General features: G+C 38.7%; 53 protein-coding genes (1 of these 53 cut by a window edge). 39 read left to right on the top strand and 14 right to left on the bottom strand.

Annotated elements, in window-relative coordinates; all coding sequences use genetic code 11:
* Nucleotides 1–313: 313 nt before the first annotated feature.
* The gene (gene rarD / locus CKK03_RS21545; RefSeq protein WP_099364559.1) at nt 314–1,255 is read left to right on the top strand and encodes an EamA family transporter RarD; all 942 of its coding nucleotides are present in this window, start codon (nt 314–316) and stop codon (nt 1,253–1,255) included.
* 39 nt (nt 1,256–1,294) lie between these two features.
* Here the strand turns inward: rarD and CKK03_RS21550 are convergent, their stop codons facing one another.
* The gene (locus CKK03_RS21550; RefSeq protein WP_099353856.1) at nt 1,295–1,477 is read right to left on the bottom strand and encodes a YkvS family protein; all 183 of its coding nucleotides are present in this window, start codon (nt 1,475–1,477) and stop codon (nt 1,295–1,297) included.
* Between the two features lie 214 nt (nt 1,478–1,691).
* On the opposite strand from CKK03_RS21550, the gene CKK03_RS21555 reads away from it, so the two are divergent.
* Nucleotides 1,692–2,543, top strand: coding sequence for a patatin-like phospholipase family protein (locus CKK03_RS21555; protein WP_099364560.1), 852 nt, complete (start codon nt 1,692–1,694; stop codon nt 2,541–2,543).
* A 49-nt stretch (nt 2,544–2,592) separates the two neighbouring features.
* Here CKK03_RS21555 and CKK03_RS24205 read toward each other — a convergent pair whose 3' ends face one another.
* The gene (locus tag CKK03_RS24205; protein ID WP_099364561.1) at nt 2,593–3,339 is read right to left on the bottom strand and encodes a hypothetical protein; all 747 of its coding nucleotides are present in this window, start codon (nt 3,337–3,339) and stop codon (nt 2,593–2,595) included.
* Between the two features lie 225 nt (nt 3,340–3,564).
* Here CKK03_RS24205 and ykzS point away from each other — a divergent pair, with 225 nt between their 5' ends.
* The 8 genes from ykzS to CKK03_RS21605 all read left to right on the top strand — a co-directional run bounded on the left by ykzS (nt 3,565) and on the right by CKK03_RS21605 (nt 10,968).
* Nucleotides 3,565–3,759, top strand: a complete 195-nt coding sequence (gene ykzS / locus CKK03_RS21565; RefSeq protein ID WP_099353853.1) for a protein YkzS — start codon at nt 3,565–3,567, stop codon at nt 3,757–3,759.
* Nucleotides 3,760–3,851: 92 nt separating this feature from the next.
* Complete coding sequence (locus CKK03_RS21570; RefSeq protein ID WP_099364562.1) at nt 3,852–4,304, top strand: MarR family winged helix-turn-helix transcriptional regulator; 453 nt, start codon at nt 3,852–3,854, stop codon at nt 4,302–4,304.
* A gap of 138 nt (nt 4,305–4,442) precedes the next feature.
* Entirely contained in the window at nt 4,443–5,186 is a 744-nt protein-coding gene (locus CKK03_RS21575; RefSeq protein WP_099364563.1) for a GTP cyclohydrolase II, read from the top strand.
* Nucleotides 5,187–5,324: 138 nt separating this feature from the next.
* Nucleotides 5,325–6,698, top strand: coding sequence for an aldehyde dehydrogenase (locus CKK03_RS21580; protein ID WP_099364564.1), 1,374 nt, complete (start codon nt 5,325–5,327; stop codon nt 6,696–6,698).
* A gap of 240 nt (nt 6,699–6,938) precedes the next feature.
* Entirely contained in the window at nt 6,939–7,529 is a 591-nt protein-coding gene (locus tag CKK03_RS21585; RefSeq protein ID WP_099364565.1) for a cell wall hydrolase, read from the top strand.
* A gap of 108 nt (nt 7,530–7,637) precedes the next feature.
* Nucleotides 7,638–8,597, top strand: coding sequence for a nucleoside hydrolase (locus tag CKK03_RS21590; protein WP_099364566.1), 960 nt, complete (start codon nt 7,638–7,640; stop codon nt 8,595–8,597).
* Between the two features lie 196 nt (nt 8,598–8,793).
* Complete coding sequence (locus CKK03_RS21595; RefSeq protein ID WP_099364567.1) at nt 8,794–9,135, top strand: DUF4257 domain-containing protein; 342 nt, start codon at nt 8,794–8,796, stop codon at nt 9,133–9,135.
* 213 nt (nt 9,136–9,348) lie between these two features.
* Entirely contained in the window at nt 9,349–10,968 is a 1,620-nt protein-coding gene (locus CKK03_RS21605; protein ID WP_099364569.1) for an ABC-F family ATP-binding cassette domain-containing protein, read from the top strand.
* A gap of 36 nt (nt 10,969–11,004) precedes the next feature.
* Here CKK03_RS21605 and CKK03_RS21610 read toward each other — a convergent pair whose 3' ends face one another.
* Together CKK03_RS21610 and CKK03_RS21615 are read right to left on the bottom strand one after the other, a co-directional pair.
* Nucleotides 11,005–11,220: a spore germination protein gene (locus tag CKK03_RS21610; protein WP_099364695.1), complete on the bottom strand. Its 216-nt coding sequence runs from the start codon at nt 11,218–11,220 to the stop codon at nt 11,005–11,007.
* A 110-nt stretch (nt 11,221–11,330) separates the two neighbouring features.
* The gene (locus CKK03_RS21615; RefSeq protein ID WP_099364570.1) at nt 11,331–11,516 is read right to left on the bottom strand and encodes a hypothetical protein; all 186 of its coding nucleotides are present in this window, start codon (nt 11,514–11,516) and stop codon (nt 11,331–11,333) included.
* 179 nt (nt 11,517–11,695) lie between these two features.
* Here CKK03_RS21615 and CKK03_RS23895 point away from each other — a divergent pair, with 179 nt between their 5' ends.
* Nucleotides 11,696–11,851 (top strand): hypothetical protein, encoded by a 156-nt coding sequence (locus CKK03_RS23895; RefSeq protein ID WP_180271354.1) that lies wholly within the window; start codon nt 11,696–11,698, stop codon nt 11,849–11,851.
* 72 nt (nt 11,852–11,923) lie between these two features.
* On the opposite strand, the gene CKK03_RS21620 is transcribed toward CKK03_RS23895, so the two are convergent.
* Entirely contained in the window at nt 11,924–12,118 is a 195-nt protein-coding gene (locus CKK03_RS21620; RefSeq protein ID WP_099353842.1) for an alpha/beta-type small acid-soluble spore protein, read from the bottom strand.
* Nucleotides 12,119–12,387: 269 nt separating this feature from the next.
* Nucleotides 12,388–13,320, bottom strand: coding sequence for a CobW family GTP-binding protein (locus tag CKK03_RS21625; RefSeq protein WP_099364571.1), 933 nt, complete (start codon nt 13,318–13,320; stop codon nt 12,388–12,390).
* A 342-nt stretch (nt 13,321–13,662) separates the two neighbouring features.
* Between CKK03_RS21625 and abc-f the strand changes: the two genes are divergently transcribed.
* Entirely contained in the window at nt 13,663–15,351 is a 1,689-nt protein-coding gene (abc-f, locus tag CKK03_RS21630; RefSeq protein ID WP_099364572.1) for a ribosomal protection-like ABC-F family protein, read from the top strand.
* Between the two features lie 43 nt (nt 15,352–15,394).
* On the opposite strand, the gene CKK03_RS21635 is transcribed toward abc-f, so the two are convergent.
* From CKK03_RS21635 to CKK03_RS21650, 4 genes are all read right to left on the bottom strand, one after another.
* On the bottom strand, nt 15,395–17,323 hold the full coding sequence (locus CKK03_RS21635) for a TRAP transporter permease (RefSeq protein WP_099364573.1): 1,929 nt from the start codon (nt 17,321–17,323) through the stop codon (nt 15,395–15,397).
* 24 nt (nt 17,324–17,347) lie between these two features.
* Nucleotides 17,348–18,355 carry a TAXI family TRAP transporter solute-binding subunit gene (locus tag CKK03_RS21640; RefSeq protein WP_099364574.1) on the bottom strand — a complete coding sequence of 336 codons (1,008 nt, stop codon included), beginning with the start codon at nt 18,353–18,355 and terminating at the stop codon, nt 17,348–17,350.
* 80 nt (nt 18,356–18,435) lie between these two features.
* On the bottom strand, nt 18,436–19,296 hold the full coding sequence (gene nadC / locus CKK03_RS21645; protein ID WP_099364575.1) for a carboxylating nicotinate-nucleotide diphosphorylase: 861 nt from the start codon (nt 19,294–19,296) through the stop codon (nt 18,436–18,438).
* A gap of 267 nt (nt 19,297–19,563) precedes the next feature.
* Complete coding sequence (locus CKK03_RS21650; RefSeq protein ID WP_099364576.1) at nt 19,564–20,796, bottom strand: aminopeptidase; 1,233 nt, start codon at nt 20,794–20,796, stop codon at nt 19,564–19,566.
* Between the two features lie 219 nt (nt 20,797–21,015).
* Here CKK03_RS21650 and CKK03_RS21655 point away from each other — a divergent pair, with 219 nt between their 5' ends.
* From CKK03_RS21655 to CKK03_RS21705, 11 genes are all read left to right on the top strand, one after another.
* On the top strand, nt 21,016–21,417 hold the full coding sequence (locus tag CKK03_RS21655) for a GntR family transcriptional regulator (RefSeq protein WP_099364577.1): 402 nt from the start codon (nt 21,016–21,018) through the stop codon (nt 21,415–21,417).
* Nucleotides 21,404–22,288 carry an ABC transporter ATP-binding protein gene (locus tag CKK03_RS21660; protein WP_099364578.1) on the top strand — a complete coding sequence of 295 codons (885 nt, stop codon included), beginning with the start codon at nt 21,404–21,406 and terminating at the stop codon, nt 22,286–22,288. The genes CKK03_RS21655 and CKK03_RS21660 overlap by 14 nt, the downstream gene beginning before the upstream one ends.
* Nucleotides 22,281–23,345 carry an ABC transporter permease gene (locus tag CKK03_RS21665; protein ID WP_099364579.1) on the top strand — a complete coding sequence of 355 codons (1,065 nt, stop codon included), beginning with the start codon at nt 22,281–22,283 and terminating at the stop codon, nt 23,343–23,345. Before CKK03_RS21660 ends, CKK03_RS21665 begins: the two co-directional genes overlap by 8 nt.
* A 66-nt stretch (nt 23,346–23,411) precedes the next feature.
* Complete coding sequence (locus tag CKK03_RS21670) at nt 23,412–23,906, top strand: hypothetical protein (RefSeq protein ID WP_099364580.1); 495 nt, start codon at nt 23,412–23,414, stop codon at nt 23,904–23,906.
* 61 nt (nt 23,907–23,967) lie between these two features.
* Entirely contained in the window at nt 23,968–24,462 is a 495-nt protein-coding gene (locus CKK03_RS21675) for a DUF1648 domain-containing protein (protein ID WP_099364581.1), read from the top strand.
* 104 nt (nt 24,463–24,566) lie between these two features.
* Nucleotides 24,567–25,256, top strand: coding sequence for a copper homeostasis protein CutC (locus CKK03_RS21680; protein ID WP_099364582.1), 690 nt, complete (start codon nt 24,567–24,569; stop codon nt 25,254–25,256).
* Between the two features lie 124 nt (nt 25,257–25,380).
* A complete protein-coding gene (locus CKK03_RS21685) occupies nt 25,381–28,317 on the top strand; it encodes a PD-(D/E)XK nuclease family protein (protein ID WP_099364583.1) in 2,937 nt (978 codons plus the stop codon).
* Entirely contained in the window at nt 28,310–31,516 is a 3,207-nt protein-coding gene (locus CKK03_RS21690) for a UvrD-helicase domain-containing protein (RefSeq protein ID WP_099364584.1), read from the top strand. Before CKK03_RS21685 ends, CKK03_RS21690 begins: the two co-directional genes overlap by 8 nt.
* A gap of 78 nt (nt 31,517–31,594) precedes the next feature.
* The gene (locus tag CKK03_RS21695; protein WP_099364585.1) at nt 31,595–32,413 is read left to right on the top strand and encodes an NAD-dependent epimerase/dehydratase family protein; all 819 of its coding nucleotides are present in this window, start codon (nt 31,595–31,597) and stop codon (nt 32,411–32,413) included.
* 550 nt (nt 32,414–32,963) lie between these two features.
* Complete coding sequence (locus tag CKK03_RS21700; protein WP_425432893.1) at nt 32,964–33,536, top strand: YdcF family protein; 573 nt, start codon at nt 32,964–32,966, stop codon at nt 33,534–33,536.
* A gap of 159 nt (nt 33,537–33,695) precedes the next feature.
* Nucleotides 33,696–34,394 (top strand): polysaccharide deacetylase family protein, encoded by a 699-nt coding sequence (locus tag CKK03_RS21705; protein ID WP_425432894.1) that lies wholly within the window; start codon nt 33,696–33,698, stop codon nt 34,392–34,394.
* A 53-nt stretch (nt 34,395–34,447) separates the two neighbouring features.
* Here CKK03_RS21705 and CKK03_RS21710 read toward each other — a convergent pair whose 3' ends face one another.
* The 3 genes from CKK03_RS21710 to CKK03_RS21720 form a co-directional block, all read right to left on the bottom strand.
* Nucleotides 34,448–35,770 carry a (Fe-S)-binding protein gene (locus CKK03_RS21710; protein WP_099364588.1) on the bottom strand — a complete coding sequence of 441 codons (1,323 nt, stop codon included), beginning with the start codon at nt 35,768–35,770 and terminating at the stop codon, nt 34,448–34,450.
* On the bottom strand, nt 35,767–37,179 hold the full coding sequence (gene glcD / locus CKK03_RS21715) for a glycolate oxidase subunit GlcD (RefSeq protein WP_099364589.1): 1,413 nt from the start codon (nt 37,177–37,179) through the stop codon (nt 35,767–35,769). Before glcD ends, CKK03_RS21710 begins: the two co-directional genes overlap by 4 nt.
* Before the next feature lie 88 nt (nt 37,180–37,267).
* Entirely contained in the window at nt 37,268–38,377 is a 1,110-nt protein-coding gene (locus CKK03_RS21720) for a CdaR family transcriptional regulator (RefSeq protein ID WP_099364590.1), read from the bottom strand.
* 315 nt (nt 38,378–38,692) lie between these two features.
* Here CKK03_RS21720 and mnmH point away from each other — a divergent pair, with 315 nt between their 5' ends.
* From mnmH to CKK03_RS21785, 13 genes are all read left to right on the top strand, one after another.
* Nucleotides 38,693–39,757: a tRNA 2-selenouridine(34) synthase MnmH gene (gene mnmH / locus CKK03_RS21725; RefSeq protein ID WP_099364591.1), complete on the top strand. Its 1,065-nt coding sequence runs from the start codon at nt 38,693–38,695 to the stop codon at nt 39,755–39,757.
* Nucleotides 39,758–39,924: 167 nt separating this feature from the next.
* Nucleotides 39,925–41,211: a DUF5667 domain-containing protein gene (locus tag CKK03_RS21730; RefSeq protein WP_099364592.1), complete on the top strand. Its 1,287-nt coding sequence runs from the start codon at nt 39,925–39,927 to the stop codon at nt 41,209–41,211.
* A 147-nt stretch (nt 41,212–41,358) separates the two neighbouring features.
* Nucleotides 41,359–41,727 (top strand): hypothetical protein, encoded by a 369-nt coding sequence (locus tag CKK03_RS21735; RefSeq protein WP_099364593.1) that lies wholly within the window; start codon nt 41,359–41,361, stop codon nt 41,725–41,727.
* 306 nt (nt 41,728–42,033) lie between these two features.
* Nucleotides 42,034–43,404 carry an NAD(P)-dependent oxidoreductase gene (locus CKK03_RS21740; protein ID WP_099364594.1) on the top strand — a complete coding sequence of 457 codons (1,371 nt, stop codon included), beginning with the start codon at nt 42,034–42,036 and terminating at the stop codon, nt 43,402–43,404.
* 30 nt (nt 43,405–43,434) lie between these two features.
* Nucleotides 43,435–44,718 carry an NAD-dependent dihydropyrimidine dehydrogenase subunit PreA gene (preA, locus tag CKK03_RS21745; RefSeq protein WP_099364595.1) on the top strand — a complete coding sequence of 428 codons (1,284 nt, stop codon included), beginning with the start codon at nt 43,435–43,437 and terminating at the stop codon, nt 44,716–44,718.
* A gap of 31 nt (nt 44,719–44,749) precedes the next feature.
* Entirely contained in the window at nt 44,750–46,168 is a 1,419-nt protein-coding gene (hydA, locus tag CKK03_RS21750) for a dihydropyrimidinase (RefSeq protein WP_099364596.1), read from the top strand.
* Nucleotides 46,169–46,305: 137 nt separating this feature from the next.
* Nucleotides 46,306–47,622, top strand: a complete 1,317-nt coding sequence (locus CKK03_RS21755; protein ID WP_099364597.1) for a solute carrier family 23 protein — start codon at nt 46,306–46,308, stop codon at nt 47,620–47,622.
* A gap of 33 nt (nt 47,623–47,655) precedes the next feature.
* Nucleotides 47,656–47,868 carry a hypothetical protein gene (locus CKK03_RS21760; protein ID WP_099364598.1) on the top strand — a complete coding sequence of 71 codons (213 nt, stop codon included), beginning with the start codon at nt 47,656–47,658 and terminating at the stop codon, nt 47,866–47,868.
* A gap of 173 nt (nt 47,869–48,041) precedes the next feature.
* Nucleotides 48,042–49,649 (top strand): PucR family transcriptional regulator, encoded by a 1,608-nt coding sequence (locus tag CKK03_RS21765; protein WP_099364599.1) that lies wholly within the window; start codon nt 48,042–48,044, stop codon nt 49,647–49,649.
* Between the two features lie 171 nt (nt 49,650–49,820).
* Complete coding sequence (locus tag CKK03_RS21770; RefSeq protein WP_099364600.1) at nt 49,821–51,287, top strand: CoA-acylating methylmalonate-semialdehyde dehydrogenase; 1,467 nt, start codon at nt 49,821–49,823, stop codon at nt 51,285–51,287.
* 152 nt (nt 51,288–51,439) lie between these two features.
* Nucleotides 51,440–52,792, top strand: coding sequence for an aspartate aminotransferase family protein (locus CKK03_RS21775; protein WP_099364601.1), 1,353 nt, complete (start codon nt 51,440–51,442; stop codon nt 52,790–52,792).
* A 90-nt stretch (nt 52,793–52,882) separates the two neighbouring features.
* A complete protein-coding gene (gene ald, locus CKK03_RS21780; protein WP_099364602.1) occupies nt 52,883–53,986 on the top strand; it encodes an alanine dehydrogenase in 1,104 nt (367 codons plus the stop codon).
* A 20-nt stretch (nt 53,987–54,006) separates the two neighbouring features.
* Nucleotides 54,007–55,257, top strand: coding sequence for a M20 family metallo-hydrolase (locus CKK03_RS21785; RefSeq protein ID WP_099364603.1), 1,251 nt, complete (start codon nt 54,007–54,009; stop codon nt 55,255–55,257).
* A gap of 204 nt (nt 55,258–55,461) precedes the next feature.
* Here the strand turns inward: CKK03_RS21785 and CKK03_RS21790 are convergent, their stop codons facing one another.
* A complete protein-coding gene (locus CKK03_RS21790) occupies nt 55,462–55,779 on the bottom strand; it encodes a hypothetical protein (RefSeq protein ID WP_099364604.1) in 318 nt (105 codons plus the stop codon).
* 147 nt (nt 55,780–55,926) lie between these two features.
* Between CKK03_RS21790 and CKK03_RS21795 the strand changes: the two genes are divergently transcribed.
* The 3 genes in view from CKK03_RS21795 to kynU are tightly spaced (at most 55 nt apart) and all read left to right on the top strand, a layout consistent with a single transcriptional unit that may run on beyond the window.
* Nucleotides 55,927–56,127, top strand: a complete 201-nt coding sequence (locus CKK03_RS21795) for a hypothetical protein (protein WP_099364605.1) — start codon at nt 55,927–55,929, stop codon at nt 56,125–56,127.
* A gap of 55 nt (nt 56,128–56,182) precedes the next feature.
* The gene (locus CKK03_RS21800) at nt 56,183–57,328 is read left to right on the top strand and encodes a GNAT family N-acetyltransferase (protein WP_099364606.1); all 1,146 of its coding nucleotides are present in this window, start codon (nt 56,183–56,185) and stop codon (nt 57,326–57,328) included.
* A gap of 12 nt (nt 57,329–57,340) precedes the next feature.
* Nucleotides 57,341–57,671: the 5' end (the start) of a kynureninase gene (gene kynU, locus CKK03_RS21805; protein ID WP_099364607.1), read on the top strand. Its footprint extends 938 nt past the window's final position; 331 of the gene's 1,269 nt are visible here — the first part of the coding sequence; it begins with the start codon at nt 57,341–57,343; its stop codon lies beyond the right edge, outside the window.

The following is a 57,671-nucleotide window of genomic DNA, read 5'->3' on the forward strand; positions in this document are numbered from 1 at the left end:
ATAAGTCCAGAGGCGCTGGAGTACCATCAACATCCTAAATACTGGAAAGTGACATAAGTCCAGAGACGTTGGAGTACCACCAACCACCCAAAAAATGGAAAATGACAAAAGTCCAAAGGCACTCGAACACCCACCGCCCTCCTAAAAAGCGAAACATGACATACATCCAGGGTAGTCAGAGTGTACTTCAGAAGGTTAGTGGGCCACTTACAGTCAGATATCCTCAAAATTCCAATTCATTTTCATTGTGAAATATCGGAAACCGAAATATAATAAACAAATGATAAAAAATGAATTGGAAAGAAGGATCATGATGGGTCAAGATGACATAAGGGAGTATAAAATTGGAATCTTGTATACGGCGATTGCGTATATTGCATGGGGAGTTCTGCCTCTTTATTGGAAATTAATCGACTATGTCCCGGCAATCGAGATTTTAGCACATAGGATTGTTTGGTCGCTTGTCTTTGTGCTGGTGATCATCCTCATTTCCAAAAAAGGGAACCAACTGGTTACAACCCTCAAAGAGATTGTTAAAAATAAAACCAAACTAATTGGGATTATCGCTTCATCACTCCTTATTACGGTAAACTGGGCAACTTATATTTGGGCTGTTAATACCGATCATATTATTGATGCAAGTCTAGGATATTACATCAACCCATTGGTCAGTGTCCTGTTGGGTATTATCGTTCTTAAGGAACGTCTATTGTTTTGGCAAGGTGTTTCATTTGTATTAGCAGGTCTCGGGGTTCTCATATTAACTTTACAGTACGGAAGTTTCCCATGGGTTGCGATTACGCTCGCATTAAGCTTTGGATTTTATGGATTAACAAAGAAACTAGCAAAGCTAGATTCCTTAATTGGACTCGCGATGGAAACAATGGTGGTTGCACCGATTGCCCTTATTTATTTAGGAGTTCTATACAACAGTGGAGTTGATTCCTTCAGTAGCGCAACTTTTAACGTGCAATTATTATTAATGGGGGCTGGGGTCGTAACAGCCTTACCATTGCTATGGTTTGCGGCTGGAGCAAATCGCATCCCGTTGTCAGTGCTAGGAATCTTGCAATATATCTCGCCAACTATAAGCCTTGTATTAGGAGTATTTTTATTTCAAGAGCATTTTACAAAGGCACATTTCATTACATTTTTATGTATTTGGTCAGCATTACTGATATACTCTTTCTCAAAAACAAAGTTTTTAACATCGATTCAACCGAAATTTACAAAAGATAAATCGTTAGGTGCATAACAAAAAGGGAGCCGAACCAAATGGTCAGCTCCCTTTCTTTTATATAGCTGTGACAATCTTATAGTTTTTATGATTTACAACAGTACGACTCTCTAAATCTAGATCTCTATAATTGTCCATATATGTTAAGTCCACAATAACTGAGTTTTCATTTACTTTTTCAACGACGCCTTTTAGTCCTTCTTTGAACTCAATGACATCCCCAATTTCTGCTATTTTCATAATGTCACCTCCATAGAATTCTATTAATCTTCAAGTTAAAGCAAATCGTGCTTTTATTTACAAAAAATCCATTTTTTTATATTTTGCCTTACTTTTGTAAAATAGTAAAGCGTTTTCAATGATATTTTATTTAAAATTTTTGTAAAAAATGTGACAATCTATAAATTTTTTTTTATATTAATTTATATGCCTGTCTAAAGGGAGAGAGATAAAAATGAAAGATACAGGATTGGTATTAGAAGGTGGAGGAATGCGTGGTGTTTATACCGCAGGCATCCTTGAATATTTTATGGAACACAATATCTATTTCCCATATGTCGTTGGCGTATCTGCAGGTGCGTGTATGGCAGCATCTTATCTATCTAGACAAATGGGAAGAAATCGTACGGTTAATATAGACTACGTTAATCACCCAAACTACTTGTCATTCAGGAATTTTGTGAAACACAAGCAGCTGTTTGGAATGGATTTTATTTTTGATGAAATTCCGAATAAACATGTGCCATATGACTATGATTCTTTTTATCAAGCAAAAGAAGAGTTTGTGGTGGGTACAACCGATTGTGAAACAGGGGAGCCTATTTATTTTCACAGAGAGGATTACGGGAATGACATGTTAAAGGTTATTCGTGCCTCGAGTTCTTTGCCTTTTGTTGCACCAATCATTGAATTTAATGGAAAAAAATTATTGGATGGAGGCATTACGGATCCTATTCCATTGACAAAGGCTCAGCAAGATGGAAATCAGAAAAATGTCGTCGTATTGACTCGCAATCGCGGTTATTTGAAAAAGAAATCAAATATGACATGGGTTGTGAGGCGTTCTTACAAACAATATCCCAATTTGGTTAAAGCAATTGAAACCCGATATCAGCGTTATAATGAGACAATTGCTTACTTAGAGAAAGAAGAAAAAGCGGGTAGGGTTTTTGTATTTAGCCCGTCAGAGCCACTTGAGGTGGGTAGGGTTGAAAGGGATCCTGTTAAATTAACGAACCTATACGAGCTTGGGCTTAAGGATGCACATGCTCAGTTTGAAAAGTTTCAGGACTGGATTTTGGCATAAAAGGCTGATAAGAAAAAGGTGCCTCAAAGGAGACACCTATAATGTATATCTATCTACCAAAACCGCCCATCATTCCAGGGCCACCCATTGGGCCATGCTGCTGTCCACAGGTGCAGCCAGGGCCATGCGGTCCATGAGGCATCATCATATTTGGTGCCATTCCAGGGCCTTGAGGAGACATCATACCAGGATTACCTGGTCCCCCAGGTCCGAATCCACCCATCTCACCAGGAGCCATTCCTGGTCCTTGTGGGTTGAAACCGCTCATCGGTCCAACACCAGGTCCCTGTGGTCCAAAACCGCTCATTGGTCCAGCACCGTGTCCTTGTGGTCCAAAACCGCTCATCGGTCCAACACCAGGTCCCTGTGGTCCAAAACCGCTCATCGGTCCAACTCCAGATCCTTGTGGTCCAAAACCGCCCATCATTCCAGGTCCGCCCATTGGGCCATGCTGCTGTCCACAGGTGCAGCCAGGGCCATGTGGTCCATGTGGAGCCATCATATTTTGTGCCATTCCAGGACCAGATGGATTAAATGCTGCTGGCATCACAGCATCGTCGTCTGGACCATCACCACATCCACAATCATCATCCATCATGTGCTGTTTGGTAGGGTAAGGATAGCTACCTTGAACTTCTTGTGGGAAGCCAGCTCCTGGGTATCCCTTTTGAGGAATATTCATTCCCATCGGCATTCCTTCTGGTCCATAGCCAGCGCCTGGCCCGGGCCCATATCCCATGCCTTGTTGGTTACTCATATTCGGATTAAAACCAAACGAGTTTTGATAATTTTTCATACAATCCACCTCTTTATTGTATTCATACAGTTAAAAAGTCAGCAAACACAATCTCAAATTTGTTGAGGGCGTTTTTAATTTTCTTACTTCGTCATAATGCCTACTAGACATTTCCCCCATATCTTATGCCTAATGACGTATAGTGTGTAGGATAGAGGTATAAATGGGTATTAGCCTTGTTTCTTATTTTTTGAACCACTATAATTTAAAAAGAGGTGTATACATATGAATGAAGAATTTGTAAATGAAATTTTAAATAAGCTCCGGGATGGAGAGTTAAATGAATACCTTGTGAAAAAAGATCAATTTCTTGAGTTCCGAAATACATTGGTTAAACGGGAAGATTTTAAGCATTTCAGAGGAATTGCCCATCACGGTGGGGATGTCCTGTACCGATATACGGAAGTCGCAAGGAGTTAATGGGAACTATGTCACAGAAACAAACTTGACAGAGAACATGAAAATTTAGTAAAATTATCTTGAATTCGAGATAATGAAAAAGGGTGGATCGTATGGAAGCAAATGAAGCAGTTAATGTTCCTAACCTCTCCTTGAAATTTTTTGTCATACTATCTAGAGCATTTCGATCTGTAAATGAGCGGGTAGAAGAGGATGTAAAAGGATACGGATTAAATCTAACAGAATTTGCAGTGTTAGAACTTCTCTATCATAAAGGGGACCAACCAATTCAACATATTGGGAAGAAGGTCTTATTATCGAGTGGAAGTATAACATATGTTGTGGATAAATTAGAAAAAAAGAATTATATTTCAAGAAAGCCATGTCCAAAGGATCGACGTGTTACATGGGCGTCCATCACGGAGGAAGGTAAACAATTTATGGATACGATATTTCCAAAGCATGAACAGGCTATTGAAGAAATTGTCGGGGTGCTGTCTGATTCTGAAAAAGAAGAAATGATGGTGCTACTGAAAAAGCTTGGATATCACGCTGATAAACTGTAAATTTTACTTAATGAGGGGCTATTAGATAAACGATATGAAGTGTATATTTCTTGACCTCCCTTTTTAATAATTCTATACTTTCAAAACATAGAGTAGAAATAAATTTACAAGTGGTAACATTAGAAAGGGAGAATTCTTATGGTTTCAGAAAAGGTGAAAAACCTTCTATTAAATAAAATGAACATGATTCATAAACAAGGGGAACAGGATATTTGCTTAGTTGGACCTGTAACATTACCCGTTCAATTAGATGATCAAGTTGTGACTTTTAAATGGTATACATGGCTAAAAATGGAGAATGGAATGAGTATAGAGGAAGTTCTAAACGCTCTTCCTACAGCTAATTTAGCAGAAATGCAGCAATCATCTGTTCTTGTATATGGTGATTTTGACTCAGAACAAGATGCGCTAATTAGAATGCATAGTATATGCCATACTGGTGATATATTCGGAAGCAAGCGTTGTGATTGTGGTTTCCAATTGCGGGAATCCATGAGAATGATTGTCTCAAATGGCTCTGGGGCTCTCTTTTATCTAGCAGATCACGAGGGAAGAGGGATTGGCTTATTTTCAAAATCCTTAGCGTATATCCTTCAGCAAGAAGGGCTAGACACAGTCGAAGCAAACCTTGCATTAGGCTTTAACGATGATAGCCGCAACTATGAGGATGCCATTCGCGTGCTTTCCGAGCTACGTTCGAAGCCAGTTACCTTAATTACGAACAATCCGAAAAAATTAGCTGCATTACAAGAATACGGACTATTATCAGATACTCATGTCCCACTTTGGGGAGATGTCTCTGAATACAATCAAAAATATTTAGCCACAAAGGTTGAAAAATCAGGTCATATTCAAGTAAAAGAAAAAATTGCTACAATCTAATACGAAATCAAAGGTAAGCCATTAAAAATACGGCTTACCTTTTTTCTACTCTACATGTAGTAATATCTTGTTTTTTGTTAAAAAATAGTATGTACTAATGATAAATAGTAGGAAACCTGTTGAAATGGGGGAAATATAGTGGAAAGCTATGGTGCATTAATAAAAAAGCAACGTGAATTTTTTTCTACAGGGAAAACAAAGGAAGTTGCTTATCGGATGGAAGCTCTTAAAAAGATTCGCAATCTAATTAAAACACATCAAAAGGAAATTATGGACGCTTTACATAAAGATTTAAACAAATCTGAGTTTGAATCATATACGACTGAAATTGGCTTTGTTTTAGAAGAGCTTAGGTATACGATGAAGCATCTTGAAAAATGGGCGAAACCAAGAAAGGTAAAAATGAGCTTAACTGGTTTTGGAAGTAAAAATTATATTTATCCAGAACCATATGGGGTGGTTTTAGTCATATCCCCTTGGAATTATCCATTTCAGCTTGCATTTGCACCATTAATTGGGGCAATCGCAGCAGGAAACTGTGCCATTTTAAAGCCTTCTGAGCTAACCCCAAAAACGTCTGAATTACTAACAAAACTGATTCGTGAACAGTTTCAAGAGGACTACATTGCGATTGTTGAAGGGGGTGTTGAAACTAGCACGGCCCTTTTAGAGGAAAAGACAGATTATATCTTTTTTACAGGTAGTGTGGCCGTTGGAAAAGTGATTATGGAGGCTGCAGCTAAACATTTAACACCTGTTACCCTTGAACTTGGAGGGAAAAGTCCTTGTATTGTCCACAAGGATGCGAATCTTCGGTATGCGGCAAAGCGAATTGCGTGGGGAAAGTATACGAATGCTGGACAAACCTGTGTCGCTCCAGATTATCTGTACGTTCATAATGAAGTGAAAGAAGAATTTTTAAATTTGTTAACAGAAGCTATCCAGGAATTGTATGGGAATGCATTAAGTGAAGGAAGCAAATTTACGAAAATTGTAAGTGAGCGGCATTTCAATCGACTTACTTCCTTTATCCATAATAGTGGCGTTATATACTATGGTGGTAAATCGGATGCCGATAAGCATTTGATTGCGCCTACAGTTCTGACTGATGTTACATGGGAGCATCCGATCATGGAGGATGAAATTTTTGGCCCAATTTTGCCTGTGATGGGGTACGACGATATTTTACAAACCATCGATGAGATCAATAAGCGCCCAAAACCACTTGCATTGTATATTTTTTCAGAAGTGGAACGAGTGCAAAATAAAGTGCTAGAATCAATCTCTTTCGGTGGTGGTTGTGTGAATGATACGGTTTATCATTTTACTTCACCCCATCTACCATTTGGCGGTGTAGGTGATAGTGGAATTGGTGCCTACCATGGGAAAGGAAGCTTTGATGTATTTTCTCATGAAAAAGGGATCATGAAGCAAACAACAAAGTTTGACCTTCCGTTACGCTACCCAACTACCAAATATGGGTTGAAGCTGATTAAGATGATTATGAAATAACGGAAATATGATAACAATGTTGATAACATGGCTGAGATGTTTGTAAAATTCAATCTGTATTTTTCCATCTTGTCCAAGATTTAGGTGGTAAATATAGTGAGGATATTTTTTCCAATCATATTTTGAGACAAAGTGTCTCTAAGGCTCTAGTATTCTACCACTTTTTGGGCAATGAATCGAAATATTACAGCTGTTAACCTTCTAGTAGAGCCAAAAACGACGATACTAGGAGGAAAAAACATGAAAAACCTTAAGAAGATTGGATTTGCAACTGCATTAACATTTTCACTATTAGCTTCAGGCGTGAGTGCATCGGCAGCAACTCATACTGTAAAATCCGGTGATACATTCTGGAATCTTGGCATGAAGTATGGTGTATCAGTATTAGACCTTAAGGAAACAAATAACCGCACAAGTGATATGATCTATCCAGGTGAAGAGCTAGAAATTCCAGAAGTAGTGACGAGTCAGGATAAGGAATTACTAGCAAAACTTGTACATGCTGAAGCAAAAGGCGAGCCATATGCAGGTAAGGTTGCCGTGGCTACTGTTGTGTTAAACCGTGTCGATTCATCTGAATTCCCTGATACGATTAAAGAAGTAATCTACGAAAAAGTAGAAGGTGGTTCATATGCATTTAGCCCAGTGGCTGATGGTTCAATCAATCAACAGGCTGATGAAGAATCAAAACGTGCTGTAGACGAAGCAATTACGTTCCGTGGACAAGGAAAAGGGTCATTATTTTTCTTTAATCCAGATAAAAGTTCAAACCCATTTATGATGGCTAGAGAAGTAACAACTATCATTGGAAATCATCGATTTGCAAAATAATACTTTTCCCAAAACACTCATTTCGTCTCATAGCGAAGTGGGTGTTTTTTTTTACTTCCCAACATATAGTGAATATTATGTGAGATTTTAAAAAAGGGAGCGGTGTTAATGGCAGCAAAGGTTTTGTTTTTTGGAGATCCGGGAATTGATGATTCGATTGCGATTATGTATGGATTACTCAATCCTGATATAGAAATAGTCGGGATTGTTCCGAGTTACGGTAATGTGACACAAGAACAAGCGATTCAGAATGTTGCCTATTTATTATCATTAGCAGGCAAAACGGATATTCCAATCATAGCGGGTGCAAAGGGACCGTTATCTGGAGAAGCCACAGCTTATTACCCCGAAATCCATGGGGAAGAGGGTCTTGGCCCCATTCAACCACCTGATACACTTCCTGCAGCTGAGTTATTAAATTTTGATGAGATTTTTAAAATCATTGAGAAATATGAAAATGAACTTTATATCGTCGATGTTGGGCGATCAACATCACTTGCGATTGCCTTCATCCTTGGTGATGAGGTGATGAATAAAGTAAAAGGATTTTATATAATGGGTGGGGCCTTTTTTGTTCCTGGAAATGTCACCGCTGAAGCAGAGGCGAATTTTTATGGGGACCCAATTGCCTCAAACCTTGTATGTGAACGTGCACATAACCTTGCCATTCATCCTCTAAATGTCACAATCCAAGCGATCTTAACTTCTGAAATGGTTGACCAAATTGTAAGGCAGGGAGCAAATAATCCATTCCGAAATTTAATTCGTCCCATTTTTGATTATTATTATGAATTTTATAAGAAAAGCATGCCTGGTATTCAAGGGACACCACTACATGATGTTGTTGCTCTAAGCGCAATTGTTAATCCATCCATTATGCAATATGCAAGGCGCAGAGTAAAAATCGAAATGTCCGGGATTTTAAAAGGGGTGAGCGTCGCGGATTTTCGTGCTAATCCAGACAAGGAGCTTGTTGAAACATTAGATCGGATTGCACTGCGTATTGATTATGAAAAATTCATCACTGATTTTATTCAAGTAATGACAAACGGTAGAGTGGATAGGTAGTTATATGTAGTCCTTTAGGGGCTCGAAATAGTTTTTAGAATGAAAATGGGACATTGGTAGCACGAAAGTATTTTTAATTTTCCGAAAATATACCCAAGCTTTCTTATTCACTTTTGGCATATAATGTTAATAAGGAAGCTTCCATTTGTTGCCTAAGGTCAAGCATTACTAAATCTGGACTTTAGGGGGTGATGACATGTTGTTGCATCTTGTGCTAGCAATCTTTATTGGTGGCTCTATGGGGTTATTGGGACATGCTAAAAAACAAGGGAAAATTGAGAAACCTCGTGTAACAAAACGCTTCATCTACCTTGGATTCTTAGAAGAAATGCTTATTGGAACCATTGCGGCAGTATTAATCGTAGCTTCGAGTGACACCGAATCGATTTTTCGTGTCATATTCCTTTCGATTTTAGCAGGTTACGGTGGTGAAAAAATTATTCAGGGATTTGGAGCCGTAAGACAACCTGATCGGCCAAACGAATTGCCGCCAAAAAATCTAGAACAGGAGAGCAATAAGAAGAATGATGCTATTTGAAATTGGAAAATTTAAAAAAGAAAAACGTGGTGTTTTTTAATGACTCTTTTGGCAGGGAAACTGTGGAAGGGGTCATTTTTATTTTTTCGGAAAACAAATATGTCACAATGTGGCAAAGGCTTTTGGCCACAAACTGTGGCCCCAAAACTAGTGTTGTTTCTATGAAAATGGTATAATCAGTAGCAATGATATGAAATGGAGGATTTATAATACATGATTACAGTTACAAATGTAGGTTTGCGTTACGGTGACCGCAAGCTTTTTGAAGATGTTAACATAAAATTTACACCGGGAAATTGTTATGGACTAATCGGAGCGAATGGTGCCGGAAAATCTACCTTTCTAAAAATCCTTTCAGGTGAGATTGAGCCACAAACGGGTGACGTGCATATGACACCAGGTGAGCGCCTTGCATTCCTAAAACAAAACCACTTTGAATATGAAGAACATGAAGTTCTAAAAGTTGTGATTATGGGACATTCCCGTCTATATGAAGTGATGCAAGAAAAGGACGCAATCTACATGAAGCCTGATTTCTCAGATGAGGACGGAATGAGAGCTGCTGAGCTTGAAGGGGAATTTGCTGAGTTAAATGGTTGGGAAGCTGAATCTGAAGCAGCCATTCTTTTAAAAGGTTTAGGCATCCCAGAAGAGCTTCATACGAAGAAAATGGCAGAATTAACCGGTTCTGAGAAAGTAAAAGTGTTATTAGCGCAAGCCTTATTTGGTAAGCCAGATGTGCTTTTACTTGACGAGCCTACCAACAACCTGGATTTAAAAGCAATCCAGTGGCTAGAGGAATTTTTAATTAACTTTGAAAACACCGTTATTGTTGTATCCCATGACCGTCATTTCTTAAATAAGGTATGTACGCACATGGCTGACCTCGATTATGGAAAAATCCAAATCTATGTTGGAAACTATGACTTCTGGTATGAATCAAGCCAGCTTGCTTCAAGAATGGCACAAGATGCAAACCGTAAAAAAGAAGAGAAAATAAAGGAACTTCAAGCATTTATTGCGCGCTTTAGTGCTAATGCATCAAAATCAAAACAAGCAACTTCTCGTAAAAAGCTTTTAGATAAAATTTCACTTGATGATATCAGGCCGTCTTCTCGTCGTTATCCATTTGTTGGGTTTACGCCAGAGCGTGAAATCGGTAATGACTTACTAAGTGTTGAAGGTCTTACAAAGACAATTGATGGCGTTAAGGTGCTTGATAATGTGAGTTTTATTATAAACAAAGGCGACAAGCTTGCGTTTGTAGGTAAAAGTGAAATTGCTATCACAACATTATTCAAGATTTTAAATGGTGAAATGGAAGCAGATAGCGGTACGTATAAATGGGGTGTAACAACATCACAAGCCTATTTCCCTAAGGACAACACGAAGTATTTTGATGGTAATGAGCCAACGTTAGTTGACTGGCTTCGTCAGTTCTCTCCAAATGATCAAAGTGAGAGTTTCCTACGAGGATTCCTAGGACGAATGCTATTCTCTGGTGAAGAAGTATTGAAAAAGCCAAGCGTTCTATCTGGAGGGGAAAAAGTACGTTGCATGCTTTCAAAAATGATGCTAAGTGGAGCGAACGTGCTTGTGCTCGATGACCCAACAAACCACTTAGACCTTGAGTCTATTACTGCTTTAAATAATGGATTAATCGCGTTCAAAGGATCCGTTTTATTTACATCACATGACCATCAGTTCGTTCAAACAATTGCGAACCGTATTATCGAAATTACACCAAATGGTCTTGTTGATAAGCAAATGTCATATGATGAATACCTTGAAAACACTGAGCTTCAAAAACAAGTAGAAGCGATGTATGCATAATATGAAAAACCGTCTTCCCTTATAGGGAGACGGTTTTTATGTGTTGGAAATATTTGAGTCGACGCCATCCGGGTCAAAGGTATTGGATGTACTCGTACCATTATTATTTGTAATATTGATACCCGTATTAAATGATCCCGAACCTGCGATTGTTTTACTAGTTGAAGTAGGAGAGACATAAAAGGAATTACCTGTGGTGATAACACCTTCATTGCTGTTAATTCGTATTGGTCCTAAAAAGATAGAAGCCATATGCTTTGCACCACCTTCATTCATCTTGGTAGTACTAGCATATGGCTCCTATGGAAATGTGAAAGGTACAAACCACTATAAATTCAAAAAGGATAAGCCGTTGTGGCTAATCACTTACCTAATAATGCTAAGATTCCTTTGAAAATTAGAACAAATGAGAAGACGATCATCGTAAGAGCCCCAACAAGAGAAAAGACAGAATGTAGGCTGGTTAAGACGGTATCATATTCTGTTACCTTAATAAGGGCAAAACCTGCTAATATACACGCCAAAAATAAAATAGCCAATTTATCCATGGTGATTTTTCCCTCCTTTACTTCATCATATGTCCCAATTGTGTAGAAAGTGAGGGAAACTTACGATGTACTACACATTTTTTCAAAATCAGGAATAAAAACTATTTTCGTGAATACAATGGTCATGTCGGAAAAAAAGTGAATAAAATTGAAGGTTAGAAAACGATAGGGTGGGAAAGATGGCATTAGTTAAAAATTGTATTATTGTAGTACTGTTTGCGCTGTTAGTGGTGGGAATGATTTTACTTGGAGTAAGGACGATTGAGGCAAAGGGAAATCCAACAGTGATGAAGACAACAGATGAAATATATGTTGAAAAAACCGTTCATTTCTAGGGGAATGACGGTTTTTTTATTTACTTATAAAAAAAGGAGGCCCAGTATATGGACCCCCTTTTAGGTGAATTGTTACTGTTGTGAACCGTTTGTAAGTTGCTGCTGCGCCATTGCGACGAGGCGTTTCGTCATCTCGCCTCCAACGGAGCCGTTCGCACGTGCGGTCGTATCTGCACCAAGCTGAACTCCAAACTCATTGGCGATTTCTTCTTTCATTTGATCTAGAGCATTTTCGCTACCAGGAACCAATAGTTTGTTTCTTGCCATGATACATCACTCCCGACAGAAGTTTTTTGAGTAACCAAACGATTACTCATTCTTAACTTCCCACGCAATGTGATTATCATGCTTGGAAATGTGGCCCAATTTATGCCTTCAGTCGTTTAGGGAACAATTAACTTGAGTTAGGTCACAATAAATCAAAGTTAGGGCACAATCCTAATCAGTTAGGGAACAATTATTCAAAGTTAGGGCGCAATTATTCATAACTAGGGTACAATGCACCCTAAACTATGGCATAATTTTTCCTGAAGTACCTATTCAACCTTCAAACTTTCTTCCTCTAGTTTCTCCATTTCTGCCTTCATCCATGTTGGGTCCAACTTTTCACCGATAAATACCAAAGTTGGCTTATAATTCATAAGCTCTTTTAAGTAAATGGGCGTTCCATAGGAGTATTGGAATAAATAAGTGTTATTCGAATGGGTAAACTTTAAATAGCCCTTAATTCGGTAAATTGTTTCAGGCATCTTTCTGAGCCATTCTTCAAATAAATCGAGATCGAGTGCATTTGAAAATGTATGCACATATGTTTTAAGCTTTAAATCGAGATGTACATGTGCTCGCTCATGTGGTTTTCGTTCAGCTTTTTTTATTGTACGGAGATCATCAAGCTTCACAGCTGCATGCTTTGTTAACAGGCTTCGTGCCTCGCTGTTAATGGATTGAATTTCAAAAATTATTTGTCCTTGTTCCATTTCAGACAACTGGTCGATTTTATTAAGTAATAGCACATCCGCATGATGAATCTGTTCACGTAAAAGCATTTGTAATTGAGGACTTAAGGAATCTCTTTCTTTCCAACGGTTCACATCGATTAGTGTAACAATCGACTGTACAAATAATTGATCAGCAAAAAGCGGTGACATACATGCATCAAGCACTTCAATTGGATGAGCAACACCCGTTGTTTCAATATAGATGGCATCTAAGTCATAATCCTGTAAAAGTCCTTGCAAATGGACCTCAAGCTGTCCTTGAATCGTACAGCAAACACAGCCATTAAGCAGTTCTTTAAGTGGGGTGTTACCTGAAACTGCGTTTGAATCAATCGAAACCTTACCTAATTCGTTCATAACAACCGCAACTTTTCGATTTAATTGCTTTTCTTGAGTAAGAATATTTTGTAATAAAGTGGTTTTACCACTTCCTAAAAATCCAGATAAAATAAAAACCTCAACTTTTTCCATAAAAACTCCTCATTCTTAATACTACCTTTTCTTATTAAAGGTGAATAACTTCTATTATAGCGAAAAATTGCTTATAGAGAAAAGAAGGAACCTTGTTAGTTGGATTTGACAGAAATTAGGTATCAATAATATACTAAACCTAACAAAACTCGAAAGGAATGGTAAGGGGCAATGGATAACTAATCTTATTTTCGTACCGATTTTTCATTAAGGAAAAAACGTGTATCTAGAGAATAGGATTCGTATGCCCATTTCCATGTCCTTTTGTACAATACAATTGTACGTTTATTTGTGATGGAAAAAATACGTCCTCTCTAGATACATTCTAGGGAGGTTTTTTTTATGACGATTTTAAAAATGAGCGGGGTTCAAAAAAGTTACGGAGATAAGATGATCCTAAATCATATTGAATGTACGATTCAAAGAGGAGACCGAATTGGGATTGTCGGGGATAATGGCGCTGGCAAGACAACGTTAGCAAACATCATAACCGGGAAAATTAAAATTGATAAAGGGTCAATTGACATGCCTTCTGGCCCCATTTCAATCGGATATGTAAAACAGGCTGCTGAAGCAGCCTATGACGAACTCGAGGAAGCGGCTATTTCCGGGGTGATATTGGAACAAACGAGTCAACTTGGGTTAATGAAGGTACACACTTGGGACCAAGAAAGAGCAGCACATTTAAGTGGTGGAGAGAAAACAAAGCTATCCCTTGCAAAAGTATGGTCATCTTCGTCTGAGCTTCTAATACTTGATGAACCGACAAACCATCTTGATTTAAAAGGAGTGGAATGGCTGATTGAGGAAATGAAGGCTTATCAAGGAGCCATTCTTGTTATTTCACATGACCGGTACTTTCTTGATCAAACGGTTAGTCAAATTTTGGAAATCGAAGGCGGCAATTCGTATATTTACCAAGGGAATTATACGAATTACTATGAGGAGAAGGAAAGGTTGTATCAAAGCCAGCTCCATCAATACGACATTCAGCAAAAGCATAAAGAAAAAATTGAAAACCAACTGAGTAATTTGCAAAATTGGTCAGATAAAGCACATCGTCAATCGACGAAACAAGAAGGTTTTAAGGAATTCTATCGGGTTAAAGCAAAGAAAATGGATAAACAAATGAAGTCCAAATTAAAACGGCTTGAAAAAGAGCTTGAAAAGAATAAAGTTGAAAAGCCGAAGGAAAAGGATGAGTTGCAATTTCACTTCAAACAAAATAAAAAGAGAGGAAAACGAATCGTTGAAGTGAAAAATGGTGAAATGAAATTTGGAGAAAGGGTCTTGTTTCAGAAAAGCCATTTTTATGTGAAGTTTGGGGAAAGAATTGGAATTCTTGGTGAAAATGGCTGTGGGAAGACCACCTTGCTTCGCATAATTATGGGGGAGGAACGGCTTTCAAGAGGGGAGTTATGGAAAAGTAATTCCTTGAAAATCGGTTATCTGTCACAAGATATGACAGACTTAGATGAAGCAAAGACAATTCTAGAATATCTTGATGTTAACGGTAGAGACGCGATAAATGAAGCAAGAACGATATTTGCAAACATCGGGTTTCATGCAGATAAAATCAAACAGCCCATCTCCACATTAAGCTTTGGGGAACGAACGAGAATTAAGCTTGTTAAACTTTTGTTAGATGAAGTTGATGTACTGATATTAGATGAACCAACCAACCACCTTGACCTTGCTAGCCGGGAATCACTTGAAAAAATGTTACAGTCCTTTGAAGGTACAATTTTAACGGTTTCCCATGATCACTATTTTCTTAAAAAGATGTGTGACAAACTACTTGTTTTTCATAATCAAGTCATTAAAAGAGTGGAAATAGGACTCGAAGAATATCAGCAAAAAAATCATCAAGAACCTAAGGCAATACAAAACGAGGAAGAAGAAAAGCTACTAATTGAAAATGAGATAAGTGCAACAATCGGCCAATTGTCTATACTGTCAAAGGATGACCCTCAATACGAGGAGCTAGACAAAAGACTTTTAGTATTAATGAAAAAGAAAAGAGAGCTATGAGGAGAAAAAAGTTCAGTGTCCTCAACACTGAACTTTTTCTTATTTAAGCCCCTTTTTCGAGTGGCGTGTATTGGATCTGGCGCTTTTTTTGAAGTGTAAACACTACTATAAATAAAAGAATGCCGATACCACTGAATATAGCATGAGGATATATGAGCAATAGTCCACTTGTGATTAATAGCATTCGTTCTACTGTTGTCGTGCCCTGTTTAAGCCAGCCAATGACACCTGCGCTTAGTGCAAGAACTCCTATTACTGCGGTAAAGAATGATATAAAAATTTCAATAGGTGGACCATCTAGCAATAATGCAGGTTCTAAAACAAACATAAATGGAACGATGAAGCCCACTAAACCAAGACGAACTGCTTCTAGCCCAACTTGGTTTGGGTTGCTATCGGCAATTCCAGCAGCGGCATAAGCTGCGACTGCAACAGGTGGTGTAATTGCTGAAAAAATAGAGAAATAAACAATAAATAAATGGGCGGCCATTAATGAAACACCTAATTCCATTAAAGCTGGAGCAGCTAACATCGCCGTCAAAATATAGGCAGCAGCTACCGGCATCCCCATTCCTAAAATAATGCAAATGAGCATGACTAGAATCAAGGTAGGAAGGAGCATACCTTCAGTTAGCCCGAGGACAACACTCGTTAATTTACCACCAAGTCCCGTTGACATGATACCTGAAATGACTAGCCCAGCAGCTGCACATGCTGTTGTTACTGGGATAGAGGATCTTGCACCATCAACCATCGCTTCAAAAATTTGCTTAACACCCATTCGGGTTTTTTTACGAAACCAGCTCACTACGATGATGGCTAATACACCGTAAAAACCAGTGCTAGATGCGCTATAGCCATTTAAAAGAAAGAAGAGTAAGATAACCAACGGGATAAAATAGTACCAGCCTTCTTTTAACACATTTGAAACGTTAGGAATGTCTTCTTTATTCGCCTTTGGTAAATCTAATCTTATTGCCTCAAAATGAACCATCGCAAGCAATGAAGTATAGTAGAGTATACCAGGAATAATGGCAGCAATAACGATCGATATATACGGAATCTGAGTTATTGCTGCCATTAAAAAGGCAGAGGACCCCATAATCGGAGGTAAGATACTACCACCAGTCGATGCAGCTGCCTCAACTGCTGCGGCAAATGTTGGTTTGTATCCGGACCGCCTACTCACAGGAATCGTAAATGAGCCTGTTGTTACAACATTCGCTGTTGGGCTTCCAGAAATCATGCCAAAAAACGCACTTGCAATGACGGCCACCTTGGCTGCTCCACCACGTGTTCTTCCAGCTAAAGCGGACGACAATTGAAAGAAGAACTCACCCGCACCAGCCTTTTGTAAAAATGCTCCAAACAGTAAAAACATATACACGAATGATGCGGCAACCGCAATTGGTGATCCCCAAAGGCCGTTAAAACTATAAGCTAAATCTTCAACTACTTCAGAAAATGAAAATTCTCGATGCCAAATGATTCCGCCTAAATGATGGCCCCACAGTGCATAACTGATTCCAATTAACACAATGATGACGATTGGCATTCCGATCGTGCGGCGGGCTGCTTCGATACTTAATATGACAAAGACGAAGCCAACAAAAATATCCATTGTGGATAACGGGTCGACAATAGGAATCCGTTCCGAAATCCGTTCTGCATGGATGTAAAAATAGATTCCGGAACCTAAGGCTGAAAATGAACAAATATAGTCAGGGACTGTCGGTGTATCACTTGTTCTGCTTTGTTTTGAAAAACTATAAAACAAAAAGGTCAAGATTAGAATGAGAGATAGATGAGTAGCCAACAGTTGGATCGGATCAAATTTTCCCCAAACAACAGACACGATTTGGAATAGAGATAAGATGAATGCAATACTTATAAAAATTTTAAAAGCGGGACCAGACAAGTCACGTTTTTTACCTTCAGAAAAGGCCCTAGTTATATAATTTGTAATGCCCATTACCTTGGGAACTCCCTTCTAAATTTAATGGATTAGTCCTTTTTCTTTGAAAAATTTCTTTGCACCTGGATGAAGAGTGACCTTCCCAACTTTGCTAAAGTTTTCGTCTGATAGCTTCTTAAATTCTTTATGGACCGTGCCTAAATATTCAACATTTTCATAGATAGCCTTTGTAACGCGATACACTTCTTCTTCAGGAACATCCTTATGAACAATTAAAATAGCAGGAGTATATAGGGTGTGTATATCTTTGTTTAAAAAATCATAACTCCCTGCCGCAATTGTACCTAGCTCCATTCCTAGCTTATCTGCCACATCTTGAAGTATTTCTTGGTCCATTGAAATAAATTTCATGTCATTTGTGATGGCCGCTTCTAAAATGTCACTGGATGGAACGGATACTGCATCTCCGGTGGTATCAATCCGATTATCTCCCATCAATTCAAACGTCTTTGAACCGCTTAAATGATCAACAGAACCACCCCAAGATGCAATGTCTTTATAGGTTACATCGTATTCTTGTAAAATGGACCGTGTAATGATTTCACCCGCAGAACCTCTTTGGTCAACTGCTAGCCGCATCGGTGCTTTCTTTTCCATCACCTCGGCTAATGAATCGAACTCTACGTCAGCTCGTGCGATTAATTGATAATAGTTAGCAGGAATCACCACACTAATTGCCCGTATATCTGGATAGGCTTCTTTATAAGGTTCTGTCCCACTGAATGCTGCATAAGCTGTCATGGCATAAGAGATTCCATAAGGGACCGTGTTGGTTCCAACACTAGCCGGATTCTCAACAATTCCGCCAGGCTCAACCGTAATAAGTGAACCTTTATTTTCACGACGAATCGACTCGGCGATACCTTCTGTAAAAACAGACCATGCGCCTCCTGTCCGTCCGCCAATAATAGTCGTTCGAATATCGCCTGTATCAGCGACAGACACCGCACCAACTTTATTCAAGCAACCTGCTAGAAGAATACTGCTAATTAAAAGTAAGAAAGAATAAATCCAATTTTTTTTAGACATTCACATTTACCCCCAAAGGTTAGGCTACCCGAGTTCCACCCGTACTTTTAACAAGTCAGATGTACTCGGGTAGCATATCATCATTCATTGAAAGAAGATTTCTTGTTACCTTCTTTTACTTGCAAGCTAATATCAAGGGCTTTTACTGAGTGGGTTAAAAATCCTAATGATATATACTGGATACCGGTACCGGAATAGGTGGCTAAATTATCTAAAGTTATTCCGCCAGAGGCTTCGGTGATGATTCCCTTTGGTACTAACTTTGTGAAGTCATTCACTTCTTCAGGGCTACAATTATCAAACATGATCACATCTGCTCCAGCTTCTACAGCTTCCAAAACTTCTTCTTTGCTTTCAGTTTCCACTTCAATCTTTACCATATGGCCAATTTTTTCACGTACAGCTTCAACAGCTTTTGTAATCGAACCGCAATAGGCGATATGGTTATCCTTGATCATGACTCCATCATAGAGCCCAAAACGGTGATTTTTGCCACCACCCGTTAAAACAGCATATTTATCAAGCATCCTTAGTCCTGGGATGGTTTTTCTAGTATCACAAATCCGAATGGAAGGATCGTTTAAAGCCTCAACACATTTGTTTGTAACAGTTGCAATTCCGCTCATACGTTGGATAAGGTTCAGTATCACTCTTTCACCAGTGAGTAGGTGGGAAGTCGGTCCACTTACTGTTGCGATTGTATCGCCAGAAGATACACGATCTCCGTCAGAAAATCGAAGTTCGACTCCAATGGTTGAATCTAACAGGTGATAGGTTTCTTTAATAATGGCTAATCCAGAAATAATACCATCTTCTTTAGCAATAAACACGCCTTGGCTTGTTTGTTCAATAGGGAATATTGATTGACTTGTTACATCCATTTCACCTATATCTTCAAGTAAAAACTCCTGTAACATTTTACGCAATTTTAATAGATTCATAGTTTGCCTCCTAGGATAAATAAGTTTGATAATAATTTCACAAACTTAGGTAGAGTAATTTATGGTTATAAAAAAGTATAAGGGACTCGAGTGAAAATACAAGTGTCTTGTCATCTATATTTACATATAAACAACTGAATTTCAATAGTCTCAATAAATAATTTTTTGAGCTAAGGAAATGCACAATGGGGGAGATTAAGAAAGAAAAAGGCACCACTGGGAGAGAAACATACTCTCCAGTGGTGCCATTTGTCGCCAGGTACGATATTAGAATGCCCAGTTCCCATTACGGAAAACGGGTTCGATGGTGCCATCAGCCGAGATGCCGTCAATGTCCATTTCACCTGAGCCAACCATAAAGTCAACATGTGTGATACTTGAGTTTGCCCCTTTTTTCACAAGCTCTTCACGCGACATTGTTTTCCCACCTTCAATACAGAAAGCATAAGCGTTTCCGATTGCAAAGTGATTGGATGCATTTTCATCAAAAAGAGTATTGTAAAAAAGAATTTTTGATTGTGAAATAGGTGAACTATGTGGAACTAATGCAACCTCACCTAAATAGTGACTGCCTTCGTCTGTTTCCACAAGGCGTTTGAGTGTATCTTCACCTGTTTCAGCCTTTACATCCACGATTCGTCCATTTTCAAACGTTAACGTAAAGTGATCAATTAAGCTTCCCCCGTAATTGAGTGGCTTCGTGCTGCTTATATAACCATTTACACCTTCTTTTGCGGGAACGGTGAAGACCTCTTCAGTTGGCATATTGGCTACGAAATGAATATTCTGTTCGTTTTCACCACCACCGCCAATCCAAACGTGACCCTCAGGAAGTTCTACCGTCAAGTCAGTTCCAGGTGCTGTATAATACAATTTTTTATATTTTTTCTTGTTTAAGTATTCAACCTTTGCATGCAAAGTTGCATTGTGATCCTTCCATGCTTGTACAGGATTTTCTGTGTCGACACGAGTTGCTTGGAAAATCGCTTCCCATAACTTTTCAACTTGTTCTTCAGATGAAAGATTTGGGAATACTTTTTCCGCCCAGCTTTCTGATGGCACAGCAATTACGGACCAGCTTACTTTATCTGCTTGTGAATAATTGCGGTATTTTTCCAGTGCTTGCCCAGCCGTTTTATTTGCATTGGCGATGCGCTCAGGATTGACGCCTTTCAGTAAATCTGGATTTGATGAAATAATGGACAAAAAGGCAGCTCCGTTTTCTGCGAGTTCTTCCATTCCTTTTGCCTTCCACATTGGGTAATCCAGGAATGCTTCATCTGGTGCAAGATCGAAGCGGGTGCGTGTAATTTCATCATCATTCCACTCCACATATACATTTCTTGCGCCAGCCTCATAAGCTTTTTTTACAACTTTTCTAACATATTCGACAGCTGAGATAGGTGCATTAATAAGTAGGTTTTGTCCTTTCTGTACATTAACACCAACGCGAACAGCTAAGTCAGCATATTTTTCTAGCATTTGTTCGAACGTACTCATATGTATTCTCCTTTGTGAAGTGCTATTAACCTAACACGAGTGTGGGTATTTCTTTTTTAGTGTAACAGATACAATATCAACCACGAAATACATTTTTTTCAAAATTAGGCGAATGTGTATTGACAGGATAGTAGATGTTATTTAATGTATTAAGTGTACTACATGATATAATACACCTAAAACACAAGTGGCATAGATCAACTGAAAGGGGTGTTTTGCTTGTATTTTCATTTGGATGAACGAAGTAATACACCAATTTGGGAACAAATTGTACACCAAGTCAAGGAACTCATTTTAAAAGGAGTCCTACAACCGAATGATAAATTATTTAGTGTTCGCGAGCTTTCCTCAAATCTCCTTGTAAACCCAAACACCGTTAGCAAAGCTTATCAGGAGCTTGAGCGACAGGGAATCATTGAAACAAGAAGAGGAAAGGGTACATTTGTTTCTGAACAGCTTCCAATGAAGGTGGATGATGAAAAAGTGGAGGAAATTAAACAGTCATTAAAGCTTTTACTCGTAGAAGCTTCATATCTTGGGATAAATAAAGACACATTTGTTGAGTGGATTGAGAAGTATGTCGATGAGTTAGGGGGGAAGGACAGCAATGCTAAAGGTTAATAATCTGTCAAAAAGCATTGAAGGAGAAAAAGTGATAAATAATATCTCTTTTTCAATCAGCGAAGGATCGATTGTCGGATTAGTTGGGCGTAATGGAGTTGGAAAAACAACATTACTCCGAAGCCTTGTTGGCATATTAGATGTAGAACAAGGTGAGGTCGTATTTCAAGGAAAAAATATTGTTACACACCCAGAAGTAAAAGGGGAAATGGTCTTTGTTCCTGATTCGAATTCGATTTTTAATGGATACAGTATCAAAGAGCTAGTGACATTATATGAAGCGATATACGTGAACTTTGATAAAGAGTATTTCTATCAGTTACTGCAGCGTTTCGACCTTCCAGAAAAACGAAAAATTCGAACCTTCTCACGTGGGATGAAAGCATTATTATTTATCATTTTATCTATTTCAACAAGAGCGAAACTGATTTTACTAGATGAGCCAACAAATGGGCTAGACGCGATTGTAAAAAGAAAGATTCTTCAGTTCCTACTAGAGGAAGTCTCGGAATCGAGGATTTCACTTTTTATTTCTAGCCATCATTTAGAAGAGTTAGAGAAAATCGCGGACACCATCATTATGTTAAAGGATGGGGAAATCGAATCCATCATCACGATGGAGGATGCTAAGCTAGAGTACAAAAAAGTACAGGTTGTCTTTAAGGAAAATGGCATCCCTGAAGACATTGAGCAACTTCCAAACATCGAAATCCTTAGTCAAATTGGGCGTGTGTGCACCTTTTTAATTAGAGGAAAAACAGAAGAAACAGTATCACGATTAAAAGAGAAACATCCGTTGCTTTTAGAGGAATTGCCAATGTCACTTGAAGACATATTTGTGTCGGCATTAGGAGGCGATGATATTGTTTAATAAAGCACTTTGGCTCAGGAATTATAAGCAGACAAAGTTTTTTGTGTGGGGACTTTGGCTGGTGTGTCTTTACTTGCCATACAAATTAAATAACTTTTTAAACATTGAAGAGAATTCGATTTTACACTGGGAGGAGTGGGGCAATACAGAGCCTTATACCTTTTATTTTGGCAACTTCTTAGAAGTGGGATTATTTCAAACATTAGCCCTTATTCTTTTAGCAACAGCATTAATTGGGTTAGAGCGAACAAATCAGAGCTTGGATTTTACATTAGCATTACCCTATACAAGAACTGAAATCTTTTTCTCAAAATGGATATATGGAGTTGTACATTTAATCGGAGCATTAACTATGAGTGTACTAATATCAATGATTCTTCTTGGAAATTCGTTAATGAATGAATATCTTCCTTTATCTGCACTCGGGTACTATTATGTACTTGCTCTCTTTACTTTAATTGGCGTATTTACATTTAGTCTTCTTATGGGCTTAATTGGAGCAAGTTTTATCTCACAATTTGCTTTTAGTATGATTTTTCTTTATTTACCATATGGTTTATATAACTTGATTATGGAAGGTATTATGAATCATTATCATGCAATCACGGGCCATTACTTTATAAAAGAAAATTATGGAATCCAACATTTTGATTCCTATGCCGAGAATCTTTCATTTCCACTACTATTATTGAATTTTGAACGAGGTATTAATGAAATATATGTATGGAAACAGGCTACCTTTTTAGATTCGATTGATGTCATTCTTATCCCGATTATTGTAACGATTCTCTCGTTACTCTTGATAAGACGTTTAGCAACAAGTATTAAAAGTGAAAATAACGGTAAAATCCTGGCATATGAGAAGCTGTTGCCTTACCTAAAAGCGGGAGTGTTCATTTGTTTCTACTTATTTGGCGGAATTGTATTTGGGTCACAAAGATATGACGAACCCCCAAACCTTCTGTCATATCATTTAGGAGGACTTGGATTCAGTATCATTGCCTACTTCATTCTGACAAAATTAGCGGGAATAAGAATGCAATTCGGAAAAAAATAAATGATTAATAGAAGAGGGGTGGTTCTCTGACAAAATCGCCCCACGATTCAAACAGGGGGATGGGATATGAAACTGTCAAAATTAATACCGTTCGTTCTCATCATGATCATACTTACAGGGTGTAATAAGGAAGAATTGAAATGGTATGGAATGGTTGTATTTAAACCAGTTGGGACACCAGAAGCAATAAATACATGGACTGCTCAATTACAATATGTTAGTTATAGTGAAATCGAGGACACACCACCAGACATCCTTAAAATTAAGTATATTGCTAGCGACGTACCGTGTCCTGAAGAGGTTACTTTTCAAATTCGCGATACTAAAATGTCAGGGGTCATTGAGCTTAACGATGAAGGGATAGGTGAAGCTATTATTGATCGCCCACAGTTGTTGGAATATCTTAACTCAATCATTAAAGAGGATGGCACGATAGTAGGGTCAATTCCACTTGTTCTTAGCTGGGAAAACCAAACTGAAGAGATAACTTTACCATACTTAACAGCGGTTAAAGACTATGAAAAAACAACCTTGGATAAATTGTTGAAATTATTGTCATAAAGTGAAACCCTTACCGCTCCTTCCTCGTATAAAAAAGTATGAGGAAGGAGTGGGGTTTTTTATGTCCAATAAACCAATGCTAAAACTCCCAAAAACACTATCTGAAAGAATACTAGAAACGATATCTATTTTATTTTTAGTGGGTATTTATGTATATATCATCGTAAGTTGGGGTGAAATCCCGGATCGAGTACCTACGCACTTTAATATTGCCGGCGAGCCTGATAGCTGGGGCGGAAAAGGGAGTGTTCTCATCCTCCCAATTGTCGCAACCTTTTTATTCAAAACAATGTTTATCTTAAGTAAGTTTCCGCATGTTCATAATTACCCCGTTGAGGTGACACCCGAAAACGCAGAAGGCATATATAGAGCCTCTCGAAAAATGCTGATTGTGATGAATTTTCTTCTTACGTTTTTCCTAGCGATCGGTGCATTGGAAATGATTAACGTCGCCCAAGGAAAAGAAGGTCTAGGCATGTGGTACATGATTGGGCTATTTGTGTCTCTTTTTGGGACAATGGGGTATTATATGTACAGGATGTTTAAAATAAAGTGACCAGAGGGACGGTTCTCTTGGTTCCATTTAGGGACCACAAGAACCGTCCCCATGGTTACCCACCGTCCCGCGGTACCAAATTACATAAAAGGTAGGAAATAAATATGTTACTTGAAATTATTGTACAAGATGCAGTAGATGCAAGAATGGCCGAAGAACATGGTGCAAATCGTTTAGAATTAGTAACGGCAATGACAGAAGGAGGTTTAACACCTTCATATGGAATTATAAAGGATGTTGTCCAAGCGGTCTCCATTCCGGTTCATGTTATGATTCGTCCACATGGGTACTCGTTTGTATACTCTGAGGATAATAAGCGGGTTATTTTAGAAGATATTCATGTGTGTAAAGACCTTGGTGCAACTGGAATTGTATTCGGTTCTTTAACGGAAAGCGGAGAAATAGATGAAGCGTTTCTTGAAAAAGTGATTGCGGAAGCGGATGGAATGAAGATTACTTTCCACCGTGCAATTGATGAAGCAAAGGATATTATTGAAGCTTATAAAACCCTTCAAAAATACAGCGATTCTATCCAAACGGTATTAACCTCTGGAGGAGCGCCAAAGGCGTTAGAAGGTGTAGAAAATCTCAAGACAATGCTTGCGTTAGCTAACGAAAAGCCATCACCGGTCGTTATGCCAGGATCTGGCTTATCACATAACAATATTGTAGAACTGCATGAAAAAGTTCATGCAACCGAATACCATTTCGGGTCTGCGGTTCGAATAAATGGGAAGTTTAGCGAACCAATAAATGGGAATACTATTAAAACGATAAAACAAATACTAGGTTAAAACAACAAGGATGTCTGAATGTAGATTTGGACGTCCTTTTATTTTGGCAAAAATCGTCCGAATAAAAATAATGCCGATAGAAACAAAATGATACGGCTAGTCACGAAATTGGAGAGTGAAAACCTTGGAAGTTCTCATTAAACACCTCGAAACGATATGCAAAGAGCACTTTTTAACGGAAAAAATCTTACTTGTGGATTCATATATGATCGGCGAACAAATACTAAGACAATTTACTCAAAATAATCATCATGCCGTGAATATCAAAATCAAAACTGTTAAGGATCTTGCACTTGATGCTCACCCTACCGAAGAAAAACAACTCATCAGTGATACGCTTGGAACTCATTTTATGTATTCCCTACTGTCGGAGCTAAAGATGGACTTTCGCTATTTTCATGAGGTTGAAATCACGCCGACCTTAAGTCAAAGGATGTACCAAACAGTAAAACTATTGCGTCAGGCTGGCTACACAAGTAGCTCACTTTCGAGGGAAGATTTTGTTTCAACTGAAAAAGGCGAAGATATGATAGGCATTTTAGCGTCTTATGAAGAGCTTCTCCATAAAAATAAAATGATTGATGAAGCTGAGCTTTTTAGGAGTGCTCTAGGAAAATATTACTCTAGAAACCAAGTCTTCATTTTTCAAAGCAACCTTAGGTTATCTTACCTACAAGTAGAATTTTTAAAAAGTATCCTTCCAGCAAATTACTTCCATTTACCGATGGAAGCAGTACGCGGGATGGAGATACCTGAAGGCTCTTCTTTTTCAAAGGTTGTTTTCGGTGGAGAAACACCGTTAAGCTTCCTTTTTGATGTAGAACATTGCCAAACAACGGTTCCGACACTTTCTCTTTTTTCAGCAAAAACGGAGGATATGGAGCTAAAGGAAGTACTATTTCGCATGAAGGAAAAAGGAAATCGGTTTGATGAGGCGGTAATCTTTTACACAGCAAGCTCGAAATATATTACCGCAATGTATCATTTAGCGGAACGAATGCAACTGCCTGTGACATACGGTGAGGGGATTCCGATTGGTTTTACGCGTCCTGGTAAGTTCGTGGCAGGCATTCTCGCTTGGATGAAAGAATTTTATAGTGTGCGAGTTTTCTTGGACCTTCTTCAGGAAAATTTACTGGATATAGGAGAAGACGCGCCGTCAAAAGCTAGAATCGCAAACTTGCTGCGGGATGCTCATATTGGTTGGGGGAAAGAGCGTTATCTTTCACAAATCCATGCCAAAATTAATCAACAAAACGCTTCTGAGGATCGAATCCAGCATTATCAATGGCTTTTAAAATGGTTTTCGTCTGTGTTCAAACAAACACCTACAAACCTACCCGACGGAACCATTGTCTATCGTGATCTGCTAAAAACGATTAAATATTTTCTGCAAAACCATTGTAAAGTTTCTTCCGCATTTGACCAACTAGCGAAAGAGACATTACTAGAACGATTCGAAGACCTGTTGCCATATGCAAATGAAGCCATATTTGAAGTTCATCAAAAATTTGAGGATGATTTTCTATCTATTCAAATTGGCCAGTCCCGACCAAAGCCTGGCTATTTACATATTTCGTCCTATAAAAATGGTATCTATGTGAATCGAGAGAATGTATTTATTGTTGGAATGGACAATCAACGCTTTCCAGGGAGTTCAGCGGAGGACCCATTGTTGCTTGACATGGAACGTGAGAAATTGGGCAGATTCCTTCCGTTAGAAAAGGACAAGTCGAAACGCAATCTTTATATCATGTCACAGCTATTAGCCTCAGCTGCGAACCATGAGATTACCGTAAGCTACTGCAGGTTTAACATTAATGAAAACCGAGTTATATCACCTGCCTATTTGTTTCTACAATGCTACCGCATTCAATCAGGCGATTTTTTGGCAGATTTTACAACACTACAAAAGAATGTTCCAAGTGTGGATAGAAAGCACATAGTAGATAGGGAAGATTGGTGGACTTACCACATTTCAAACGCGCAAAACAATCCGTTCACGGAATCGGTTTTATCAGGATTTTCAAATATTGAAAGAGGGCTACATGCTGAAACAATGAGGCAGGATCCTGCTTTTACCGTGTATGAAGGAAAAATCGAAAGTGATACAACAGGGTTTGATCCTCGTAAAAACCAAGAGATTACGATTTCTGCTGGAAAGCTTGAAAAAATTGCGAAATGCCCATATGCCTATTTTTTAGAAAATGTATTGCGAATAAAGGTAAATGAGGATATTTCCTATGACCCGACCCGATGGTTGGATGCAAAAACGAGGGGTAGCTTGCTACACGAAATTTTTGAAAAATTTTATAAAGAAATCAAGGCTCGTAAGGAAAGACCTTCATTCGACAAACATATCCACCTGCTATCTAAAATAGCAAAGGATGGGTTGGAAGTCATAAAATCACTCGTTCCACCACCAAATGCACGAACGGAAAGACTAGAAACAGAGGAAATCATCGAGTCATGTGAAACCTTTTTGAGAATTGAAGAAGAAAATAATGAGTTAGGGGAACCTTTGTATTTTGAATATTCCTTTGGTGAAGATGCACCAGCAGTGATTGAGCTTCCGTCAGGAAAAGTTCATGTTAGGGGAATCATTGATAGAGTCGATCAGTTACCTGACGGTTCTTACCATATTATTGATTATAAAACGGGAAGTAGTTGGGGCTATAAGACACAAGAGTTTTTTAAAGGTGGAAGACAGCTCCAACATCTACTCTACACACTTGCCATTGAAGCCCATTTAGGAATGGATGATGGAGCAGTTAAAAAGAGCTCTTATTTATTCCCAACGCGAAAGGGAGCAGGGGAACGCTTTGAACGAGAGCAGGAAGAAACGACCCGTACAAATGGAAGGGACATTTTAGACAAGCTTCTTTCGATTGTGGAACATGGACATTTCACGATGACTGATGATGAGAATGAATGCAAATTCTGTGAGTTTAAACAAATATGCAGACGTTCCACATATGACAAAGAAACATTGAAACAAAAACAACAAGACGAAACGGCTAAAGGATTAACAAGTTTTAAGGGGGTGCGCGCCTATGACTAAGGCAATTGTCGATCAAGAGGCTCGAGATAAGATTACGACTGTATTGAATCAAAACTTTCTCGTAGAAGCTGGAGCGGGTTCGGGGAAAACGACGAGCCTAGTTGAGCGAATGGTCAATCTTATATATACAGGAACGGCGAAAATAAATGAGATTGTCGCAATCACATTTACAAAAAAGGCAGCAGACGAGCTTAAAACACGATTCTTAACCGTTCTCGAAAAAAAGTGTAAAGAAGAATCAGACCCGGACGTAAAATTTTTGCTGGAGGAAGCATTGCAAAATATTGATCAATCCTTTATCGGCACAGTTCATTCCTTTTGTGCTCGATTACTACGAGAAAGGCCAGTTGAAGCGGGTCTGGATGTTCATTTTAAGGAACTTGAAGATTCGGAAGATGAAAAAATGGCTGAGGCTGCATGGCTTGTTTACAGAAATAAGCTGGAACAAGATAACCCACAGAAAGCGAAAATGATGAAGGCACTTGCGATTGAGGAACAAGATTTGTCAGATCGCTTCCGTACTATGAAAAACTATCCAGATGTTCTGTGGGCAAGTGATGAAGCTGAGAAACCATATCTTGATGATGTGTTTCGTCGTTTCATTTCACTTTTAAAAGAAGCAAGTCGTTGCATACCAAAAGATCTTCCAAAGGGACCTGACAAACTCCAGGAGGCCATTGAAGAATCACTGCGACAAGTAAGATTCAATAGCAAAACGGACTCTCTGATGATTGCCATTTTTCGAATGTTTGATAAAAACGTTAAGGCTACGCAGAACCGATGGACTTCAAAAGAAGATGCTAAGGAGTATGAAGCTCGAATTAGCGATTTTTTCGGGACGCAAATCAAGCCATTGCTGATTAGGTGGAGTGAATATTGTCATCCATTTGTCATTGACTTATTTAAAGAAGCGCTAAAAGAATATGAAAAAATAAAACAAGAACGTTCATTGATGAATTTTCAAGATTTATTGATGAAAACAGCAGCCCTTTTGAAGGACAATTCAGAAGTGCGCACGTATTTTCAGCAGAAATACAAAATGTTGCTTGTGGACGAGTTTCAGGATACGGATCCGATTCAAGCGGAAATAATGTTTTATTTAACAGGAGACGATGTTTCGGAAAGAAATTGGACAAAGTGTAAACCACGTCCAGGCTCCCTTTTTGTTGTGGGAGACCCAAAGCAAGCAATCTACCGTTTCCGACGTGCCGATATTGATATTTACAATCTAGTGAAGGAACTGATTGAAGCTCATGATGGTGAAGTTCTCCAGTTAATCATGAATTTCAGAACGGTTGATACTGTAACAAGCTTACTAAATGGCGTTTTTCAAGAGCATCTACCCGAAAAAGAAACAGTCCATCAGGCCGCCTACCGTCCATTACATTCCTATAAAGAAGCAGGTAGCTCTGATTTAGCGGGGATTAAGAGACTTGTTTTATCGGATGATTTTGCAAAAAACAAAACGATGACGCTTGATGAAGATGCACGGTGTATAACGGGATATATCCAAAAATTAATCAATGATGGTCATGAGCCAGGTGAATTCATGATCTTAACTCGTCAGAAAGAAGGCATTGATGTTTACGCGCGCGTTTTGGAGGGAGCAGGAATTCCTGTGAGTGTCAGCGGGGAAATGGAAATCGGAACAATTCCCGAGTTCATGGACCTTCTACTTCTTCTGGATGCACTTGTTGATACGACTGATCAAATCGCCTTTGTTGCCGCACTTCGAAGTGTCTGGTTTGGTATCAGTGACGAGGAATTATTCCAATGGAGGCAGGCTGGAGGAGCGTTTTCGTTATATGCGGAAACTCCGGACAATTTGAATGGAGTAACGAAACAGCATTTTCATCTTGCACTCACAAAGCTACAGCTATATGCCAAATGGAAAATCACCTACTCACCGCTTGTCGCAATTGTGAAAATAGTGGAGGATATCGGTTTATACCCATTATTCGCCGTAAAAACCTATGGTAAGAGGGAAATGACAAATCTCATCCAAATCCTTGAAGCACTGAGGGTAAAAGAGGAAGACGAGGCATTAACTTTTAAACAAGCTGTTCAATTTGTAAAAACGCAAATTGAGGAAAAAACAAATGTTATCAGTCTTGAGGAAGACGAAAATGCGGTACGAATCATGAATGTTCATAAAGCAAAAGGCTTGGAGGCTTCGATTGTTTTCTTAGCGCATCCGGGTAAAAAGCCTGAAATTCGCAATAAAATATGGTCCCATATCAAACGTGAAGACCAAGGCGCAACGGGATATTTTATGTTCGGAAGAAAGCATGGTCAAACGACGAAGCCTGTTGCACAACCCCTGTTTTGGGAGGAACACCTAGACGAGGAGGAAGCGTACTTACTAGCTGAAGAAATCCGCGTTCTGTATGTCGCTGCTACTAGGGCTGAGAAAGCCATGATCATTAGTACATTTGAGTCTAAAAATACGAAAAATCCGTGGAGTCTGCTATTAGATGGCCTACCTGGGCTCGAGGATATCGATATCCCAGAAGTGATAACGGATGAAAAAGAAACAAAGGGAAATAACATAAATCAAGATGAATACAGATCTGAAGCACAAGGATTATTGGACTGGATCGAGGACCGAAAACAACCCTCCTATGCGACATTTAGCCCTTCCGAGGAAAAGCAAGATATCTTCACGCTTGGAATTGAACGTGAGGAGGGCGGGGGATTGGCATGGGGAACTGCGATTCACGAGGTCTTTGAGATGGTCGTCGAAGGTGGTCAAGAAGCGGAAACCGTTGTTGTATCGGCGTTAAAAAAACATGAAATCTCTTTAGGACGAATGGAAGAAGTCGCACAAGCTGTGGAACGTTTTAAACAATCGACAATTTGGGCAGAGCTTCAAATTGCCGATCAAGTTCTAACAGAAGTTCCTTTCACTATACAAATCGACGCGAAAGATCCTTTGTATGAGTATGTTAAAAAAGGAGACAAGGCTGAGATTGTTTTTGTAAATGGAATTATTGATCTTGTGTACAAGCTAAACAGTTCATGGAAGATTGTTGATTATAAAACAGACCGACCAAAGGATGTTGAGATGCTCCCGGAATTAACAAAATACTATCGAAACCAAATCGACCTATACCAGCAAATTTGGGAAAGAATCACAGGAGAACAAGTGGCAGACAAACAGCTTTATTTTGTCACACCCAATAAAATAATGACCATTTAAACATCTTTTTCGGATGTATGTTTTTTCCTAAAAAAACAAACTTTAACAAGTAAGACAAGTCTAAAGGGGAGCAATACAATGAAAAAGAAAATTGCCATCATCGGTGGGACTGGCTTAATCGGTTCGATTCTTGAAGCTGGGCTTAGTGACAAGTACGACATCACAATTCTCGATAAAAAGGTAGATAATCACCCAAATCACATCGAGGTAGATGCAACGAATTTTGAAGAACTGATTCGCAAAATTCCTGCTGACTGTGATGCACTTGTTAACCTGTTGAATGTCAAAACTAAAAACGATTTTAAAGATGTTACACAATTTCGCAAAAAGACCGAAATTCATTTCCTTGCATCCTTTTATATTTTAAGGGCGGCAATCGAGCTTGGGATAGGTAAGGTCGTCTATGCAAGCAGCAACCATGTAACTGATTTTTTTGAGAAGGATGGGGTTTCAGCATTTGGCCGTGAGATTACTGTTGATGATTACCCCTACTCGAGATCATTATATGGCACTCTCAAATTGGCATCAGAAAATATCGGGCATATTATGGCATATGAGGAGGAAAACAATCTATCTGTCATTAATCTGCGAATTGGCAGTGTTAGACGTGATGAAGTGGAGGATTTACAAACAAATCCACGGATAAACAAAACCTTACTTAGCCACAAGGATGTCATCCAGTTATTTGATTTAGCCATCCAATCAACGGTGAAGTTTGGGACCTATTATGGGGTATCCGATAACAAGGACAAACCTTGGTCGACGCTTAATGCAACCCGTGAGCTTGGATTTGTCTCAAAGATGAATTCACAGGACGTTTTAGACCAGGCTGATATCGAACTGGATAGTATTCTTCCTTATTACGAAGATCTGGAAAATCAAAATTGGCTAAACTAAATTGAAGCTGAGGAACTCCAGATATAGATTTTGCGAATGATTGTATTCCAGGATTCAATATAAAAGCATACGCAAATCTTTTTCACGTATGCTTTTATCGTTTTTTTCCATAAAAACAATACACAAATGGATGATTTTTACAATTTATTTCAATTTTTAAATGGTTTCTACCTTTTTTTGGATATTACGAATGGTTTTCTCTGCCAATCTAGATAAAAGCATACGCATTTCTTATTTACGTATGCTTTTATTGATTTTTTTCTTAAAAACGATACACAAATGGATAATTTTTACAATTTATGTCAATTTTTAAATGGTTTCTACCTTTTTTTGGATATTACGCATGGTTTTCACTGCCAATCGATATAAGAGCATACGCAATTTTTATATACGAATGCTTATATCACTTTTATACTCAAATACGATACATAAGTGGAAAATTGTTACTCTTTGAAATTCCTTCTGCTATAACTAGAGTCCTTCAATTCCCTTTTTGCTATAATGATAGAATAACCTTAAAGGGGTTGTTACTAATTTGAAAAAGAGGAAAATGATGCTACTTTTAATAGGAATTTTACTCATTATTGTGGTTGTATATTTCGGACGCATTCATTATAAGATATCACAGTATGTGGATGCAGCACCTCCTAAAAATGCCGATTATTTGATCATTCTTGGTGCCAAGGTGAATGGTGAAATTCCATCACTTGCGTTACAATACCGAATTGATGCGGCTGCTGAATATGCGAAGGAGAATAAGCACACGCTCTTAATTGCCTCAGGTGGTATGGGGCCAGGTGAGGATATTACAGAAGCGGAAGCGATGAGAAGAAAGCTTGTGGAGAAAGGGATATCTGAATCAAGAATCTATCTTGAAGACCGTTCAACGAGTACATATGAAAATATTAAATTCTCAAAAGAATTTATACCTGAGGATGCGAAGCTAGGGATTGTAGTGACAAATGATTATCATCTTTACCGGTCAGTCCAAATTGCCGAAGACGCTAATTTGAAGGTCAAGGGACTACCGGCAAAAACCCCAAAAATTACTTTGGTAAAAGCATACGGCCGTGAATATTTGTCCGTAACAAAATATTATATAGAAAAGTTTTTACTAAAATAGAAAAAAACATGCATTTCAAAAGGCGAGGAGACAATCTCGTCTTTTTTTTTGTCGCAAACAAATTCCATTCACAAGCCTAATAATAATTAAAAAAATCCATAAACTACCCAATAAAGCTTCATGATAGAAGGGGGAACTTTTTTGGGAAGATGTATAGTAATGATTGTTCTTTTCCTATTTTTAAATCATATTCCTGCACAGGCAACAGATCGCTTTGACTTTGAAAAAACAGGTAAAGCTACGTGGGAAGTGAAGACGGATGAGAAAATGGTAGCTATCACATTTGACGATGGGCCAAGTCCAGTTTACACACCACAAATTTTAGACGTTTTAGCAAAGCATAAAGCAAAAGCCACTTTTTTCGTTGTTGGAAAACATGCAATTAAACACCCCGAAATCATTCGTCGAGAAGTATTGGAGGGGCATGAAATTGCAAACCATACCTTTAATCATTCAAATATTGTACGTGATTCCCAAAAACTCGAAAATGAAATTGATATAACCACCGACACTCTTAAGGAAATAACTGGATTTAGCCCAACTCTTTTTCGTCCAGTTGGTGGGAGTTACAATGACGTTATTATTAACACTGCAGCAGAAAATGGATACCATGTTGTGCTATGGTCTTGGCATCAAGACACGAAGGACTGGAAAAATCCAGGGGTTAACAGGATCACGAAAAGGGTTATTTCAGGTGTAAAACCAGGGAACATCATTCTTTTTCATGATTCAGGTGGAAATCGAACGCAAACCGTTCAAGCATTAGACCAAATACTCACAGAACTAGAGGAAGAAGGATATGAATTTGTTACTGTATCAGAAATGCTGTTCCGGACCCAAATAAAACAAAGTAATTAGATATACATGTAGCCAAAGAATCGTCTCGGAAGCCAAGACGATTCTTTTTTATCTTATTTTTCAATCGCTTCGAGTAATAAATCAACTATATGGACAGCTCGCATTTGATTCGACAAGCCTTCCCGTTCGATGCCAAGTTTCATCTGTAGCAAACAACCGGGATTTGCTGTGACAATTGTTTTGGCTTGTGTATCTTTAACGTTTTTCATTTTTGAATCTAATATTTTCATCGACATTTCAGACTCTACAATATTATAGATGCCAGCAGAGCCGCAGCAGCTGTCCGCATTTTTCATTTCCATATAAGTTGCGCCATCAATAGATTGTAGTAGCGTTCTAGGCTCAAACGCCGTCTTCATTACATTTCGCAAATGGCATGAATCCTGGTAAGTGATAACTTGTGCAGGAAGGGAAAGTTCTTTTTTATGAAACTCTAATTCTACCAAAACAGATGAGATGTCCTTTAGCTTTTTCGAGAATGCTTTCGCTCGTTCTGCCCACTGGGGGTCATCTTTTAGAAGGTGATCATAATCGATTAAAAAGGCACCGCAACCACCCGCATTTGTGATGATATAATCAGCTTCAATCTCTTCAAAGGCCGCTATATTTTGTTTCGCCAGTTCTTTTGCTTTGTTTTTTTCGCCACTATGTCCATGTAAGGCCCCACAACAAGCCTGTGTTTTTGGAATCACAATTTCACAACCCGCCAATTGAAGGAGTTTCATGGTGGCATCATTTGTTTTCATAAACATCGTATCCATTAAACAGCCTGTGAAAAAGGAGACTTTTTTCTTTCGTACACCAATTGGTTCAAGATGGTATGGTCTATTTTTTAGTTCCTTTAAGGATGGTACGTCTGGAAGTACGCGTTCCATTGTCTCAAAGCTATCAGGTAAAAACTTCAAAAGACCACTATTTTGAACCGCTTTTTGCATGCCAGAGCGTTGGTAGACGCCAAGTAAACCTGTTAACGTACGCATCCGATTTTGATGGGGGAAAAGACCTTCAAAAACTGTATTTCTGATGGCTTTCACGGTTATCGAATGCTTTTTGTTTTGATGAACGATATCTCTTGCTTCTTCTAAAAGGTGCCCGTAATTGACGCCTGATGGACAAACTGGTTCACAAGCTCGACAACCCAAACACATATTTAATGATCTTTCAAAGTCCTCATCAGGTTCAATGAGCCCGTCCACAACTGCTTTCATTAACGCAATTCTTCCCCTTGGTGAGTGAGATTCTTGATAGCCGGATTCGATATAGGTAGGGCAGGTAGGAAGACAGAACCCACAGCGCATACAGTTTAATAATTCATTTTGGTCCATCCGTGATTGGAATTCTTTTTGGATTTTTTGTTGTTCTTGAATCGTTGTCATTTTGAAACCACCACACGTTTTCTAGAATCCTTTGCAAACATTTTGCCTGGATTCATGATGTTGTTAGGATCAAGCCCCGTTTTAATCGCTTGCATCGCAGCAATCCCTGCGGCACCTAGCTTCATTTCAAGATAAGGTGCTTTCATTACGCCGACACCGTGTTCGCCAGTAATCGTACCGCCAAGCTCAATCGCTTTTTCAAAAATTTCTTCAAACGCTTTTTCAACACGTTCAATTTCTTCACGGTCTCTGACATCTGTTAAGCAAGTAGGGTGAAGATTTCCATCTCCGGCATGACCAAAGGTACAAATATTCAAGTCGTATTTTTTAGCGATTACTCCAATTGCGTTTACCATGTTTGCAATTTCAGAGCGGGGGACAGTTGCATCCTCCAAAATGGTAGTCGGTTTTAAGCGTGCAAGAGCAGAAAGTGCAGCCCGCCTTGCTGTTCGTAAGGCCTCAGCCTCCTCCTCAGATTCCGCAGATTTCACAGATACCGCATGTTCTTCCTTGCAAATTTCTTTGATTCTAGCAATATCGCGTTTTACTATTTCTGCAGGACCATCCTGTTCAATAAGAAGGACTGCTTTTGCATCGGTTGGAAGTCCGATTTTTGCAAAGGCTTCGACCGCTTCAAGAGTAGGTTGGTCGAGAAACTCTAACGTAATCGGTATGATTTTACTTGCGATAATTTTTGAAACCGATTTTGCAGCTGACTCCAAATCCTGATAAAGGGCAAGAATGGTCTCTTTCGTTTCAGGCATTGGAATGAGCTTAAGTGTGGCTTCCGTAATGATGCCAAGAGTACCTTCTGAGCCGACAAAGAGGCGAGTGAGGTCATATCCAGCAACATCCTTCGCTAGCTTTCCTCCGGTTTTAATGATTTCGCCATTCGCCAATACAGCCTCAAGCCCCATAACATAATCTCGTGTTACCCCATATTTAAGGCCGCGTAATCCGCCGGAATTCTCATTGATATTGCCTCCGATTGTCGATATTTTCATCGAGCCAGGATCTGGTGGATAAAATAAACCCTTTGCCTCTACAGCAGTTGTCACTTCCTGAGTAATTACCCCAGGTTGGACTGTTATCGTTAGATTCTCTTCATCAATTTCTAAAATCTTATTTAAATGTTTAAAAAGAAGGACAAGTCCACCCTCAGTTGGGCAAGTGCCTGCACAGAGATTTGTCCCAGAGCCGCGAGGGACAATCGGAATTTTGTATTCATTACACACCTTGACGATTTCCGATATTTCCTCTTTGTTTCGAGGAGAAATCACTGCATCAGGCATTGACTGGAACTGTGGTGTCGCATCATACGAGTACACAAGTCGACCTGTTTTTGAATCATCATAGTTTTCAGGTCCGACGATTTTTATAAATTGCTGTTTTGCATTTGTATCAATCATGAGAACGCCTCCAAAAAATCTTCTTATTTATAAGCATAAAAAAAAGCGGATAGTTCCGCTATGTAGAAATCCACAAATATTTGAGGTATTATTCAAAAACTTTTATGGATTTATCCAATAATAGTAACCCGAGATAAAGGGCTGCTAAATCGACAAAGTTTTTTGGATGTAAGCCGGTGCGTTCTTCAATTTTATTAAAACGATAAGAAAGAGTATTCACATGAATATGAAGAGACTCAGCAGTTTCTTTGATGGACTGATTTTTTAAAATAAATTCAACTAACGTCTTAACTAGTGTTCCATCCTCATCTAAGAGCTTAATAATCGTACGTCTCACATAATCTGATTGCACTTGTCCGCTAGTTTCATGAACAAGCATTTCTAAAATGAGTTCTTCATCAAATTGTATAGAGTCAGTCCGTTTTGCCACTTTAAGAGCGCGTTCAGCTTCCTCAAAAGATTTTTTTAGCAAGGGCTCCTCGCTTCCCACTCCAAACGATATCTTTACAGTAAAACTACCTTCTAATTTTCTCTTAATTAATTGAAGGCTGTTTTGTGTTTGCTCTTTAGAACGGTCAGTTAACAGGAGTAGGAATCGTTCATTTCCCCATCTGACAAAAATTTCGTTCTCATTTAAAAATGAACTTTGTTGCAAGTGATTAGATATATCCCGGAGTGGAATTACTGTTTCACTTTTAATGAAGCCCATTACCACTTGTCGTTTAAGAGTAAGATCAATATTTAAATGCTCTGCACGCTTAACAAACTCTGGAGTTTCTTCATTACTGTGAAGCCAATCAAAGACGAAGGTTTCAAGTGCACGAGACTCTAATTCCATTTGCTCAGCATAGTAGCTCTCTTTGATTAAAAGCTCCGTCATTTTTTTCAGGAGCTCTCCGTATGAGGATACTTTTTCAGGGTTTCCAGTTATACCAATAACTCCAACAACATTGTGCTGATAAAGAATAGGTAAATTGATGCCTGCCTTTACCCCTTTTAAGTGATTTTCCATATCTTTTGTGATGATCATTTTCTTTTGATCCCTACTTGAAAGGAGTGCACCTTCGTGAAAACTTCCGATTCGAGTTGAATCCGTACTTGCAATAATCGTTCCCGAAACATCTACGATAATAATATCCTCATCAATTAATCTACGTACTTCTTTTATAATTTTTTTTGCCAGGGATGGTATAAGCATAAAGACTCCTCCGAAATCAATCATTATATTCATTCTATCATTTCAAAAAATTAATGTAATTGCATCTTTTAAGCTAAAGAAGTTTTTCTGATTTATAATAGGAGAGAGAGAATGTGGAAATAGTGTAGATAGACACTTTGGAAGGGATGTTCAAATAGTCCGGTGAAAATAACACATCGAATTTCATCGTTGGCTTGTTTTTCCGTTGCTCACGTATCAATAACATACGTTCCGCTACTCAAAACTGCGCCGCCTCGAACTTCTTGGTTCTTTTCATCCTCCAATTTGAACATATAATAGAAGGGAAGAAAATAGATGTTTCAAGATATATCTGTAGACGAATTACGGGAATTACAGAAGGAGAAACCAATAGCCATTGTTGATGTGCGTTCCCCTTCTGAATTCGCTGAATCTAATATACCTGGTAGTGTAAATATCCCCATTTTTACGGATGAAGAACGTGCAGAAATAGGAACCGTTTATAAACAAATTAGTCCAGACGCGGCAAAGGAAAAAGGACTTGAAATTGTTTCTGCCAAGCTTCCCAATTTTATAAGAGAGTTCTCGAAACTCCCAGAAGAGGAAAAGATTGTTTATTGTTGGCGTGGAGGGATGCGCAGTAAGACATCAGCAACCCTTATTGATTTAATGGGAATCAATGCAAAACGACTAATTGGAGGAATCCGAGGATATCGAGAATGGGTCGTAGAAAAACTAGAAGAGCTTGCGACTGATTTTAAACCAAAGGCATTGGTCATCAATGGATACACAGGTTCCGGGAAAACAAAAATTTTAAACGAGCTTCAGGATAATGGATATCCTGTTCTTGATTTAGAAGGAATGGCCAATCATCGTGGATCGGTTTTTGGGATGATTGGGAAAAAGCCGCATAATCAAAAAGTGTTTGACTTGATGCTTGTAGAACGGTCTCTGCAGATAAAAAAATCACCATATGTACTGTTGGAGGCTGAAAGCAAACGTGTTGGTCGAGCGACTATACCTGACTTTTTACTGAATTTAAAGGAAGAAGGATACCATATTTTTGTTGACCTGCCGATGGAGGAGCGCGTGTTAAACATTTTAGAAGATTACCGTCCGTGGGAATTTCCAAACGATTGTATGGCTGCCTTCCAACGAATCAAAAAGAGAATTCATACTCCAATTGCAACACAGATTGAAAAAGATCTTGAATCCGGAGATTATCATTCAGCCGTGAAATTACTATTGGAGTATTATTATGATCCAAGGTATCACTATACAGCGGAACAAATATCAGAGGACCGAAGCAAAGTACTGCATGTGAAAAATGTAGAAGAAGCCACCCAATTAATTAAAGAGTTTATAACAGAAAAAATGTCGAAGTCACCAACAAAGTCCTAAACAAATAACTAAGACCTAGTGCCAATCGCACTAGGTCTTTTGGCAATTTTTTAGCATTTCATTAGACTTATGAATCATATATTATTTTTTTAGTAATAAACGGACATATATCTGTCAGCTTTCGTCGAATGCTTTTATCGTAATTCACAAATAGGGGGAAATCATAAATGAAGAAACGAAATTTCAAAAAGTCTATCGTTAGCGGAACAGTAGCATCAGCACTTATTTTATCTTTAGCAACACCAGCTGCTTTTGCAAATGAGGAAGGTACTGAGCAAGATACAGTTGTTACGGAAGAAACGGTTGTAGAACAAATTCCGGTAAACTACGGTACTTCTGAAGAGAAGGTTGTAGAAGAAAACGTTGGTGAAGAAGCTACTGAGGAAGTAGTCGAAGGCGAAGAAGTGGCAGAGGAAGAAGCTACTGAGGAAGTAATCGAAGGTGAAGAAGTAACAGAGGAAGAAAAAACTGAAGAAGTTGAATCAGATGAGAATGAAGAAATGGCTGAAGAAGAGGCAACTGAAGAGGAAGTTCAAGCTGAAGAAGCACCATCTTTAGTACCTGGAGATTTCTTTTACTTTGTAAAACAAATGATTGAAAAAGTACGTCTTGCAGTAACAGTTGATGATTACAAAGAAGCAAAACTGTTAGCTGATTTCGCAGCAGAGCGCATTGCAGAAGCAAATGCTTTATTAGCCGAAGGTAAAACAGAAGAAGCTGAAGAGTTACTTCAAAAAGCAATCGAAACGCAAGAAGCTGCTACTGAAACTCTAACAGATTCTGAAGAAATTGCTAACGAAGAAACTGAAGCAACAGAAGAAGATGCTGTTGAAGAAGAAACAGTAACACCTGAAGAGGAAGTTGTAGAAGAAGATGCAGTAGTAGAAGAGGACGTTGCTGTTGAATCAGAAGGTACAGAAGTTGAAGTGAAGCTTGCAAATAACATTGACGCATTAACTGCAGCACTAGCGAATGTAAAAAATCCTACTGCTCAAAAAGCGTTAATGAAAAATATCCAAAAATCATTTGCAAAATTAGATAAGAAGCTTGCAAAACTTGAGAAAAAAGCACAAAAATTTGCAGCTAAGCATGAAGAAGAAGCGATCGAAGAAACAACTGAAGAACCAGTTGTTGAGGAAGAAGTAGTAGTTGAAGATGCAGCGGTTGAGCCAGTAGTGGAAGAAACAACTGAAACAGAGGTACAACCAGTGGTTGCTGCTCCTGTAGTAGAAAAGAAACAAGTAAAAGTAAACGAAAAGCGTGATCAAGCTCTAGAAAAAGTACAAGAGAAAAAGCAACAAGCACAAGTTAAAAAGACTGAAAAACAACAAGAAGCAAAAGAACAAAAACAAAATAATCATGCGAACAAAAATAATGGCCAAAACAAAGGGAACAACGGTAAAGGTCAAGGCAATGGTAACAGCCAAGGTAAAAATGGAAACGGACAAAACTAATAGCTAACGGATTATTTATTCAAGGGAAGAAATCAAATCGATTTCTTCCTTTTTATTTTTGTGGCATTCGTCTACATTTCCAAAAATTAGCTTTATATGATTAATGTGTTATGATTAAGTAAGTACTTACCTTAGGAGGACGGATAAATGACTACCGTAAAACGTAACGGAGTTAACAAGATTTCATACGAAAATGAGCGTGCTTACTGTTTGACACAAGTGATTGACAGGACAGATAACAGTGTGACCAAGAAAATGGTTGTTCGCGACAAAAAAATGGGTATTGATTTTTCCGTTATCATTCCAATCAAGCTGAAAAAAAATGGAGATGTTCATTACTATGCTCCAAAGGAATTTATAGTTAGAGGAAAAAAGGTAGGCAAGAAGAATACGATGGCTAAATATTATGATTCCCTAGGTGAGTGGGAATCGTTTCAGAATGAATTTATTAATGATTATAATTTAAAAGTAAATAAATTGATCTACAAGAATTCAGATTTTAAGATTGTAAATTAAAAAACAGAGCGAAGGTTTAAAGCTACTAGTCATTGTGGCTTAAATTTCTCGCTCTTTTTTTGTTTTTTACATTATGAGTAGAAAACAGCTTTTATCTTTTAACACTCTGTATAATGCAATCGTACTAGGTAATAAGTAAAATAGACATAAAGTTCGTATTTTTCGGACAACTGATCCTACTTAGTCATAAAAAAGAGTAGGTAATACTACTATTAATTGAAAACGCTTTCTATTTGTGGGTTTATATAGTTGCAATGTTGTGGCCTTATGATATTGCAACTTCCACTATATCAAGGAGGTAAATCTATGAGTCTTTCAAACACTAGAATTTCATATCAGGATTTAAAAATGAATTTCAATGAAGTGAACCCTGGATTAACCAACCGCGAAGCCATTGAAGAATCGAATCGTTGCCTTTATTGCTATGACGCCCCTTGCATTACTGCTTGCCCTACCGGTATTGACATCCCTACCTTTATTAAAAAAATTGCTTCTGGAAACGTAAAAGGATCAGCAAAAACGATTATGAAATCCAATCCTATCGGAGCTAGTTGTGCTCGAGTTTGCCCAACAGAGGAACTTTGTGAGGGTGCTTGTGTTTTAAATCATTCCACAAAACCTATCATGATTGGTGATTTACAAAGATATGCGACCGACTGGGCCATACGAAATGAACAGGTACTTTTCGAACCAGGTAAGAAAAATGGAAAAACAGTTGCAATTGTTGGGGGTGGCCCTGCTGGACTGTCCGCAGCAAGAGAACTTGGTTTACTCGGCTATGACGTTACTATTTTTGAGGCAGCGGAAAAAGCTGGAGGCTTAAACACTTACGGAATTGTCTCATTTAGACTTCCGCAGAATATATCATTCTGGGAGGTTAAGCAGGTAGAGAGCTTAGATGTTAAAATCCGAACCAATACGAGAGTTGGAGAGGATATTTCGGTAGATGATATTCTTCATAACTTTGATGCCGTCATTCTAGCAATTGGAATGTCAAAGGTGCCTTCACTTGGTATTGATGGTGAAGAATTGGATGGCGTTTACGATGCCATCGATTTTGTAAAAGAAACCAAAACAAAGCCAATCTCAGACCAGTTCTTAGGTAAGAAGGTTGTTGTCATTGGTGCAGGTAATACGGCTATTGATGGAGCGACATGTTCGGTCCGATTAGGAGCTGAAAATGTAAAAATCCTTTATAGAAGAACGGTTGAAGAAATGACTGCCTATGATTTTGAATATGAATTTGCCAAACAAGACGGTGTTGAATTTAGATGGCTAACAGTGCCTAAGAAAATCGTTGGTGACGAACAAGGATGTGTGAAAGCAATCGAATGCATCAAAATGGAGCTTGGTGAGTCGGGTAAAGATGGGCGGAGACGTCCTGTACCAATAGAGGGCTCTGAGTTCATCTTAGAGGTTGATGCGGTAATTAAAGCCATTGGTCAAACAAGATATACAGAGCTTATTGAACAATTCGGTCTTGATCATAATGGTGGAGTTGTGAAAATCAATCAAGAAACCCTTCAAACATCCAATAAAAAGGTTTTTGCATGTGGTGACGTGATTTTTGGAAAGGGTCAAGGAGAAGCAATGGTTGTTTCAGCGGCACAGCAAGGTAAAGATGCGGCATATGCGATTCACAAGGTCATGTTCGGTGCAGTTTCCGAGATTGTGTAAAAAACGAAAAGGTGATAAGGAGGCTTATCTATGGCCGATTTACGAATAAATTTAGCAGGTATAGAATCCCCTAATCCATTTTGGTTGGCTTCTGCTCCTCCAACAAATTCTGGTTACCAAGTGCAACGGGCATTTGATGCAGGCTGGGGTGGAGCAGTATGGAAGACATTAGGTGACCCGATTTTAAATGTCACATCTCGATTTGGAGCTGTTAGTTTTAATGGGCAACGAGTAGCGGGATTTAACAATATTGAATTAATTTCGGATCGTCCTTTAGAGGTGAATTTAAAAGAAATTAAAGAAACGAAAAAGCTCTTTCCCAATCATACAATCATTGCCTCACTAATGGTTGAACCAAAACAAGAAAAGTGGCATGAAATCGTAAAGAGAGTGGAAGAAGTAGGAGTAGATGGACTAGAACTCAATTTTGGATGCCCACATGGTATGGCAGAAAGAGGAATGGGTTCTGCATCTGGTCAGGTACCTTCACTGGTAGAACAACAAACCTATTGGGTAAAAGAAGTTGCGCAAACACCGGTTATTGTGAAACTTACTCCTAATATTACAGATATCACGGCTACTGCAGAGGCTGCTACTAGAGGGGGAGCCGATGCCATCAGTATGATTAATACAATTAATAGTTTAGCAGGAGTTGATTTAGATACGTGGAATACAATTCCACATGTCGGGGGTAAAGGTGCGCATGGTGGATATTGTGGTCCAGCTGTTAAGCCGATTGCCCTTAATATGGTTGCGGAATGTGCAAGAAGTCCCCATATCAACATTCCAATTTCAGGAATTGGTGGAATTTCAACTTGGCAAGATGCAGTTGAATATATGTTGATGGGAGCCTCAGGGGTTCAGGTGTGTACCGCAGCAATGCATCATGGCTTTAGGATTGTTGAGGACATGATTGAAGGGTTAGAAAACTATCTGGATGAAAAAGGGATTGCTTCAGTTATGGATATCGTCGGAAAAACAGTGCCGAGATATTCTGACTGGGGTGACCTTGACCTTAACTATAAAATTGTAGCACGGATCAATAATGATGTTTGTATTAACTGTAATAAATGTCATATTGCATGTGAAGATACATCCCATCAATGTATCGACATGCTTAAGGATGGAAATGGCTACAACATTTTAAAAGTAAGAGAGGAAGACTGTGTCGGCTGTAATTTATGTTCGATTGTATGTCCTGTTGATGGGGCAATTGATATGGTTGAAGTACCAAGTGGATTACCTCCAATGACATGGAATGAGCGTCAGGCGGCACTCGGTGCAGTTAGTTGTAAAATTGACTCTGTAAAATAAATGCTATTTCGTTCTTTGAGGGGGACTTTGGATGAAAAAAGTGATCAAGAATGGAACAATTGTAACAGCAACAGATACGTATCAAGCAGAAATTCTTGTGGAAAATGGTGTGATTAGTCAAATTGGGAGAAATTTCTCGACTGAAGGTGCAGAAGTAGTTGATGCAAATGGATGCTATGTTTTTCCAGGCGGAATTGATCCGCATACTCATCTAGAAATGCCGTTCGGAGGAACAGTCTCTAAAGATGATTTTGAAACTGGAACAATTGCGGCTGCCTTTGGAGGAACAACAACGGTTATTGATTTTTGCTTATCGAATAAAGGGGAACCTCTGAAGGATGCCATTCAAACATGGCATCAGAAGTCAAAAGGGAAGGCAGTAATTGATTATGGCTTTCACTTATCTATCGGAGAGGTAACGGATGCTGTCTTAAATGAGCTTCCATCCGTAATCGAAAATGAAGGAATCACATCCTTTAAAGTATTTATGGCATACAAAAATGTGCTTCAGGCAGATGATGAAACTTTATTTAAAACATTAGTTGTGGCAAAGGATTTAGGAGCACTGGTCATGGTTCATGCGGAAAATGGTGACGTCATAGACTATCTTGTGAAAAAGGCATTAAGTGAAGGAAAAACAGATCCAATCTATCATGCATTAACGAGACCACAGGAAATCGAGGGGGAGGCTACAGAAAGAGCTGCAACCTTTGCAGGACTTGCAAATTCTCAACTTTATGTTGTTCATGTTACTTGTGCTGATGCTGTAAAAGCAATCACAGCAGCAAGAGAAAAAGGGTTTGATGTCTGGGGAGAAACATGCCCTCAATATTTAGTCCTTGATCAAACCTATTTAGAAAAGCCAAATTTTGAAGGAGCTAAGTACGTCTGGTCTCCTCCACTACGTGAAAAGTGGAACCAAGAGGTGTTATGGAATGCATTGAGAACCGGACAACTTCAAACATTTGGATCAGATCAATGTTCGTTTGATTTTAAAGGACAAAAAGAGCTTGGTTTAGGTGACTTCTCGAAAATTCCTAATGGAGGTCCAATGATTGAAGACCGCCTAACTGTTTTATTCTCAGAAGGTGTAAAAAAGGGAAGAATTTCACTTAATCAATTTGTAGATTTAACCTCTACCAGAGTGGCAAAGCTGTTTGGGCTGTATCCAAAGAAAGGCACGATAGCGGTGGGTGCTGATGCTGATCTTGTCATTTTTGATCCGAATATCGAGCGGACGATTTCTGCCGAGACTCACCATATGGCAGTCGATTACAGTGCATTTGAGGGAATGAAATTTACCGGAGAACCAATATCTGTTCTATCTAGAGGAGAATTTGTTGTCCGTGATAAGAAGTTTGTTGGAAAACTAGGAGCAGGTCAATTTATTAAGCGTGCAAAGTACGGAGTAAATTACGAAGTTGTAAAAGATAAAACGGCTACAATTTAATTCATATGCTGTGCTAGGAAGGAGGGAGTAACTCCTTCCTTCGTTTAAAGTAAGAAATGAGGTGAGTATCCGCCAATATAATTCAGAATATTAAGAATATATAATTCAACAATAACAAATGAAAAGGGGGATTTGGTATGAGCAGTGAAGATTCGAAGGTTGTTTTGGGGATAAACGAGACACCGCCACCAGGTAAGTTTTTGGTATTAAGCATTCAGCATTTGTTTGCCATGTTTGGTGCAACCATCCTAGTTCCGTATCTCGTTGGCTTGAGTCCAGGTGTAGCCCTTATTTCAAGTGGAATTGGTACGCTCACTTTTCTGATTATAACCAAAGGTCAAGTTCCAGCATATGTTGGTTCGTCATTTGCATTTATTGCCCCGATCATTGCGGCAACAGCTGCAGATGGTCCTGGTGCGGCAATGATTGGAAGTTTTCTAGCCGGTATTGTCTATGGGATCGTTGCTTTAGTTATAAAAGCTACAGGCCATAAATGGCTGGTAAAATTACTTCCACCAGTAGTTGTTGGGCCTGTTATTATCGTGATTGGACTAAGTCTTGCGCCGACAGCAGTTGGGATGGCAATGAATAACGCAAATGGTGAATATAGTATCCTTCATTTTACAGTTGCATTAGTGACCTTAGCGATTGTTATTTTGAGCTCCATTTTCCTTAAAGGCTTTTTAAATTTAATTCCCGTTTTAATTGGAATAGTTGGAGGATATATTTATGCTGCCATTGTTGGCTTAGTGGATTTATCCGGTGTTAAGATTGCAAAAATTTTCGAAGTACCTGATTTTCTTTTTCCATTTGTTCATTATTCTCCCACTGTAACTCTTAGTATTGTTGCACTCATGGTACCTGTTTCAATTGTCACATTATCTGAACATATTGGACACCAAATGGTGTTAAGTAAAGTCGTTCAAAAAGATCTCATTCAAAGGCCAGGTTTACATCGTTCGATAATGGGAGACGGGCTTGCCACAATGCTAGCAGCATTAATGGGAGGTCCGCCGAATACGACGTACGGTGAAAATATTGGTGTATTGGCCATCACGAGAGTGTTTAGTGTCTTTGTTATTGGCGGGGCAGCTGTGTTTGCGATACTATTTGGGTTTATCGGTAAAATTACAGCTCTCATTAGCTCAATTCCAACAGCAGTAATGGGTGGCATATCTCTCCTTTTATTTGGGATTATCGCTGCATCTGGATTACGGATGCTTGTTGATAGTAAAGTAGATTTGGGTGATAAGCGTAACCTCATTATTTCATCCGTTATTTTAGTTGTCGGAATCGGTGGAGCCATTATGAAGTTTTCAGCAAACTTTGAAATACATGGGATGGCACTTTCAGCTATTTTGGGCGTGTTATTAAATTGGGCTCTACCTGGAGGGACTGTCGAAGAAGACACCAATATTTATGAGGCTGATATCGATCGAGAAACGACTGCATAGTACCTGAAACATTAAACAAAGGAGTGTCAGTACATGTCAGGGTATCAAGTTTTTTTGCAAGAGAGAGACAAAGTGGATTATTTCTTTCAAAAAGGCTATAAAATCACAAGTGTTATCGAGAACCTAAGTGGAGCGTTCGTAGATTTTGAGAAAAAAGATGAAAAAGAAACCTTACACATTATCACCCCAGAAGGGCGTAAGTACTTTGCAGTCATGCTTATTAAGCAACAAAAGGAAGGTGCATAATGTTTTCTGTTCCAATATAAAAATAGTTGAAAGCCAGTACCAGTTGAAGGGTGCTGGCTTTTTTGCGGCATTTAACAGGAAAGTATAAAAATATTTGGAAAAACACTCCTTTAATGACAAGTTATCGCGTATAATGGAACTAATCTGAAAATTCAATTTAGGAGAGCTGTAGATTGAAATCATATATTACAGTTGATGATATTTTAAGTCGAAAGCATTTTGAAAGTATTAAAGTAATCGCCGGTAAAGAGGGACTCGGGCGACAAGTAAAATGGGTCCACGTTGTTGAAATCGTAAATATTAAGAATCTCTTAAATGGAAATGAATTAATTCTTTCAACCGGTGTTGCTTGGAGGGATAATAAGGAGAAATTTATCTCCGTCATTGAGCAATTAATTGATTCGCAGGCAGCAGGTATTTGTATTGAATTAGGAATATACACCTCATCGATCCCACCAGAAATCATTGAACTCGCAAACAAGTCCCAATTTCCCATTATCCTTTTTTTAAAGGAAGTACCTTTTGTTGAAATCACGCAAGATATTCATGGGCTACTTATTAACAGCCAATATCAAATGATTTCCAATCTTGAAAGTTACTCACAGGCATTAAATAAAAGATTATTAACCATCGATCATTATGTTGAAATTCTTAAATTTATTAGAAGTTATCTCCAAGTCCAAGTAATTATCCTCTTTACGAACAGGGAAACTCAATTTATTCCAGAAGCTACCGAGCAAAAACGAAAGAAACTACTAGAAAACCTGCAATCCCAGACTGAAGATTCGACTTATATAGCCAAAATTCCTATCCATTTGCTAGGTGAAAGCTATGCAGAACTTGCAATCATTTCTGAGGATAGAGAGCTAACTGAATTTGATCAACTCATTTTAGATCGAACTGCAACTGCCCTTGCACAGCTTTTTCTTCGTAATCTTTATGTAGAGGAAAAACATAAAGTAGAAGAAACTGAATGGATCAATGATTGGTTGGAAGGTGAACAAAACGAAGAATCGATAAAAGACTATCTAGCTCTTACTTCAACTAGTAAACCAAAAGGGGCGGTTGTATGTATTTGTAAAATAGATTCCATTGAAGATTATTCCACAAGTGATTTAACTTATTTCAAAATGTTTACCCGTGCCGTTTTTGAACAACAGGGGTTTTCCCTTTACGTAGCAGATAAAAGAAACACAATTGTTTTTATCCTTCTCAATGAACGAAATCATGTGACGTGGAAAGCGAGAGTACAAGATGGAATCCAAAGATTAATGGACTCTGATTCACAACTAGGTAATGACAAGGTCAAACCAATACTTGGCGTTGGAAAATTTATAGAAGAGCTCACAGATCTACATAAAAGCTATCAAACTGCGATAGAAACAATTCGAATTCAAAACCGTATGTCGATACCAGCCCAAAGCTATTTTTATGATGACTTACATATTTTTAGGCTTATTTCGTTACTTAACAGACATATCGATTTGCAGGAGGTTGTATTAGAGTATTTGGAGCCGGTAATCGAATATGATAAAAAATATAATGGAAAACTAATGGATACACTTAAAACCTATTTATCATGTAACGGCTCGAAACAAGAAACGGCAAAGCGTTTATTTGTAGTAAGGCAAACATTATATCACCGCATTCAAAAACTAGAAAAGCTACTAGGCTCAGATTTTATGAATCACGAAAAACGGCTCGCGATTGAATTTATGATTTTATCATATGAGTTTTTAATTTCATCAAATCAACTAAAAGAGAAAAAGCAAGTTTTATAGCCCACTAGAGTTAGTGGGTTTTTTCGTGCAAGGAGTATTCATAATGTGGAAAAATAACAAGCAGTTATTTTACAGAATGTCTAATGAAAGCATTTTCATTATAAGGGATAATTTACATATAGGTTAAGGATTAACGAATATTGAAATACGAAAAAGGAGGCTGTACAAAAAATGTCAGTAGTCAAAAATGAAACAGTTGTTCTGAAAAATTATATTAATGGGGAATGGGTGGACGCCTTTGGAACTCAATCACTTGAGGTACCCAATCCAGCAACAAAAGAAACATTAGTACGTGTGCCGCTTTCTTCAAAGGAAGATGTAGATTTAGCTGTAAAAGCGGCTAGGGAAGCATTTAAAACATGGAAAAATACTCCTGTTCCCAAAAGGGCAAGGATCTTATACAAATATCACTATTTATTAATGGAGAATCATGAAAAGCTAGCAAGACTTGTTGTCCAAGAAAACGGTAAAGCATATAAAGAGGCACATGGTGAAGTTCTACGAGGGATTGAATGTGTTGAATTTGCAGCAGGTGCACCTACCTTAATGATGGGCGAGACATTATCAAATATTGCAGAGGATATTGATTCTGAAATGTTCCGATATCCACTAGGAGTAGTAGGCGGAATTACTCCATTTAATTTCCCAATGATGGTCCCAATGTGGATGTTCCCATTGGCAATTGCTTGTGGAAATACGTTTGTTTTAAAACCATCAGAGCGGACGCCAATGCTAGCTAATGAGCTTGCTAGATTATTTACAGAAGCGGGTGCACCAAACGGCGTTTTAAATGTTGTTCATGGGGCACATGATGTTGTAAATGGTTTGTTAGATCATCCGAATGTCAGTGCAATTTCATTTGTAGGCTCACAGCCAGTTGCGAAATACGTATATGAACGTGCAGCGCAACAAGGGAAACGCGTTCAAGCTTTATCAGGTGCAAAAAACCATCATATTGTGATGCCAGATGCCGATATGGAAAAAGCAGTAGCCAATATCATAAGCTCTACATTTGGTAGTGCAGGGCAGCGATGTATGGCTTGTAGTGCCGTTGTCGTTGTAGGAGATGGAGAAAAGTTTGTATCTGCGTTAAAGGATGCTGCAGATCGTCTCACGATTGGAAATGGAATGGATGATGAGGTGCTCTTAACACCTGTTATCCGCGAGTCACATCTAAATAAAGTACTTGGTTATGTAGAAAAAGGGCTTGAAGAAGGTGCGCAACTTATTAGAGACGGCAGAAAAGAAATGGATGAAATGCCAGAAGGCAACTTTTTGGGCCCAACCATTTTTGACCATGTAACCCCAGAAATGACGATTGCTAAAGAAGAAATCTTTGCACCCGTTTTAAGTCTATTACGTGCCAAGGATTTAGACGAAGGTCTTGAATATATTCAAAAGTCCCGATTTGGGAACGGCGCCACCATCTATACAAAGGATGCTAGGGCGGCAAGGCAATTTAGAGAAGAAGCAGAAGCGGGAATGCTTGGCATCAATGTGGGTGTACCTGCGACAATGGCCTTTTTCCCATTCTCTGGTTGGAAGGATTCATTCTATGGCGACCTCCATGTGAATGGGAAGGATGGAGTAAATTTTTATACGCGTAAAAAAATGATTACATCTCGTTTTGATTACTAACTTTATTCAGTAGGTTTTAACCCCTACTGAATAAAGTTTGCCTCCGGCGGATGCCACAGATTTTCAAAGGAAGCTTTTCGAGCAGGGCTCGAAAATAATCTGGGCGCAAATACGCAGAGGCGCATTTGATTAAGGATAAGGGGGGAGCGGGTATGACAAAGGTTACACAAAGTGAAGACCTTTTAACAAAGGATAAGGATTATTTATGGCATGCTATGAAACCATATAATCCAAATTCTACGTTGGTCATTAAGAAAGCAGAAGGATCATGGGTAACAGACCATAATGGGAAGCGTTATCTTGATGGTATGTCAGGGCTTTGGTGTGTAAATGTGGGATATGGAAGAGAAGAGTTAGCGCAAGCTGCGTATGAGCAGCTCAAGCAAATGGCCTATTATCCATTAACACAAAGCCATGAACCAGCGATTCAACTTGCTGAAAAACTAAATGAAATGCTTGGAGACGAGTATGTTATTTTCTTCTCTAATAGTGGGTCGGAAGCGAATGAGACGGCTTTTAAATTAGTTAGACAATACCATCAGCAAAAAGGGGAACACTCCCGATACAAATTTATTTCACGTTATCGTGCTTACCATGGTAATTCCATGGGGTCTCTAGCTGCAACCGGGCAAGCACAGCGTAAATATAAATATGAACCGCTTGCACCAGGCTTCCTCCATGTCTCGCCACCTGACTTATATCGATCTGATGACAAGGTGGATGCAGGAGCGTCGGAATTACAGTCTGTTCAGGAAATAGACCGTGTGATGACATGGGAGCTTAGTGAAACAATAGCAGGCGTGATCATGGAACCAATCATTACTGGTGGTGGAGTCATTGTTCCACCTGACAAATACATGGCTGGAGTAAAGGAAGTATGTGAAAAGCATGGTGCCCTACTCATTGTTGATGAGGTTATTTGTGGGTTCGGGCGAACAGGCAAACCATTTGGATTTATGAACTACGGTGTAAAACCAGACATCATTACAATGGCAAAAGGAATTACAAGTGCATATCTGCCATTATCAGCAACAGCCGTGAAAAAAGAAATATACGAAGCTTTTAAAGGGTCAGAGGAATATGACTATTTCCGTCATGTTAATACGTTTGGTGGAAACCCAGCAGCATGTGCATTGGCACTTAAAAACCTAGAAATTATGGAAAAGGAAAAGCTTTTTGAACGGTCAAAGCAACTCGGTGACAAATTGAAAGATGGCCTTACAGTAGCTTTAGTGGACCATCCTTATGTTGGTGATATTAGAGGAAAAGGTTTATTGATTGGGCTTGAACTCGTCAAGGATAAACAAACGAAGGAACCACTTGAAGTAAGTCAAGTCAATAAAGTGATCGCAGGGTGCCTACAAAGGGGTCTAATTATCGGAAAAAATGGAGCGACAGTAGCAGGGTACAATAATGTCTTAACCCTCGCACCACCTCTTTCAATTTCTGAGGAAGACCTAGAATTTGTCCAAAGAACCCTAATTGAAGAAATAAAGTCATTGTAAAAAAAGGTATGTATCAACACTCGTAATCTATTTTCATAAAGGAAATAGATTGCGGGTGTTTTTCCCAAGAAAAAAGAAAGGTGGATGGAAATGAGAATTGGAGTACCGAAGGAAATAAAAAATAATGAAAATCGTGTGGCCTTAACTCCTGCTGGTGTGATGCAGCTGGTTCAACATAACCATAAGGTTTTTGTTGAAACGGGAGCGGGCATGAATTCAGGCTTCTTTGATCAACTTTATATTGATGCAGGAGCAACGATTGTGCCAACTGCTGCAGATGCATGGGCTTGCGATATGGTGATAAAAGTAAAAGAACCAATCCAAGAGGAATATCCATATTTTTATGATGGATTACTATTATTCACCTATTTGCATCTCGCCGCAGATCGAGAGCTTACAGAGGCCCTAATTCATAAGAATGTTGTTGCGATTGCATATGAGACCGTGCAGTTAGAGGACAGAAGCCTTCCATTACTTACCCCAATGAGTGAAGTTGCAGGACGGATGGCCACACAAATTGGAGCCTCTTTTCTTGAAAAAACAAAAGGTGGAAAAGGTGTTCTTCTAGGTGGCGTACCTGGAGTAAGTCGAGGAAAAGTCACCGTTATTGGCGGTGGCGTAGTCGGAATGAATGCTGCAAAAATTGCAGTTGGCCTTGGTGCGCAAGTCTCGATTTTAGATGTTAGTGCTACAAGATTGCGAGAGTTAGATGATATCTTTGGCAATTCCATCACAACCTTGATGTCAAATCCATTTACGATTGGCCAAGCGGTAGCGGAATCGGATCTTGTGATTGGTGCTGTCCTTATTCCAGGAGCTAAAGCTCCGAAATTGGTGACAGAAGAAATGGTTCGGTTAATGGAGGAAGGATCAGTAATTGTCGATGTTGCGATTGATCAAGGGGGTATATTCGAAACGGCTACCCATGTTACAACACATGCAAATCCTACATATACGAAACATGGAGTCGTTCATTATGCAGTAGGAAATATGCCTGGTGCTGTTCCAAGAACATCTACGATTGCACTTACGAATGTAACGGTCCCTTATATTTTACAGGTTGCGAATAAAGGCTATAAACGTGCCTTTGCGGAAAATAGAGCCCTACACAAAGGATTAAATGTGATTGATGGAAAGGTTGTCTATGAAGGGGTTGCAAAAGCTCATAACCTACCGTATGTAACTAGCATTTGAATAAATAGGAGGTTAATTCTATGAATATCCAAACAATAACCATTAATAAGGAACGACTGGAAGAAAGAATTACAGAGTTATCAAAAATTGGGAAAATCGGTGAAACGGGTGTGTGCCGCCTAACCTTATCTAAGGAGGATCGCCAAGCTGTAGAAACGGTTAAAGGCTGGATGGAGGAAGCAGGATTAACAGCTAGAATTGACCACTTTGGAAATCTAATTGGAAGAATGGAAGGGGAAAATCCGGATGCCCCGATTTTAATGCTAGGCTCGCATATTGACTCCCAGCCTTATGGTGGAAGATTTGATGGAACAATTGGTGTATTAGGGGCACTTGAGGTCATTCAAACAATGAAAGAGAATCATATTGTTCCAAATCGTCCAATGGAGGTGGTTGCTTTTTCAGATGAAGAAGGTTGCCGCTTTAATAAAGGATTATTTGGTGTAAGGGGAATCCTAGGGAAGCTCGAAGACGATGAGTTAGAACGTCAGGATAAGGATGGCGTGACAAGAAGAGAGGCTCTCATTGAATTTGGCTGTGATCCTTCAAAATTTAAAGAGTCAGAGTATCCAAAAGGAAGCATTGGTTCATTCCTTGAGATGCATATTGAACAAGGACCGGTTCTAGAAAATATGAACAAACCAGTTGGAATTGTGACAGGTATTTCAGGTCCATTATGGTTAACAGTTGAATTAGAGGGCTTTGCTGGGCATGCTGGTTCCGTTCCAATGCCAATGAGGAAAGATGCCCTTGTAGGTGCAGCAAAAATCATCATCGCGCTCAATGAGATAGCAAGCCAAGAGCCTGGTGCGCCAACCGTTGGTACAGTGGGAAGTTTACGGGTCTTCCCGGATTCACGTAACATCATTCCTGAAAAGGTGAGTTTTACGGTTGATTTAAGAGATATTGATTTAAATAGACGTCACAAACTTGAAGCCCAATTACATGCAAAAATTAAGGAAATTACCGAAGAGCACGGGCTACGTTGTAAAATTACTGAAGATACAAATAGCGAACCGCGTTATTGTGCAGAAAGAATCAAAGACATTATGCGTAATGAAATGCAAAGCATTGGCTTGGAACCAATGGAATTAATGAGCGGCCCTTTTCACGATTCATTAGCCATGTCCTATGAATGTGAATATGGAATGATCTTTGTCCGTTGTAAAGATGGAATCAGCCATAATCCTAAGGAATTTTCAACCTTTGAAGATATCTCACTAGGTACGGAGCTTCTGTATCGCACAACGGTAAGAATGGCACAGGAATAGGTCAAATAAAAAACGAATGTAGAGCTTACTTCTACATTCGTTTTTTTATCTTATTTATTTGTAAAGAAATCTTTAAAGGCTTGTGTAATCTCGATACCTTGAAAGATGAATAGGCTAGTCACCGTTAACGAACATAATCCAATCATAATAAATCTAAACCACATAATTTTTCTCCTCCTTGATTTTTATAATCATGTAAAAAAATCAAAGAGCTTTTACCACATAATTAGATTGATAAAAAATGGGTGTTATCCAGATAAAATTTCGGTAGGTTTTGTTGACTTCGATGTTTTTAAAAACACCTCGAAGGACGATAAAACCCGATGTGATTGAAAAAAGCACCCAAGAAATTTTTGGTTTACCATCATCATTGGAAGAAAAATTGTCGATTGAAACACTGTTAATAGTTACAGTGTTTTCTTGAATGTCAGGTGATTTAAACGCATGGGAATGTGCGATTGTAGCTGAAAAAGACATGATCGCAACAAACATGATGATGGCTAGAACGAATCGTTTCCTCATTTTCTACCATCTCCCCATTGTTAATGTTACTATCTTACACCCGATGAACTGAAAAATCCACAAAAATAATTTTACAAAAATTGCGAAATTTCATTTTGTAAATTGAAAAATGTGGGAACTATGTTACCCTAAAGAAGGGGTGAAGTAATGAGTAAAAGTAAACGAAATCTCCTCATTGCAATCATTGGGAGTCTTGTGATTGTAACGTTTGGTGTTGTAAGAATACTAGAAATTAGAGATAACCACAAAATTAACACACAGATTTTAGAAGCGTGTATGGACAAAGGGGAAACTGTTGTTTTTGAAGCGAAAAATATCTTTAGTCTAGACGAAGTTAGCTGCGAGTAAATATGAGTAATGGTCAAAATAGATTAATCCTTTTCTAAACAGGAGTTGGTAGGCTATGACAATCGAAAGACTTACTGAAGAACAATTTTTAGATTCTGTGCGTTTATCAGAGTATGCATTTACATATAAGCTTTCAGAACAACAGCTTGATGAGGTTCCTAAAAAACTTAAAAACCATCAAATTTATGGAATCTATGAAAATAATAAGTTAGCTACAAAGTTTCATCTCATACCACTCTCCACATATGTGGGGGATCAATCGTTTAAAATGGGTGGAATAGCAGGTGTTGCGACGTATCCGGAATACCGAAGACGTGGGTATGTAAAGGAATTGCTTACGTATGCGCTTGAAACGATGAAGACACAGGGATTTACCGTTTCGATGTTGCATCCATTTGATGTATCTTTTTACCGAAAATATGGCTGGGAACTATTTAGCAATCGCCTTAAAACGCTTCATAAGAAAGCTGATTTGAATATGTTTGAACCTGCAAATGGTACGATCACGCGTTATCAATTTGAAAACGCCAATCTGGAAGAGCTTAAACAGATCTATGCGCAGTATGCAACTACATTCTCAGGGATGCTTGTTCGGGAGGATGATTGGTGGAAAAGCGTGGTTGATGATCTGAATATTGCGGTTTATTACGATCCAGCAAATAAGCCAACTGGTTATGTCCTTTATGAAATTAAGGACAGTAAGATGACGGTTGAGGAATTTGTCCCTGTCAATGTCGAGGCCAGACAAGGCTTATGGAATTTTATATGTCAGCATGATTCAATGATTTCTGAGCTCGAAATGATTACATTTGAAAAAGAACCATTATTCTTCGCTCTAAAGAAACAAAAGACGGTGAAACGTGAAGTAAGCCCGTATTTTATGGTGCGAATTGTTGATGTAGAGTCATTTCTACAAGAATACAAATTTACTGGAAACGAGACGATTAAACTTCAAATCACAGACCCATTTGCAGCTTGGAATGAAAAAACATTCCTTATAGAAGATGGCGAGGTTCGCATTACCGACGAAACAGATGGCGCGATTGAACTTTCAATTAATGCATTATCAACGGCACTATTCGGTCATCAACGTCCGAACGAACTTTTCGCAGTTGGAATGATTGCAGGGGAAGAAAGCGAAATAGAAGTATTTGAAAAAATGATTCCGAATCGCCCTGCGTATATGTACGATTTCTTTTAAGGGGGAAACGTTTTGAAATTATTAGAGCATGCAAAAAAGCTTGATAGAGAGGATCCGTTAGCAACGTTCCGTGATGAATTTTATCTAAAACCGGATACCATCTATTTGGATGGAAATTCACTTGGGCTTTTATCAAAGCGGGCCGAACGTTCGTTACTTCGCTCATTAGAGGATTGGAAAGAATTTGGGATTGATGGCTGGACACAAGGTAGGCAACCTTGGTTTTATATGTCTGAACAGGCAAGCGAACTACTTGCTCCGCTTGTTGGCGCATCACTTGAGGAAGTAATTGTAACGGGTTCCACGACGGTGAATCTCCATCAATTAGTTGCGACTTTTTATA

The sequence above is a fragment of the Fredinandcohnia onubensis genome (genome assembly GCF_002734215.1).
GTDB lineage: Bacteria > Bacillota > Bacilli > Bacillales > Bacillaceae_L > Ferdinandcohnia > Ferdinandcohnia onubensis.

Excerpts from the sequence above, each read along its gene's own strand:
- rarD (WP_099364559.1), top strand. The coding sequence starts at position 314 with ATGGGTCAAGATGACATAAGGGAGTATAAAATTGGAATCTTGTATACG.
- CKK03_RS21550 (WP_099353856.1), bottom strand. The coding sequence starts at position 1,477 with ATGAAAATAGCAGAAATTGGGGATGTCATTGAGTTCAAAGAAGGACTA.
- CKK03_RS21555 (WP_099364560.1), top strand. The coding sequence starts at position 1,692 with ATGAAAGATACAGGATTGGTATTAGAAGGTGGAGGAATGCGTGGTGTT.
- CKK03_RS24205 (WP_099364561.1), bottom strand. The coding sequence starts at position 3,339 with ATGAAAAATTATCAAAACTCGTTTGGTTTTAATCCGAATATGAGTAAC.
- ykzS (WP_099353853.1), top strand. The coding sequence starts at position 3,565 with ATGAATGAAGAATTTGTAAATGAAATTTTAAATAAGCTCCGGGATGGA.
- CKK03_RS21570 (WP_099364562.1), top strand. The coding sequence starts at position 3,852 with ATGGAAGCAAATGAAGCAGTTAATGTTCCTAACCTCTCCTTGAAATTT.
- CKK03_RS21575 (WP_099364563.1), top strand. The coding sequence starts at position 4,443 with ATGGTTTCAGAAAAGGTGAAAAACCTTCTATTAAATAAAATGAACATG.
- CKK03_RS21585 (WP_099364565.1), top strand. The coding sequence starts at position 6,939 with ATGAAAAACCTTAAGAAGATTGGATTTGCAACTGCATTAACATTTTCA.
- CKK03_RS21590 (WP_099364566.1), top strand. The coding sequence starts at position 7,638 with ATGGCAGCAAAGGTTTTGTTTTTTGGAGATCCGGGAATTGATGATTCG.
- CKK03_RS21595 (WP_099364567.1), top strand. The coding sequence starts at position 8,794 with ATGTTGTTGCATCTTGTGCTAGCAATCTTTATTGGTGGCTCTATGGGG.
- CKK03_RS21605 (WP_099364569.1), top strand. The coding sequence starts at position 9,349 with ATGATTACAGTTACAAATGTAGGTTTGCGTTACGGTGACCGCAAGCTT.
- CKK03_RS21610 (WP_099364695.1), bottom strand. The coding sequence starts at position 11,220 with ATGGCTTCTATCTTTTTAGGACCAATACGAATTAACAGCAATGAAGGT.
- CKK03_RS21615 (WP_099364570.1), bottom strand. The coding sequence starts at position 11,516 with ATGGATAAATTGGCTATTTTATTTTTGGCGTGTATATTAGCAGGTTTT.
- CKK03_RS23895 (WP_180271354.1), top strand. The coding sequence starts at position 11,696 with ATGGCATTAGTTAAAAATTGTATTATTGTAGTACTGTTTGCGCTGTTA.
- CKK03_RS21620 (WP_099353842.1), bottom strand. The coding sequence starts at position 12,118 with ATGGCAAGAAACAAACTATTGGTTCCTGGTAGCGAAAATGCTCTAGAT.
- CKK03_RS21625 (WP_099364571.1), bottom strand. The coding sequence starts at position 13,320 with ATGGAAAAAGTTGAGGTTTTTATTTTATCTGGATTTTTAGGAAGTGGT.
- abc-f (WP_099364572.1), top strand. The coding sequence starts at position 13,663 with ATGACGATTTTAAAAATGAGCGGGGTTCAAAAAAGTTACGGAGATAAG.
- CKK03_RS21635 (WP_099364573.1), bottom strand. The coding sequence starts at position 17,323 with ATGGGCATTACAAATTATATAACTAGGGCCTTTTCTGAAGGTAAAAAA.
- CKK03_RS21640 (WP_099364574.1), bottom strand. The coding sequence starts at position 18,355 with ATGTCTAAAAAAAATTGGATTTATTCTTTCTTACTTTTAATTAGCAGT.
- nadC (WP_099364575.1), bottom strand. The coding sequence starts at position 19,296 with ATGAATCTATTAAAATTGCGTAAAATGTTACAGGAGTTTTTACTTGAA.
- CKK03_RS21650 (WP_099364576.1), bottom strand. The coding sequence starts at position 20,796 with ATGAGTACGTTCGAACAAATGCTAGAAAAATATGCTGACTTAGCTGTT.
- CKK03_RS21660 (WP_099364578.1), top strand. The coding sequence starts at position 21,404 with ATGCTAAAGGTTAATAATCTGTCAAAAAGCATTGAAGGAGAAAAAGTG.
- CKK03_RS21670 (WP_099364580.1), top strand. The coding sequence starts at position 23,412 with ATGAAACTGTCAAAATTAATACCGTTCGTTCTCATCATGATCATACTT.
- CKK03_RS21675 (WP_099364581.1), top strand. The coding sequence starts at position 23,968 with ATGTCCAATAAACCAATGCTAAAACTCCCAAAAACACTATCTGAAAGA.
- CKK03_RS21680 (WP_099364582.1), top strand. The coding sequence starts at position 24,567 with ATGTTACTTGAAATTATTGTACAAGATGCAGTAGATGCAAGAATGGCC.
- CKK03_RS21690 (WP_099364584.1), top strand. The coding sequence starts at position 28,310 with ATGACTAAGGCAATTGTCGATCAAGAGGCTCGAGATAAGATTACGACT.
- CKK03_RS21695 (WP_099364585.1), top strand. The coding sequence starts at position 31,595 with ATGAAAAAGAAAATTGCCATCATCGGTGGGACTGGCTTAATCGGTTCG.
- CKK03_RS21700 (WP_425432893.1), top strand. The coding sequence starts at position 32,964 with ATGATGCTACTTTTAATAGGAATTTTACTCATTATTGTGGTTGTATAT.
- CKK03_RS21705 (WP_425432894.1), top strand. The coding sequence starts at position 33,696 with ATGATTGTTCTTTTCCTATTTTTAAATCATATTCCTGCACAGGCAACA.
- CKK03_RS21710 (WP_099364588.1), bottom strand. The coding sequence starts at position 35,770 with ATGACAACGATTCAAGAACAACAAAAAATCCAAAAAGAATTCCAATCA.
- glcD (WP_099364589.1), bottom strand. The coding sequence starts at position 37,179 with ATGATTGATACAAATGCAAAACAGCAATTTATAAAAATCGTCGGACCT.
- CKK03_RS21720 (WP_099364590.1), bottom strand. The coding sequence starts at position 38,377 with ATGCTTATACCATCCCTGGCAAAAAAAATTATAAAAGAAGTACGTAGA.
- mnmH (WP_099364591.1), top strand. The coding sequence starts at position 38,693 with ATGTTTCAAGATATATCTGTAGACGAATTACGGGAATTACAGAAGGAG.
- CKK03_RS21730 (WP_099364592.1), top strand. The coding sequence starts at position 39,925 with ATGAAGAAACGAAATTTCAAAAAGTCTATCGTTAGCGGAACAGTAGCA.
- CKK03_RS21735 (WP_099364593.1), top strand. The coding sequence starts at position 41,359 with ATGACTACCGTAAAACGTAACGGAGTTAACAAGATTTCATACGAAAAT.
- CKK03_RS21740 (WP_099364594.1), top strand. The coding sequence starts at position 42,034 with ATGAGTCTTTCAAACACTAGAATTTCATATCAGGATTTAAAAATGAAT.
- preA (WP_099364595.1), top strand. The coding sequence starts at position 43,435 with ATGGCCGATTTACGAATAAATTTAGCAGGTATAGAATCCCCTAATCCA.
- hydA (WP_099364596.1), top strand. The coding sequence starts at position 44,750 with ATGAAAAAAGTGATCAAGAATGGAACAATTGTAACAGCAACAGATACG.
- CKK03_RS21755 (WP_099364597.1), top strand. The coding sequence starts at position 46,306 with ATGAGCAGTGAAGATTCGAAGGTTGTTTTGGGGATAAACGAGACACCG.
- CKK03_RS21760 (WP_099364598.1), top strand. The coding sequence starts at position 47,656 with ATGTCAGGGTATCAAGTTTTTTTGCAAGAGAGAGACAAAGTGGATTAT.
- CKK03_RS21770 (WP_099364600.1), top strand. The coding sequence starts at position 49,821 with ATGTCAGTAGTCAAAAATGAAACAGTTGTTCTGAAAAATTATATTAAT.
- CKK03_RS21775 (WP_099364601.1), top strand. The coding sequence starts at position 51,440 with ATGACAAAGGTTACACAAAGTGAAGACCTTTTAACAAAGGATAAGGAT.
- ald (WP_099364602.1), top strand. The coding sequence starts at position 52,883 with ATGAGAATTGGAGTACCGAAGGAAATAAAAAATAATGAAAATCGTGTG.
- CKK03_RS21785 (WP_099364603.1), top strand. The coding sequence starts at position 54,007 with ATGAATATCCAAACAATAACCATTAATAAGGAACGACTGGAAGAAAGA.
- CKK03_RS21790 (WP_099364604.1), bottom strand. The coding sequence starts at position 55,779 with ATGAGGAAACGATTCGTTCTAGCCATCATCATGTTTGTTGCGATCATG.
- CKK03_RS21795 (WP_099364605.1), top strand. The coding sequence starts at position 55,927 with ATGAGTAAAAGTAAACGAAATCTCCTCATTGCAATCATTGGGAGTCTT.
- CKK03_RS21800 (WP_099364606.1), top strand. The coding sequence starts at position 56,183 with ATGACAATCGAAAGACTTACTGAAGAACAATTTTTAGATTCTGTGCGT.